The organism is Sphingomonas sp. T1 (assembly GCF_902506585.1).
Taxonomy (GTDB): Bacteria; Pseudomonadota; Alphaproteobacteria; order Sphingomonadales; family Sphingomonadaceae; genus Sphingomonas; species Sphingomonas aerolata.
In genome coordinates, this window is sequence record NZ_LR733875.1 from 520,160 (window position 1) to 577,126 (window position 56,967).

The following is a 56,967-nucleotide window of genomic DNA, read 5'->3' on the forward strand; positions in this document are numbered from 1 at the left end:
CAAGCCGCGATCGACCTGCGCGCCGCTGTCCGCGGTCGCTAACTCACTTCCAGGAGAGCTTCTATGAGCACCTTACAACAGGGTGATGACGCTGCTGCGGCTGTTGCCGTCGCACCCCGCGTCACGCTGGCCTCGATCGAGGCGAAGATCGCTCGTGAGGAATACGCCGTGTTCGGCGATGTTCTGACCGTGTGCGTGCTTCACACCGTCAACGGCTTTACGGTCACCGGTGAGAGCGCATGCGCTTCGCCTAAGAACTTCAATGCCGAGCTGGGTCAGAAGTTCGCTCGCGAGCGCGCGATCGCCAAGCTCTGGGGCTTCGAGGGCTACCTACTGCGCGAGCAGCTTTACGCCGCAGCTACCGTTTAAGGTCAGGGAGTTGGGCAAGCTCAAGGCTTTGCCGAACCGCCTCACCTCGCTGCGGCCGGGGCTTGGTTCGTTGCCGCCTGTCGAGCGCACCCGCGACGAGGACCGCATGCTGCACGCGCCTTGGCGCAAGCTCTACAAGACGGCGCGCTGGCGTGCCCTGCGCATGGTCATCCTGACGCGTGACATGTTCACGTGTCAGTGGCCTAGCTGCGGACTGATGACCGCGGACACGTCGCAGCTGGTCGTCGACCACAAGCGGCCGCACCGCGGTGACGAGGCGTTGTTCTGGGACGAGCGCAACCTGCAATGCCTGTGCGCACCCTGCCATAACAGCCGCAAGCAGCGCGCTGAGCGCGCCCAACGACACTGACCACGCCGCCCCACCGCCGGGGGGGAGGGTCTGACCATCGGTAGGGCGCGCCCTGCTGGACCCCATAGGCTCTCACCCGCAGATTTTTTCCTCCTCACGTTTTGAGGTGCGTACTTTTTGGCCGGAGGTGCCGCGTCATGGCAACCCGAAAATCATCTTTCGACTGGACGCGCATCGAGCTTGAATACTTGGCCGGCGAAGATTCGATTCGAGAAATAGCTGACCGGCACGCAATTTCGGAAGGCGCTATTCGGAAGCGCGCCAAGGCCGAAAAGTGGGTGCGAGTGGTACGCAGGGTACGCAAAGTGCGTACTTCGACGCCTCCGCAGCCTTCGCCGCCAGTCGAGCGCGAACGCGAGCCGGTACCGGATGCCGCCGCGATCGCCGAACGCGGACGCGGGTTGGTGTCGCGGATGCTGGATGAGCTCGAGGCGACGACAACGCATGCCGGCGAACTCGAGGAGATGATCGAGGAGATCACCGCTGACGATCGCGATGGCCGTCGCCGCGATAGCATGCTCGGCGCGATCAGCCTTGGTGGCAGGGCGAAGACCCTGAAGGAACTCGCCACCGCGTTTAAGACGATCAATGAGGCTTCCGCGCCGCAGGGCAAAAAGGCGGCGGCACAAGATCGCGCACGAGAGGTGGCGGGCGGTAGCCGGTTCCGGCCCGTCGGGACGCCAGCCCTCAGTGTGGTGAAGCCGTAAGTTGGCCCAGCCAACGTGGTCAACCGCATGCTTGGATTGGAAGCGTCGGATCTGCGACCGACGATCACTGATCCCATTCTCGCCTCTCTTCCCGGCGGCGGCTGAGGCCAAAATGGCCGTTTTCACCTCGCTCAAGATCGTCGACCTGCCTGGGCAGCCGACGTTCGGTGAGGCAAGCGACGAATGGCTGCTCGACTTCGCTGCGGCCGTGTTCGGTGCCTTTGACCCTGACACCAATCGGCAGCTGATCACCGAGTACATGCTGCTGATCAGCAAAAAGAACACGAAGTCGACGCTGGCTGCCGGCATCATGCTCACGGAGCTGGCCTGCGGCTTCCGGTCCTACGACGAGAACCTGATCTTGGCGCCGACAAAGGAGGTTGCGGCTAACAGCTTCGCACCGGCCATGGGGATGATCGATGCCGATGAAGAGCTGACGGATCTCCTGAAGCATCAGGAGCATCTGAAGCTCATCACGCACCGCGAGATGAAATCCACGCTCAAGATCGTTGCGGCAGATAGCGGCACGGTGGCGGGTAAGAAGGCCAGCCGCGTGCTGGTGGATGAGCTCTGGCTCTTCGGCGAAATGGCAAACGCCGATTCGATGTTGAAGGAAGCCACCGGCGGCCAAGTCAGCCGCCCCGAAGGGTACACGATCTATCTGACGACGCAGTCGGACAAGCCACCCGCGGGCGTGTTCAAGCAGAAGCTCAACTACTTCCGCGACGTCCGAGATGGAAAGATCGTGGACCCGCGAAAGCTGCCGGTCCTGTACGAATACCCCGAGGAGATGGTCGCGGACGGTGACCACCTGAAGCGCGAAAATTTCTTCATCACCAACCCGAACATGGGTCGATCGGTCACACAGGACTGGCTTGAGGAAAAGGCGGCCGAGGCTGACCACGGTGAGGATGGGCCTCGCGCTGTATTTTACGCGAAGCACCTGAATGTCGAGATCGGCATCGGCCTGCGCCACGACGCCTGGATCGGCTCGCTGTATTGGCAGGCTGCCAAAGCTGAAGCGAGCCTATGGGACGGCTCGTTCGGGTCCTTCCTCGATATCTGCGAAGTCGTAGTTGCCGGAATCGACGGTGGCGGCCTCGACGATCTGCTCGGCCTGGCACTGCTGGGTCGGCACAAGGTGACAAAGCAGTGGATCCTCTGGTGCAAGGCCTGGGCGCAACAAGACGTTTTCGATCGTCGGAAGGACATTGCTAGCCGGCTCACCGATTTCATCGGCGAGAAGACGCTGGTGCGCTGCGAGGCGCCGACCCAGGATCTGATCGAAGTCGCTGACCTGCTCGAGCAGGTGAAAGGCGCCGGGCTTTTCCCTGAGCAGGCAGCGATCGGCCTCGACCCTCAAGGCGTCACCGCGCTGGTCGACGAGTTGGCTGGCCGGGGGTTCACTGCCGAGCAGATGCTCGCTGTCAGCCAGGGTTTCCGGCTTTCGGCCGCTGTGTGGGGCATGGAGCGCAAGCTTAAGGACGGCACGCTGATCCATGGCGGGCAGGATCTCATGGCTTGGTGCGTCGGCAACGCAAAGGCCGAGCAGCGCGGAAACGCGGTGCTCATCACAAAGCAAGTCGCTGGCAAGGCGAAGATCGATCCCCTCGTCGCCGCCTTCAACGCGGTGATGCTGATGACCCGCAACCCGGAAGCCACAGGCGCCGGGCCCAATTTCCTATTCATCTGAAAGGCGCTCTTATGGACAACAGGGCATACAGCGTCCTTGCGATCAAGGCGGTCAACGAAGACGCGCGCACCATTGAAGGTATCGCGACGACACCAACCGTGGATCGCGTGGGCGACATCATCGAACCGCTGGGGGTGAAGTTCACCAACCCGATGCCGTTCCTGTGGCAGCACAACCACGACCAGCCGGTCGGCACGTGCGAGTTCGGCCAGCCAACTGCGAACGGGATCCCGTTCAAGGCGAAGGTCGCCAAGACGGACGAGCCCGGTCTGCTCAAGGACCTGCTCGACCTCGCCTGGCAGTCGATTAAGCTGGGCCTCGTTCGCGCGACCAGCATCGGATTCCGACCGATCGAATATGCCTACATGGAAGCGGGCGGCATCCGGTTCACGGAAGTGGAGGTGTTCGAGCTTTCCGCAGTCACCATCCCGGCCAATGCCGACGCCATCATCACTGCCATCAAGTCGATCGATACCGGCCTGCGTCACGCGGCCGGCATCCCCGACCCCGAAATCCCCGCAGACCCCGAGCGTGCCGCGTCAGGCAAGAGTGTTCGGGTTGTCAAGCTGGAGAACCCTGCCCGCGATCGGGCTCCACCTGTTGTGATCCGCGAAATCAAGCGGCTCGCCTGATCAAAGGACGATAGACGATGAACTATGCTGCGCAGATTGGCGCATTCGAGACCAAGCGCGCCGCGCTGGTCGCCGCCAACGACACCATCATGAAAAAGGCCGCGACCGATGGGGCAACCCTCGACGCCGCTCAGACCGAAGAATTCGACGGCAATCAGGCCGATATCGAATCGATCGACAGCCACTTGAAGCGCCTCAAGCAGGCCGAGAAGTCGGCCGGCGAAAAGGCAACCCCGGTCGCTGGCGGTAGCGCTGCGGATGCCGGCACGACCCGCGGCGGTTCGCGGATCGAAATCAAGGGCCACAATCTGCCCAAGGGTACCGCGTTCACGCGCTACGCAATGGCGCTCGCCCGGTCGAAGGGCAACCTGATGCAGGCCGCCGAGATCGCGAAGACCTGGCGCGACAGCACGCCGGAAGTCGAGAACGTCCTCAAGGCGGCAGTCTCGGCAGGCACCACCACCGACACGGCATGGGCCAAACCGCTGGTCGAATACCAGAACATGACCAGCGAGTTCGCCGAACTGCTCCGTCCGGCGACGATCATCGGCCGCATTCAGGGCCTCCGCCGCGTACCGTTCGAGATCAAGATCCCGCGTCAGACCGGCGGTTCGTCGGTCGGCTGGGTCGGCGAAGGTAAGCCAAAGCCGGTCAGCGCGCTCGCGTTCGACCAGATCCGCCTGGGTCGGGCGAAGACGGCGGGCATTGTCGTGATCACGGACGAGCTGGCGCGTGCATCCTCGCCATCGGCCGAGCAGGTGGTCAAGGACGATCTGGTCAGCCAGACCGCCCAGTTCCTTGACCAGCAGTTCGTCGACCCGACGAAGGCTGCGGTGCAGGACGTTTCGCCGGCATCGATCACCAATGGGGTCACCCCGATCGTGGCCTCGGGTACGGACGCTGATGCCGTTCGGCACGATGCGAAATTGCTGATGGGCAAGTTCCTGGGCGCCAACCTGTCGCTGGCAGGTGCCGTCTGGATCATGACGGAAATGCAGGCGCTCGGCCTTGCACTGATGACCAATCCGCTTGGCAACCCGGAATTTCCGGGGATGGTGATCAACGGCGCCAGCGGCGGTACCTTCATGGGCCTGCCGGTCGTCCTGTCGGAGAACGTTCCCGTCAACCTCGGCACGGGTACTCCGGTCACCGGTGCCGGTTCGCGGATCATCCTCGCCAAGGCGAACGAGATCCTGCTGGCCGATGACGGCGAAACGATGCTCGACGTCAGCAGCGAAGCATCGCTGCAGATGGAAAGCGCGCCGGACGCGCCGGCCACTGCCAACACGGTTCTTCTGTCGCTCTGGCAGAACAACATGATCGGCATCCGCGCCGAGCGCTACATCAACTGGGGCAAGCGTCGTCCCGGTGCGGTGCAGTTCATCGACAGCGCCAACTACGGCGGCTGAGGCCACGTAGCCCCCGCCCGGACGCTGCTCGCGCCCGGGCGGGATACGCCGTTCTCGAAAGGATAGGCGATGAAGCATCAAGCATATTTCACCCGCGCGCTGAAGGCGAACGACCCGCGCTATGCCCGCGTGTTTGGCAAGCTCGGGTACGATCGTGCCGACATCGGGTCGGACGGCGCTGCTACGTTGAAGCCTACCGGCACTGGTGGCACTGCCGACGATCTTGAACAGCTGCGCGCAGAATATCAGGCAGCCGTCGGCAAGAAGCCGTATCACGGCTGGGACGCCGCTGTTCTGCGCGAGAAGATCGTTGAAGCCAAAGGCTCGCAGGTCTGATGCGCTTCCTCGGCTTTGACTTCGGACGGACCAAGTCCGTCAGCCCAGTCGACGACCGGCGCGGCTGGTTCGGCATTGTCCGAGAGAGTTTTGCCGGTGCCTGGCAGGAGAACGTCGAAGTCAAAGTCGAGAGTGTGCTGGCTTACCACGCCGTTTTCGCGTGCATGACGCTAATCGCGTCCGATATTTCGAAGCTACGGGTCAAACTCGTTGCGCAGTCGGTGTCCGGCATCTGGTCCGAGACGACGCGCAACTCCTATTCGCCGGTCCTTCGCAAACCGAACCCGTTTCAGACCCGCATCCAGTTCTGGGACAGCTATTTCCTCTCGAAGCTGGCGCGCGGTAACACGTATGTCCTCAAGCGTCGCGACGGCCGCGGCGTCGTGACAGCCCTGTATGTGCTGGACCCAAACCGCGTGAAGGTGCTCGTCAGCGATGAGGGCGAAGTCTTCTACGAGCTTCAGGCGGACAATCTCGCCGGGTTCACCGGAGCGATCGCCGTGCCTGCGCGCGAGATCATCCACGATCGCTTCAATTGCCTGTTTCACCCGCTGGTCGGCATGTCGCCAATTTATGCGAACGGCCTCGCGGCGACGCAGGGGCTGCGCATCCAGGAAAACTCGGCCGTCTTCTTCGGCAACCAGTCGCGCCCAGGCGGGCTACTGTCGGCACCGGGCAAGATCAGTAAGGAATCTTCGGACGAGCTTAAAGCCAACTGGTCTGATTATTACGGCGGCAAGAATTCTGGCCGCGTAGCCGTACTCGGCGATGGGCTCAAATATGAGCACATGGCCGTCACCGCCAAAGATGCCGAGATGATCGACCAGCTCAAGTGGACCGCCGAAGTGGTCTGCTCCACGTTCCATGTGCCGCCCTACAAGCTGGGAATCGGTAACCTGCCGACGAACAGCAACGTCGAGAGCCTCAACCTCGAATATTACACCCAGGCGCTGCAATCGCTAATCGAGGCTGCCGAGCTGTGCCTCGATGAGGGACTCGGCATCGGCGAGGGCATGGGCATCGGCACCGAATTCGACCTCGACGGCCTTCTGCGCATGGACACCAAGGCGCTGATCGAAGCCGAAGCCATGGCGACCAAATCGGGGATCAAGAAGATCAACGAGGCGCGGCGCCGGCTTGACCTAGAGCCGATTACCGGCGGCGACACGGCGTACCTGCAAGAGCAGAATTACAGCCTCGAGGCGCTGGCGAAGCGCGATGCGCGAGAAGATCCGTGGGCAAAAGGCCAAGGCGACACGACGCCTGCGGCGGCGCCTCCGGCTGATCCCGCAGAAGTTGATGAGCGATCGCGTGCGGCGGCCGCCCTGTACAAAGAATACTGCAGGGAGTTGCTGAATGCTTCATGCCAAAGCGCAGGCCGAGGCCACAGCAATCATTGTCCGTGAAGCTGTCGACAAGGCTACCATTCCGCTGCTCGCCCGCCTTGCAATTGTCGAGGCGCGGGATGCGTCGCTGGAGGAAGCAAGCGTTCGGCGAATGATCGACGACGCAATCGCCGCCCTGCCCATGCCCCGCGACGGCAAGAGCGTCACCGTCACCGACGTCGAGCCGCTCGTCGTCGCGGCAGTTGCGCGCGCGGTCAGCGATCTGCCCCCGGCGAAGGATGGCGTCAGCGTCACGCTGGACGACGTGAAGCCGCTAATCGCTGCCGAGACGGAACGAGCTGTAGCAGCATTGCCGCTGCCCGACCTGGTCGAACCGGTCGAGACCGCTGTCGCTGCGGCAGTGGCGGCGCTGCCGCCCGCGATCGATGGCAAGAGCGTCACGCTCGACGATGTGCGTCCGCTGATTGTTCAGGAAGCAGAGCGCGCTGTCGCCGCGCTGCCCCCGGTCGACGTTATTGCGCCGGTCGACGCGGCGGTTGCGGCCGCAGTCTCGGCGCTGCCGGCGCCGGTCGACGGCAAGAGCGTCACACTCGACGATGTCGAGCCGATCATCGCTGGGGCCGTAGCATCCGCAGTCGCGGCGCTGCCAACCCCTGCCGATGGCAAGAGCGTCACGGTCGCCGACGTCGAGCCGATCATCGCGCCGGCCGTTGAGCGCGCTGTTGCTGCGCTACCTGTTGCAAAGGACGGCGTCGGCCTTGCTGGCGCGATGATCGACCGCACGGGTGCGCTGGTCGTGACACTGAGCGATGGCAAGATGTGCCCGCTTGGTCGCGTCGACGGGAAGGACGGTGACCCTGGCTTGGGCTTCGACGATATGTCGATCGAGCAGACCGGGGAGCGCCAGGCGACCCTCAAGTTCGTCCGCGGTGAGCAGGTGAAAACCTTCGACCTCACCGTGCCAGCGGTGATCGACCGCGGCGTCTTTAAGGAAGGCCAGGCATATACGCTCGGCGACGCCGTCACCTTCGGCGGCTCGCTCTGGATCGCGCAGAAGGACACCGGCGACAAGCCGGACGGTCCTGACACCGGCTGGCGGCTTGCGGTGAAGAAGGGGCGCGATGGGCGCGATCTCACCCGTGGCTGAGCTCGTCACCCTCGCGGACGTGAAAACGCACCTTCGTCTAGGCTCGTCTGATCGTGAAGACGCATATCTCGCCATTCTCATTGCTGCAGCGGTCCGAGCGATCGAGGGCGCAACAGGGTGCGACTTCGCGACCGATCTGTCGCCGACGGCGCTTCGCGATCGCGCCGTTGCCGCACAGGCAGCGCTGCTGCTTGTTGGGCAATGGTACGCCAATCGCGAGGTGTCGGGGCAGAACCTAACGGAATTGCCGCTGGCGGTCACCTTCCTCATCGCTCCCCTGCGCAAATTCGTAGTATGACCCAGCTCACTGCCGGCGAGTTGCCCGACTTCATCCGCATCGAGCGCCCCGTCGCCGATGAAGCGTTCGACGGAGCCGGTTCTGGCAGCTGGGCGCTGGTTGACGAGGTCTGGGCCGGCGTCGTCGATATGCTGCCCAGCCGCGGTGAGAAGCTCGCCGAGGGCATCAACGTCGCCACCCGGCCAGCTCGGGTCCGCATGCGGATTCGGGACGACATCACAAGCAACATGCGGTTCGTGATGGGCGATCGGATCATGCAGATCATCGCCGGCCCTGCCATCATCCGGCAGCGCTCGGGCGTCGAGTTCATGGTCGAGGAGTACAGCACGGCCGGGAACACCGCCTGATGGCTACCAGCCGGGGCGGCCGATCGGTTCGCCGTTACATCGCGCAGTTGCCCGCCGAGGTGGAGAATAAGCTACTGCGCGGCGCGGCGCGGGCCGGCGGGAAGATCATTCTCGCCGAGGCCAAAGAGCGGTCGATTTCGTCCGACGTCGACGAGGCGCTCGAAATGCGGAGCAAGTCGGAGGCTGGACGCCTGACGGTGACGATCGCCGTTCGGAAAGGCTGGGGCCGCTCGATCGCCAACTGGCTCGAATATGGCACCGACGCCCATTTCATCTCGGTCGCGAAAGACGAAAGCGGCGGCAAGAGCGTCGCGCGGATCAACGCCACGGACAAGCGCACGATGGTCATCGGCGGCAAGTTCGTTGGCGACACCATTTTCCACCCGGGCGCCAAGCCGAACCCGTTCTTACGCCCAGCACTCGACATCAAGGGCGCCGAAGCGGTCGCCGCGGCACAGAGCTTCATCAACGCCCGCGTGACCCGCTCGGGGATCATCGGAACCGCTGAACCGGAAGGCGAAGACGCATGACCGGTGTCGATATCGTTGGCGAGCTGCTTCACGCGGACGAGCCGCTGATCGCGGCCATTCCCGCGCGTCAGATTAAAGCTGGCGCGCTTCCCGACGGTGTCGTGCTGCCGACGTTGCTGGTGCGGATGACCAGCAACGTCGAGCGGCAGATGCTGAAGCGTGGGGCGACGGTGCGCACCATCGAGCGCATTTCGGTCACCGTGCGGGCCGCGAGCTACCGCGGCCAGGTCGCTGCGATGAAGCTGGTCGTGAAGGCCTGCGCGGGGCGGACGGGCCGCATCGCTGGCGCCGACAACGTTTCCGTCCTGACCGCTGGCCGCGGCCCCGACCTGCGCGGCCCGGGCAACAGCTTCGAACAGACACAGGATTTCCGCGTCAGTTTCGACGCGCCGGCTTGACCACGAGAGGAGACCAGAATGTCCGCAACCCCAAAGATGGTCAGTGCGACCGTCACGACCGATTTCACCGATGCCGGCAGAGATCGCAAGTTCGTTGCGGGAGCGACGGAAGAGCTCACCGCAGGCGAGTTCGCGAATTACCGCGCAGCCGGGCTGGTCGAGGCATCCGTTCCAAAGCCCGTTGCCGACGCACCGTCGTCGCCTGCCAAGCCGAAGCGCGCCCGCGCGCCGCGCACCGCCAAGGCCAAGAGCTAACCCCCTAACCCGCCGCCCGGCGGGCGATCACCGGCCGGGCTTCCCGGCGTTACGTTACCAGGAGCAAGACCATGGGTTCTCAGACTGCAGCAGGCTCGGCGCTTGCTATCTCGGCCGCAACGCCTGCCACGCTCGACGCGACCGGCTATGCGGCCCTCACCTTCGTCGAAATCAACCAGGTCGAGAAGCTGGGCTCGTTCGGCGCCAGCTTCGCGAAGGTCGAATTCCAGCCGCTGAAGGGCGCCAAGCAGAAGTACAAGGGCTCGGCCGACTATGGCGCGCTGCAGCCCTCGATCGCCATCGACAGCCTCGATGCCGGCCAGACCATCCTGCAGACGGCGTCCGATGACGAGACGCAGAAGCTCTACTCGTTCCGCGTCACCTATCAGGACGGCGCGAAGCGGTATTTCCAGGGTCGCTCGTTCGGTTCGCCCGAAACCGCGGACGGCGCCGACAGCATGCTGATGGCGACGCCGACGATCGAGATCTGCACCAAGGTCATCAAGGTGGCCGCAGCCTAAGTTCCTCCCCTCCCGGCGCCCGCGACGCCGGTTCTTATGCGCCAGCTCGGCCCGTCGTCGCGGGTCGCGAGCCGGGTTGGCGCACCTCCTCCCGCGAAGGACACATTCCATGAAGCTCAACATCGCCTCGCTCGCCGTCGCCGCCACGGCCGCCCTCCACCTCAAGAACCCGGCCGGCGAGTTGCTGTTCGCCGATGACGAGCGGACCCTTCCCGTTCGTATCCTGGTCCATGGCCCGGGCAGCAAGGCTTATGGCGTCGTCGAATCTCGTCAGTCTGCCCGCGCGCTGAAGCGCATGCAGGACAATGACGGCAAGATCACCGCTGCGACGCCGGAAGAGCGCGTCGCCGAGACCGCCGAGGATCTCGCCGCAATCACCGCGGGCTTCGAGAATTTCGAATATCAGCCCGACGGTGCGGCCGACCCGGTCACCGGCGAAGACCTCTATCGCGCCGTCTATGCGAACCAAGGCCTCGGCTTCATCACCAAGCAGGTCGCGAAGTTCGTCGGCGACTGGGGAAACTTCAGCGCCGCCTCGAAGGCGGCCTGACCCTCTACATCCGGCAGATGGCTTGGCTGCATGCCACGCCGAAGCCGGATGCCCGCAGCCGGCGCGGGAAGGAAGAATCGACCGCGCCGAAGCTCAGCCGGATCGCCGAGCTGAAGCGGAAGAAGATCGACCCGCAGATGCCGCCGAATCCGGCGCCGCATATCACGGACTGGCTCATCGAGATGGGGCTGGTCGAGGCGGCCGGTATGGGCGCGGCTCCGATCAGCTCGCGCGAGCTCGCGGCGTGGCAGGGCAATACCTGTGTGCGCCTCGAGCCATGGGAAGCGCGGCTGATCCGCAAGCTGTCGAAAGCCTACCTCGACGAGGGGCGGGCCGCTGAAAGCGAAAACTGCCCGCCACCATGGCGGGCGCCGGTCACACAGCGCGAGCTGGAGATCGAAGAAGCCCAGCTCCGCGCAGTGCTGGGCTGATCAAACGGGGAGGATGACGCATGTCCATGGACGATTCCTCCCCGAGGCTCGAGGTCGGCTTTGTCGTCGACACCGGCGATTCGTTCGGTGGTCTGACGCAGCTGCAAGCCGCAATGGACTCGACCGAGGCCAAGGTGCTCGCCGATGCCACCCGCATCGAGCGCGCGACCCGCGGTATGGTCGACGTCTCGGCCGCGACGTCGAATGTCGTCATGTTCGGCAACGCGACATCACGTGAGATGCAAACTGCCCGTCAAGCAATTGCGAGTGCCGAGAAGGCAGGCGAGGCTTTGTCTCGTCAGCTAGATCGGCAAGCATCTACCTTCGGCAAGACCCGTGAGGAGATCCGGGCGATGAAGGTTGAGACGACCGCGCTTGCCGCTGAGGAAAACAAGCTGTTCGAGCTGTCTGGCCGCCTGCGGGGGCAGCAACAGGCACTGGCAAACGCCGAAGCTGATGCCGCACGGACGGCTGCTGCCGCGATCGAAGCCGAAGCTCAGTCGGTCCGCTCCGCAGCCCTGGCTCATGGGTTGTTCGAGGCCGCCGCACGTCGCGGCATCGCTGCGATGCGAGAGATGGAGGCTGCTCAAAATGCGGCCGCCGCGACTGCCGAGGCAACGCGAGTGCGCGAGGCCGCGCATGCATATGCCATGTTCGAAGGGGCCGCACGTAAAGGCGCCGCGGCTCTGCGAGAGTTGGAGGTCGCCCAAGCGGCTACTGCCAGCGATGCCGAGGCTCAGCGCCTCCGCTCGGCCGCGCTCGGTCACGCGCAGTTTGAAGCTGCGGTGCGCCGCGGCGCGCAGGCGATGCGGGAACAGGAGGCTGCAGCAGCAACCGATGCCGCAGCGCTGGCACGACTGCGGGCTATGCTTGATCCTGCGGCTGCCGCTCAGGCTCGATTGAACAGCGAGATCGCCGAGGCCCGTCGCGTTATGACCGCAGCGGGTGCGTCCGCGGAAGAATTGGCCCGTGCTGAAGGCATGCTTATCGATCGCGCGAACGTCGCGACGCAGACGCACGGTGCCATGGCCGGGGCCGCGGTGAAGAGCGGGACCGCTTTGAAGAGCATCGCCGTTCAGCTTCCCGATATCACGCAGGGCCTGCTCACCGGGCAGAAGCCCATGCAGGTCTTCATCCAACAGGGCGCGCAGATCCTTCAGGTTGCCCAGATGGGCCAGGGCGGATTGCGCGGCTTCGGCAAGGAAGTGGCGGTTCTCGCCTTGCGCTTCTCGCCGCTGCTCATCGGCCTCGCCGCAGCCGGGGCGGGCTTCGCGCTCTTCAACCGGTGGGTGAATGAAGGGGTCAAGTCCGACCAGCTGACACGCGATCTCGGGAAAATCACGGGTGGTGCCAATGCGACTAAGGCCGAACTTTTCAAGCTGAAAGAGGAGACGATCACCTGGGCGGATACGTCCACGGCCCTGTTCAGCGTGGTCGGCAAGGACATCTCGGATTACTTCGTCGGCGACATGAAGGGCATGTCGAAGGGCGTGAAGGGCGTCCTTGATGACCTGACGTCCTACATGCGCTCGACCCTTGCCGGCATCTATGCGGGCGTCGCAGGGACGAAGGCCTATCTCGCCGAAGTCGAAAAGGGCGGCGCCCTCGGCATCGGCAAAATGCTGATCGGCCAGGGCGATCCCAAGCTGCTCGAGAAGACCTATGGCGCGGCCTACACCGCTGCCGACACCTATCTGACGAAGCTCGGCAAGCGCGTAAAGACCGCGGCGATCGACAACGCCCGCGAGCGCATCGCAAAGTCGATCGGTTACAACAACATCCCGAATCCAAAGACCGACAAGCATGCCGACCAGCTGGCGCGCGACGCCGCAGCTATCGAGGCGCAGATCCGCAACCTCTATCAGTTGGCCGATGCCTATGGCGTATCGGGCGCGGCGGCGCTGATCGCCGAGGCGCGCGTGAAGGCCGAGAGCAAGGCGATCCGCCAGCGTGGCGACATCGAAGCGGCTGTCGCTCGTGAGGTCCGCCTGGCGGTCGCGCAGCGCGTATCCGATGCCGCCAAGAGCACCGCGACGATGCGCGAGCAGGCCGATATCCAGGATCAGGTCAATGCATCGGTCGCAGCCGGTATCACGCCGGCCGAGAAGGCCGCGGAGCTGCTTCGTGATCGTATAGCAGACCTCCCGCTGCTGGCCGCGATTGAGGCGGCGCAGCTGACGAAGGATGTCGACGGCGCAGCGCGTGCGTCGAAGGCGCTCGACGATCAGCGTGCCGCGCGTGATCGCCTGACCGATTCCGAGATGAAGGCGGCTATCCAGCTTGCCATGCCAGCCGGCGACCGTCGGCTCGCGGAGCTTGCGGAAGAGATCAAGCTTATCGACGCGACCGATGCCGCGCGCGTCCACTCGCTCGCCATCCTGCGCGCTACTCGGGAAGCGGAGTCGAAGGGCTGGACCGGCGCCGATGCAGCCGCGTGGATTGCGCAGCAGGTCAAGGTCGCTGACGAGGCAGAACGGCTCGGCGCGATGCAGCGCAGCTATAACGATTCGCTGACCTTCACCGCGGACAAATGGGACATCATCGCCGGGAAGGTGCAGTCGGCCGGTCAGGGTATGGCAGATGCCTTTGGCGAGGCTGGCCGCGCGATCGGTGACATGGCATCGATCTATGCCAGCTATCAGGCTGACCGGACGCGCGCCGAGGCCGAGCATCTCGCCGCGATCAAGGCGGCCGGCGCTGACCAGAGCCAGATCTCACGCGAAAACGCGCGCTTTGCGCTGCGGACCTCCGGGGCCCAGGTCCAGGCATTCGGCGACGCGGCGTCTGCTGCCAAGGGATTCTTCAAGGAAGGTTCGAGCGGCTATCAGGCTCTGGCGACCGCCGAAAAGGCATTCCGCCTCGTCCAGTTCGCGATGTCGGTTCGTGCGATCGCGCAGGATGCGATCGAGACCGGCAGCAAGATCGCGAACAGCGTCGCGCGTATCGCGGTCGGGGCGACCGAGGCGGTGGTCAACGCCATCAAGAGCCTCCCCTTCCCGCTCAACATCGCCGCGGGCGCCGCGACGGTCGCCGCGCTGGCCGGGATCGGCGTGTCGGTCGCCGGCTCGTTCGGTGGTGGCGGCAAGAACGATCTGGCTCCGACCAACACCGGCACCGGCACCGTCCTGGGCGATTCGTCAGCGAAGAGCGAGAGCATCCGGAACGCCATCGATGCCCTGAAGGACGTCGACACCGTGATGCTGTCCTACTCGCGAGACATGGCCGCGTCGCTCAAGTCGATCGACAGCCAGATCGGGGGCGTTGCAACGCTCGTCGTCCGCGCCGGTAATATCGATGCGAATGCCGGGGTGAACACCGGGTTCAAGAGCAACGCCACGGCAACGATGGCAGGCATCGGCATGGCGATCGGCGGTCCGATCGGTGCGGGCATCGGCGCGGTGCTGACCAAGATCCCGGTCATCGGCAGCATCCTGAGCGGCCTGTTCGGCACGAAGACCTCGGTCATCGGCAACGGCCTGTCGGGCGGGCCGCAGTCGGTCGGCAACATCCTGAACAGCGGCTTCGACGCATCCTATTATTCGGACGTGAAGAAGAAGTCGTCGTTCCTCGGGATCTCGACCGGCACGAAATATTCGACGCAGTACGGCGCGGCCGACCCGGGGCTGGAAAACCAGTTCACGCTGATCCTGCGGCAGTTCAACGATGCGATCGTGGCGACGGCCGGGCCGCTGGGCGCTGCGACCGGCGACATTCAGAGCCGCCTCAACAGCTTCGTCGTCAACATCGGGAAAATCGACCTCAAGGACCTGACCGGCGAGCAGATCCAGGAGAAGCTGACCGCGATCTTCGGCGCCGCGGCCGATGGCATGGCGGCCGCGGCGTTCCCGGCCGTCGCGCAGTTCCAGAAGGTCGGCGAAGGCACGTTCGAAACGCTCGTGCGGGTCGCTTCGACGGTCGAGGCCGTCGGCGCGTCGCTCGATCTGCTCGGGACCAGCGCGCAGACGATGGGCATCGCGGCGAAGCTCGGCCTTGCCGACCAGTTCGACAGCGTGTCCGCGCTGGCCTCGGCAGCAGACTCCTATTTCGAGTCCTTCTACACCAAGGAAGAGCAGGCAGCGGCGAAGACGGCGCAATTCGCGGGCGTCTTCAGCAGCCTCGGCATGGTGATGCCCGAAACGCTGGCGGGCTTCCGTCAGCTGGTCGAGGCGCAGGACCTGACGAGCGCGGCGGGTCAGGCGACCTATGCGACGCTGCTGCAACTCGCCCCGGCCTTCGCCGACCTGCAGGCGTCCATGGAGGGCGCCAAGAGCGCGGCGGATATCGCAAGCGAGCGGCAGGATCTCCAGCGTCAGCTTCTCGAATTGCAGGGCGACACGGCCGCGCTGCGTGCGCTTGATCTTGCCAAGCTCGATGCCAGCAACCGCAGTCTGCAACAGGAGATCTATGCCATGCAGGATGCCCAGGCCGCAGCGTCGGCTGCCAAATCGCTGGCGGACGCATGGACGTCGGTCGGCGACAGCATCATGGATGAGGTTAAGCGGATCCGCGGGCTGACCGACGCTGCCGGGGGTAACAGCTTTGCGGTGCTGCAGAGCCAGTTCAACGCTGCGACCGCTGCGGCGCGCGGTGGTGATCAGGACGCGGCGAAAAGCCTCCCGGCGCTAAGCCAGTCGCTGCTGACCGCGGCGGCCGAGCAGGCGACAAGCCGTCAGGAGCTGGCCCGCGTCCAGGCGCAGACCGCCGCCAGTCTGGAGGCGACCTACGGCGTCGTGGCAGCGCTGACCAAGGTCGGCAGCGCAATCGCAACCTCGCAGGATGTCGTGGGCGCATCGCAGCCGGTGACGACCACGACAGCAGCGAACGACGATCAGGTCAGCGAGAATCGCGCCCTTCGGAACGAGATGACTCAGATGCGCACTGACCTGACCGCCGCCCTCACCACCATTGCGGCGAACACCGGGCGGACGGCGAAGAAGTTTGACGACGTGACCGCGCAGAGCGGCGGTGACGCTATCGCCATAGTTGCTGCGGCATGAGGGTCGTTCTTGATAACGGGACGTCGGTCGAGCTCGGCGACACCGAAGCCACGCCAACGATCGGCATCACCGATTACAGCCGGCGGGTCACCGACGACTACGGGGTGACCACGGTCGTCGAGCGTACCTTCTCGCGCAAGATGTCGGTCAAGCTGGCCGTGCCGTTCGATAGCGTCTCGGCGTTGCAGCAGCGGCTGGCGAGCCTTCGGGCCTCGTCGGCCCTTTGGGTGGCGGACGAGCAGATCGCATGGCTGTCGGTGCGCGGCTTCTACAAGGACTTCGACCTCGACCACGCCGCGCCGCCACTTAGCTACTGCACGCTGACGGTCGAAGGGTTGGCCGAGACGGCAACCGTCGCGGACACGGGGATCGATCCGGCAGTGACGGGCGCCTCGACGCTACTGCTGCTCCAGCCCGCTACGATCACCACCTCAAACCTGGTGTCGAGCAACGTTCCGGAGAACGATGCAGCGGAGTGGTCCGCGCAGACCACGTATCCGCGGGGCGCGCGGGTCATCAAGGCGACAAAGCACCGTCTCTACGAGTCCGCGAGCGCCGGCAATGTCGGCAACGATCCGGCGGGCGTGTCCGGCAAATGGATCGACGTTGGACCGACAAAGCGGTGGGCGATGTTCGACCAAGCGCTCGGCACGTCGACGACGGCCGCTAGTTCGGTCGCGGTCACGATTGACGCGCCGGCCATCCAGGCGGTGGCATTGCTTGACGTCACCGCCACGAGCGTCCGCGTCCAGGCAACCGGCTACGACCGGACGATCGCGGCGGGCGCGGGCGCGATCACTTTCCTTGATCTACCCGCAGGCACAACCCGCGTCATCGTGACGACCACCGGCAGCAGCGTCGCGATCGGGACGCTGATGGTCGGCAAGCTGGTCGGGCTCGGCATCACCGAGGCATCGCCCACGGCGGGAATTACCGACTACAGCCGCAAGGTGGTCGACGACTTCGGCGCGGTGACGATCGTCGAGCGTGCGTGGTCGAAGCGGATGACGGCCAAGGCCCTGATCAGGACGGACGCGGTCGACGTGGTTGCGAACCGTATCGCAACGGTCCGCGCGCAGCCGTCGCTCTGGATCGGGCAAACGGGCCTCGACAGCCTCATCGTCTATGGGTTCTTCAAGGACTTCGCGATCGAGGTCGAAACAAACGTCAGCAAGCTGTCGCTGACGATCGAGGGCCTGAGCAAGGCCGCGCCGGTCGCGCGGGCGCCGATCGTCCTCGTTCCGCGTGGCCCGTACGATGCCACGCTGTCCTACGGCGAGGGCGACGTTGTCCAGTATGGCGGATCGAGCTGGCAATACATCAATGCCGAGGCCAGCACCGGAAACGCCCCGCCATCGCTGCCCACTACCGAGAATGCTTTCTGGCGCGTTTTCGCATCGTCTGGTGTCGATGGTCGCGATGGCATCGATGGCACCGATGGGCGAGACGGTTTGAACGGCTCCGATGGAGCGCCCGGCGCGCGCGGCGCAGACGGTCGCACGAGCTATATCCATTATGCCTATGCAAACTCGCCGGATGGAGCTGTTGATTTCGACCTGAACCAGCCGAACGGGCGAGCTTACGAGGGCAGCTATACCGATTTTGTGGCAGCCGACAGCGCCGATCGCAACGCCTATACGTGGCGGGAGTACAAGGGTCCTCCCTTCGGTATGGCCGCACGTGGCAATGCTGTGGTCGCCGGCAACTCGGTCATCAAGAACGGTGGGACTGACGGCTGGGACAGCGACGCCTATTCAACCGTAGGCTTTCGCAACGGCGCCGTTGTATCGTTCAAAGGGACCGGCAACCAGAACATCATGGCCGGCCTAAACACGGATCCGACCACCGACGGTGGCTATATGAGTCTGGATTATGCTTGGTATCTTCGCGATGATCGTTTCGTCCAGATATTCGAAAGCGGTGTCCCTGCTGGTCCCCCGTTCCTCGAGAACTACGGCGACGGCCTTTTCACATTAGACTATGACGGCAAACGCGTCCGGTATCTCTATGGCGATACCGTATTGCGTAGTGTCGAGGTGGCTTCTGGAAAGACGTTCTATTTCGACAGCAGTATTCGGACTGTGGGCGGTCGCATAAACCAGATTAGCTTCACCGCGCGAGGTGCTGACGGGGCAGACGGCCTTGACGGCACGAACGGTTTGAACGGAACCAACGGCCAGAGCATTCACATCGCCTATGCGGATAATGCGACTGGGACGGTGAATTTTACCACCGGCGCCGCAGCGGGGCGGGCCTATATCGGCGTCTACACCGACACGAATCCGGGGGCCGACAGTACCGACCCCGCAGCATATGGGTGGACGCTGATCCGCGGCGCGGATGGATCGAACGGGCTGCCCGGCCCTGGAGAATATGTCCACATCGCCTACGCGGACAATCCTTCCGGGACGCTAAACTTCCATCTCTCCGACCCGTCAAACCGGGCTTACATCGGCACCTATACTGATCAGATCGCGCCAGACAGTACGAGTCCTGCGGATTATGCTTGGCAACTGGTTAAGGGCGCTGACGCCGTTTTATTAACGCTTTCGCTCGAAACCATTATCGTTGCCGTTGACTCAGCGGGCACGACCAAGGGTGGGGCGCTTCCAAGAACGTCCACGCTCAAAGTGATGGCGGGCAGCACTGATGTTACGGCATCCTCTATTATATCGCTTGCCGCCAGTGATGCGGGCATCAGCGCGACCTACAATGCCGGGGCTGTCGTGGTCGGCACGGCAAACGTCGCCGGCTATATCGATGTGAATGCCGTTTATGCAGGAGCGACCTTCACGCGTAGGCTGTCGATCGTTCGCCAGAAAGACGCAGCACCGCCAGCGTCTCAAACGAGTGCAGCACAGCAGATCTCAGTCATCGTCTCGGCCACCACGTACAACGAGACCGGCGCCAGTAAGTCCGTTATTCTATCGTCTGGCTCTGGAGGACGACTCGTCTCATATTTCAGTGCTGAGTATTATCTTGAGGGTGGAACCGGAACAGGGAATCAGTTCTTCACGCCAGCCGGCAAGATACAATACCGGGCACCGGGCGGCAGTTGGAACGATATGGGTGCAGAAGTAACGGGATCACAAGCACGCGTCCTCGGCGGCGCGCCCGAGCCCGGCACTATCAACATAAGCCATTCCGTTACGGGCCTATCGCCGAATGCCGCTTATGAGATTCGAGTAAGTTTTCGAAAAGCCAGCGGCGGAACGGGAACGCAGGCAGTAATGAACGACGCACTGGTGGTGTCGCAATGACGCAATTCTGGACAATTACAGCACTTTCTGACGGGACAATGTTGTCGCCATGCTTCGCAACGTCGAGTGTGGACGTTCACCCCAAGGACTGCGGCTGGCCTTGGGATGCCGCAGCGCACAAGGCTGTCGCTATTCCGGCCGCTCCCGACCCAGTCGTCCAAAACTGGAATGGTAAGATTTGGGAAGAAACAGCTAACAAGATTGAGAATATCTTGTGCGATCTTGTTGATGGTGAACGGGAGGCTCGGCAAATGCTGTCGCTGACGCCGGGCGGCGCTAAAAAGTATGTCTACAACCGCAAGGCAGCCGAGGCGATTGCCGCAAGCGGTATCATTCCAACGGTGCTGAACGCGCTCACGCTGGTCGACAAGAAACGGAAATATCCCTTCGCTTATGCCGAGGCAGCGCTGACAGGTGAAACCCTCTCGGCTGTACTGACCCGGTTTGAGGCCGGGATGAATGCATCGGCCGTGGAGAACGCGCGGATCGAGGCGGTCGCTCAGAAGGCGAAGCGCGATATCAAGGCGGCGATGACCGCAGCCGGCAAGCGCAGTGCCTATGCCTCCATCAACTGGAATTGGTCCGCCTGACCGGGCGCGTGCCCAAACCCTGAAGGATACCGTCATGAATAACAGTAGCTTCGCGGCTCAGGCGGTCGCGAAAGGGCCGATGACACTCGCCCCGCCTTCGTTCAACGGCCATGGCTGGCTCGTCGTACTGAACCTTGCGGGCTTCACGGCCGGCTTCGTCATCGCGCTGATGCTCGCGATCAAGATGGCGCGCGACATCTGGCGGAACCGCCGACACGACAAGCTTCATCACCCCGTAACCGTGTGGCGCGCGTTCGGTGGAGCGGTCAGCTTCGCCATGGCCGTTCGGTTTGGTCCGGCTGCAATGGTGCTTTGGGGCTGGGATCCAGAGAAAGCCGCATCCACTGCCTGGCTGTTGACGCTGCAGCGCATGACCGACCCGATCGCGTTCACGATCGGATTGCTCGCGCTGGCGTTGTTCGAAATCTCCGGTCACGGGATGGCGGATCACCTCAAGCGCGAACCCCTGCCGTTGCGGATCTGGGCGCGCCGCGACCAGCTGAAGCGCCCGGTCTGCATAACTCTTCTCAGCCTGATCGCCGCGATCGGCGTGGTGAGCACGCGCTAATGTGGCGGCTTATCGCGACCGCGGGGGCGGCATTACCGGTAGCGGCTGCGGCCATAGCCAAAGACAAGGCGGCAATCGTGACGGAACGCACGCCTCAGATCTGGCATTTTCTCGGATATCCTTTCGAAGCCGGCAGCATGATCGCCGGCATCTGCGCGTGCCTCGCGGTGCGGTTCTACGTCAGTCAGGAGGACCGGAAGGACCATCGCTGGAACGTCGACCTGCCTGTCTCCATGCTGACGTTGCTGTTCACCGCCGGCATCATCATCCGCCTGCGCCCGGAGCCCTTTTGGGCGCTTGCCTACGGCACGGGACTGGGATCTGCTGGCGTCCTGATCATCAGCGCATGTCTCGCTTGGGTGAAGCGCGGTAGCGACCTCTTCCAACCGCCCGGGAAGCCTGACGCGTAACGGCCCGCCCCCAGGGTCAGCCAAAGACGAGCCGGCCGTAGCATTCTTGGGGATGCGTCCGGCGATCTACCAACGCCAAAGAGTGTTTGTTGGTTTCGAGTTAACGGCCCGCCTAACCGGGAGGGGTTCGAGGCGGGCCGACCGGAGCACGTTGGAGTGCCACCCCGGCGCGTCGATAACGGACAGCCCCCCCAATCGCCGCACGGCGCGACAAAGAAATATCGCAACGGCCGATGAGGCGTAACGGCCCGCCTGCGAGCGCGAAAGGGATCAGCGCGAGGCGGGCCGGTCGATGCGAGTTCATCAGCACCGACGCGACCTGAACTGCTCACTGCAAACATCGACTACATGTTGGAAGGAAGAATCATGACGACGGCATCAGAGCCGGCGTGGCTTCGCCATGCCCGGTCGCTTCTTGGCACCCGCGAGGCGCCGGGGGCGTCGAACAGCCCGACCATCATGGGGTGGGCGAAGAAGCTCGGCACGAAGGTGCTGGGCATGGTCTACAACGCCGACAGCGTGCCGTGGTGCGGGCTGTTCGTCGCCAACTGCCTCGCCGAAGACGGCATTTCGGCCGCGCCCGTCGCGGTCCGCGCCAAGGCATGGGCGACCTGGGGCGCCAATCTCGCGGCGGATCGAGTCGCGGCCGGCGCGGTGCTGGTGTTCGAGCGGCCGGGCGGCGGTCACGTCGGCTTCTACGTCGGCGAGGACAGGACGCACTATCACGTCCTTGCCGGCAATCAGGGCGACCGGGTCAGCATCATGCGGCTGGAGAAGTCGCGCTGCATTGCGCGGCGCTGGCCGATCGGGCGCGCGGTCATCGGCGGCCCCCGGTTGATGACCGCGACCGCGGGCGTTCCCTCATCTTCGAACGAAGCATGACCTGGGCGGCGGGCTTCGCCCTGCTGCGGCGTTTGTGGTGGGCAGTGCCGATGATCGGCCTGCTCGCCGGGCTCCTGCTCACCCGGGAGACGCTCGCTGACCGTACGGCCACGCTGAAGGCCGAGCGGGCGGCGTGGAGCGCGGAGATCGCGAAGGCCGAGCAGCTGCGCGCCGCCGCGGAAACGCGGTTCGCCGTCCAGCAAACCACGGCGCTCACGACCTTCGCCGACCGCCTCGCAAATCGCGAACCCATCATCCTTCGATCCACTGACACCGTGAGGACCTATGCGCAAACTGCTGCTGGCCGTGCTGCCTGCCTTCCTGCTGACCGCGTGCTTGGGCTCGACGCGCTCGACGCTGAACTATTCGCCAGCGATCCCCCCAGTGCCGGCCGAGGCGAAGAAGCCCTGCACGGCGACGCCGATGCGCCGGCAGCCGGACGGTAGCGCCAACAGCGCGGACACTGAGTGGTCGCTGCGCGACGCGCGCGCCGACCTTGCGCTCTGCGACGCGCGCCGCGGCCTCGCTGTCGATGCCTGGCCCCGCTGACACCCCGCCTTTCAACGACCGTCATTCTGACCACCTTCCAGGAGTAAGCCCATGGGTTCTCAAACCGCAGCCGGGTCATCGCTCGCCCTTTCCGCGATGCTGCCATCTTCCTTCGACGCAGCTGGCTATGCCGCGCTGACCTATGTCGAAATCAACCAGGTCGAGAAGCTCGGTTCGTTCGGCGCCAGCTTTGCGAAGGTCGAATTCCAGGGCCTGAAGGGTGCCAAGCAGAAGTTCAAAGGTTCGGCGGACTTCGGCGCGCTGCAGCCATCGATCGCGCTCGACGCCCTCGATGCCGGGCAGATCCTCCTGCAGACCGCATCTGACGATGAGACGCAGAAGCTCTATTCCTTCCGGGTGACCTTTCCGGACGGCTCGGCGCGGTACTTCCGCGGCCGCGTGTTCGGTGCGCCGGAAACCGCCGACGGCGCGGACAGCATGCTCATGGCAACGCCAACGGTCGAGATCTGCTCGAAAGTCGTCAAGCTCGAGGCCGGCGTCACGCCAACCCCGTCGCCGACGCTTTCGAAGCCTTCGATCTCGCCGACCAGTGGCGCGGTCGGGACAACGTTCACGGCGACTGACGGCATTCCAGGGAACGCGACGATCACCGGCCGCCGCTGGCTGCTGGGCACGACCGCGATCGGCACCGGGACCACCGTCACGCCAAATGCCGCAGGGTCGCTGACCCGCGAGAACACCGCAGTCGGGACGAACGGCGAGACGATCACCTCGACGTCGGCCGCGGTGACGGTCTTGGCGGCCACGGCAACTCCCGCCCCATCGCTATCGCTATCGTCCGCGGTGGCGAAGGCCGAAGGCAACAGCGGAACCACCCTGTTCTCCTGGACCCTTACGCTCAACCGTGACGGAAGCACCGCTGCATATCCGTTCACCTGGTCCACGGCGGGAAGCGGCACCAACCCTGCCAATGCAGCGGACTTCGGTGGCGCATTCCCAACCGGCAGCGGCACGTTTGCCGCGGGGGAGACGAGCAAGACGATCAACGTGCTCGTCGCTGGCGACACTGCAGTCGAGCCTGACGATACCTTCACGTTGACGGTCACCGCATCTGGTCTGAATACGGTCACGTCGACTGGGACGATCAGCAATGACGACAGCGCCTCGGCGGCGACCGAGCGCGTCGCGACTTACGGCACGTCGGTTCCTGTGCTGACCGCGAACAAGAAGGGCGGAAATCTCCAGCGCTGCACTCGCAAGACGATCATCTTCGGCGCTGACGTGCCGTACATCACTGGCTCGTTCGACAATTACGCAACGCAGCCAGGTGGTGACACGCCGGTCGGCGCAGCACTGACCATCCTGCAGCACGCATACCTGAAGCCCGATGGCTCCGGCATGAAGATCGCGACCTTCGACAACGGCGCATCGACGACCAAGCTGCTCGGCACCGACGCGGCAACGGGGATCCGGATCTTTCACGACAGGGTGTACCCAGCCGATATTTACGGCGCTGGCGTGACCATGTTCCGCCGCGGCGATCGCATCACGCTGCAGACTGACGCCTTGGTGTCGAACGACCAGACGACCGCCGATATGACGTACAATTGTCATTGCGCGCCGATGGGTGACTATTCGATCGAGTTTCCCGCAACCGGTGTTCCCGTCGCGCCCGGTGTCGGCGCCATTACGGGACAGACCGGACAGGTGAACGCAAACGACGGTTATACCGTTTCTTGCGTCTACGGGCCTCATACCGGGGTAGCTCACCTGAACCTTGGCGACAGTATCTCGATGGATACCGGCGACACGCCGCTCAGCTCGATCCGTGGTGGTTACTCGCGCGCGGCAACCAATAGCTACCAGGGCAACCCTGTCCCGCTCGTGAATCTTGCCCGCCATGGCACGGTGATGAACGATATCTTCAACACTGATCTGTCGGCCAAGTCGACCGGCCTGTTGCGGATGGCCTATATGGCTGCCGGGACGTTCCAGCAGGCATCCGAGAACTGGGCCGCGAACGATCTCGGCACCAGCCCGGCGCAGTCCACCTATGACACCACTTCGGCCAACAAGCTGCGGCTGTGGCAGATCCTGCGCAATCGCGGCTGCGAGTGGATCACGTCGGTTGCCCCAACACCGCGCACGACGAGCGGTACGGTCAACACGCCGGTCAATGCCGGCTGGGCCCGTGGCGGCATTGCCGACCAGCTCAACCAGTTCCTTGAGGATCAGAAGACTGCGGGGACGATCAACCATATCGTGCGCTCGCTGAACCTGCGCCTGTCAACGGACCGAACGAACGACAACTATTTCGTCTATCGAACGCTGGACTACGCGCTGGACGGCACGCATTTTCAGCCAACCGGCTATGTCGCGGTCATCCCGGAGCATCGTTTCGCCGTCCTGCGCGGCAATGTAGCAAACGACGAGCCGACCTTCACAATCGGGCAGATCGTCCGCGATACGTTCACGACAGGTGTCGGCGCCAGCATCGCGGACCGTCCGACCGATACCGGACAGAGTTGGACGCGACAGGGCACCGGCGATCAGTGGGTGACGGCAGAGGGCCGCGCCTATGCCAAGCAGAACGGCTTCCTGTACATCACCAATTCGGCCATGAGTAAGGATCAATACGCCGAGCGCGATAGTGCCACGGTTACGGCCTCCACGGGCGCGCAGCATCTGTTCCTGCGACGTCAGGCGGATAGCACGGTGTCGGCTGGCTACAGCTTCTCGTTCTTCCCGAACACGCTTGCTGTGTCGATCTCGCGCGTGTCGATCGCCAACGTCTCGACAGCGATGGTTACGAATACGCTCTCTGCTGATCCAGGCACCGAATACACCATGCGAGCGGAAGCGCGCGGGCCATATCTCAACTTCTACATGGGGCCAATCGGCGGGCCGCTTACGCTCGTCGCGTCTACTTTCGACGCAAGCTATCCGTTGGGCGATGTTGCTATTCGCGACACAAGCAACGCGACCGCAACGACGGGGCGGCACATGGCCGAGTTCCGAGCGGGCAACCTCGCCGCGTTCACTGGTTCCTGATCCCAGCCCAACATGAAAGGAGGTGATGCCCATGACCGGGTACGCCGAGTTGCGCCAGTCCGGCCCCTGCCTGATCGCATGGCAGGGGCCGACTCCCGTCGCGCAGATCGCGTGGGATGCCGCTGAGAGCGGCTGGTACATCAATTTCTTATCTGTCGAGCAGCCCCAACTCCTCACGCCACTTCTGGCAAAGTTCCGGAAGTTATGGCGCAGCAGCGGCAAGCCGATCCTCTCGTTTCACGCATCCCCCGATAATCAAGTCATCGGGAGGCTTATAGGGATTCTCGGAGCTGAGTGCTTCGCGGGCCTCTATACCATTGTCGACTTGGACCATCAGAGTAGAAAGAAGCACCATGAGCAAGACCGAGAACGCACGCTATAAGAAGCTCTCCGCCAAGGGTAAGACCGAGTACGGTCGCGATCGCGCAAAGGATGCTGACGCCAATGGCGGCACGTTCAACGCCACGCTCGCGAAGCTCCACGCGGGCTATTACGACGCGATGTGAATAAGGCGCCCGGTTCGAAAGAGCCGGGCGTTTCGCATATATGCTTAGCGAGCTTCGGCCCTTGCACCGACATTCAAGAATGCCAACAATTGACTAGGGTTTGCTAGATCAACAGGTCCCGGCTGACAATTTTCAATCGATTGCGTCAACTAAGCTTACATCGGAAATGGACCTAAGCTCATTTAGCTGGCGCCCCATTTTGGGACAGACGCAATTACGTCAACTCTTCACTGCGACGCGCCCATCTACCTATGACAGAAATGTCATGAATGACGGGTGGGGCAGTTCAGTGATTCCAAAGATCCTACATCAGACGGCAAAGTCCAAGGCTCTGACGTGGGAGGAGCGCAAGCTCGTCGATCGAGCGAAGCGTGTCCTGCCTGGATGGCAGTTTCGGCTTTGGGATGACGACGAAAATTCTCAGCTTATGGCTGAACACTTTCCTCAGCATTTTGAAGCGTATGAGCAGATATCGCGAGGCGTGATGAAGGCCGACATCGCACGACTGCTTTATATGCATGCATTTGGCGGTGTATACATGGACACTGACTACAAGCTGTTCACCGGCTTCGATGACCAATTTCTAGCCGCAAGCTGCATATTTGGCGTCGAAAGGGGAGAGTTTGAAACGGTTGGACAGGAGCCTACAGCATCTGACGATGTGAAGCTCGGGAACGCCTTTTTCGCTGCACGGAGAGGTCACCCGTTCTTCTCCGCTATGATAAATGGAATATTTGAGAAAGCCCCCTTCGTTGATCTCTCTGACTGGGAGCTAATGACAACGAGCGGGCCACAGGGTCTATCCAAGTTCTTTCTGGCGAACCTCGGCACTTACAGAGATATTGAAATACGCAGCCAAAGCGTGTTTTTCCCTGATTCTCGGTTCACCGGTCTATCCAACCACATCAATGATGACACGATCGGCGCGCACTTGTGCTGGGGTTCATGGCGCAGCAAACGCCGCGTGGTGACAATGAAGAACCGCGCTCGCCGCATCGTGAGCGCCCTATTATAAAGCGCGCGAGCTTCTTTCTAGCGGGCCACTGGCCTAACGTTCAGACGTCACCCTGAACTCACCACGCCCTGCATTCATCACACAGCAATTCGCCTGAGGGCTTGTCACTTCCACAATTGCATTTGAGCGATCGTGTGGAGGCACGGCTTGCAGCCATGGATCGCGCCAAACGGCGCTCAGGCCAAAAATACACCTTTACGAGTAGGTGCCAGATAGACATCGCACTTTCCTAAAATAGACTGGACGTAAGACGTGATCAGACACAGCCTAGGTGCAGTGCCCACGGTAGCAAGTGCTAAGATTGCAACACGCTAAGGTTAAGGCTCGCCTGTAAGCAGGTCTGCGACTGCTTGGTCCAGGTTCGCCCAGTTGCGCTCATACCTACTGCAATCGCCGGTAGGGTGCAGGACGAAACTGTGCGCATCTGCGATGTCGTCCCATGGCCCGTTCATCGTGATGGGTACCGCCCGCCCGTGCTCCTCTACGCCCCAAAGGATGACAGGATCGCGCTCAAGCACCTCCAGGTCGCTCGCGTAGACGATGAAGGTGCCAGCTTGCGCTGGGTGCGTTGCGATAATGCCACCCCTGGTCATCTCAATATCGTCGGCATTCGAAGCATCGCGGCTGTTCATTTTGCATCGTGTCCTTTTCGGAAGGAATGGCCTTAGTGACCCTATTAGTCCAGCAGCGCGTCATGTCCGCGTAGGTAGCGCGTTAGAGGAAGCCGAGGTTCCATGACGAACGGTCCCATGCCGCCAGATTGGGCAGCACCGTAGTTAGTTCGCCGTCACTGGTCCCGAACCACCTTGCCAGCGTCGCGGCATATTGATCGACCGAGGTAGTCGGCAGCAGTCGGCCTCGACCAACATCGTCAGGCGTATTGCTGCCGACGATCGGTGGCTTGCCGATGATCTGGCGTCCCTTGACGGCCCCGCCCACGACCCAGTGCATACCGCCCCAGCCATGGTCTGATCCGTCGCGGTCGGCCGACAAGGTCCGTCCGAAATCGGACGCCGTGAAACTCGTGACGCGGTCAGCAATCCCCATCGTGACGGTTGTGTCGTAGAATGCCTTCATCGACTGCGCGACCGCGCCCAGCATGTTCGGCTGTTGTGTCACTAAGCCATTGTGCCGATCAAACCCGCCCATCGAGACGAAGAACACCTGTCGCTTCACCCCCAAGTCGGACGATACCGACATCATCCGGGCAACCAGCTTGAGCTGATCGGCAAGCGTATAGTCGGGGAACAGGCCGAAGTTCTCCTCCGGCGCATTGGCCAAGGCTGCGTTGACCTGGGCATAGGTGTCGAGCGACCGCTGCACGACCTTGGCATAATCGTCCGCCATCAACGTCTGGCCGCCACCGGTCATCAACTGGCGCAGCGTGTCGGCAGACGTTGCTGATCCAAACAGCGTCTTGCTGTTGCGGAGCAGCGGCACCGGTCCGCTGCCCGAAACGGAATAGGGAATTGCCTGCCGCCCGGCCAGATACACCGCATTGCCGCTCGCGTTGATGCAGGTCAGCGTCGCCGATCCATTGCCCGCCGCGACCAGATCGCCGATCCGCCCGCCCCAGCCAGTCGCGGCACCCTCGGGATGGGATGCCTGGAAGAAGCTCTGCTGGTCGTTGTGACTAAATAATTTGGGCGGCACGCGGACGGTTTTGGCCAGATATTGCGCCTTGGTCGTCGGCTCCATCAGCGTGCCGACATTGAGCAGCATCGCCATCTTCCCCTGATCGAACAGCGGAAGCAGCGGAGCCATCGCCGGCGCCAAGGCGTAATGGCGCCCGCCCGGAAGCGCCTGGTCGGGGCGCAACAGCATCGGCGCCAGTGCCTCGCGGGTCAAAGCGACGCTCGGCCGGGCCTTCAGATAGGCGGCGTAGCTGGAGTCATCATAGGGCGCGAGCGTATTGGCGTAATCATTGCCGCCATAGAGGAAGACGCAGACGAGTGCCTTATAGTCGCCGGCGGTCGCTGCGGCCGCCTCGCCGATCCAGCCGAGCGTGTCGACCAGCGGCGCGGCAACGCCGGCTAGGCCGAGCTGAGCGCTCCGCGTCAGGAAGGATCGGCGCGAATGATGCTGGTTCAGGTGCATAAGACTATCGCAGTACGAGGCCGTCGGGGGAGGCGAGCGTCAGCATGATCGCCACCCCGACACGGTTGATGGGGCCATCCGATTTGGACAGGCTGATGCTCGCCACCGCCGCGCGGATGGCGGCGACGGTGGCGGGAGGTAACTGACCCGCGGCCAGCAGCAGTACGACCTCGTCGACCAGCGCGTTCGCGTCCGTGGCCTTATCGAGGATCTCGGTATAATCGGCCTTCACGTCGCCGACGCCGCCCGAAACCGTGGTGTACATGAAGTTGATGAACGACAGCACCGTCTGCTCGTTCACCAACTGGAACTCTGGTGCGACGAGTCCGGCCCCACTGACCTGCGTTCCGGGTGCGGAATAGCCGGGGCGGAAAAAGCCGAAGACCGAGGGCGATCGCCCCGGCGACTGGCCCAGCTTGGTGATGGCGCTAAGATCGCCGACCTTCCACTTGCCGGCGGTCACCGCGTTGAACGCGCGTGCCCAGCCGGTAAATCTTTGCACCGGATCGCGCAGCCGCCCTGCGGAGGGGTTGGTCAACGCGGCCGGACCACGCACCTCGGAATGCAGCAGGATCGCGCGGACCGTGGCCGCCAGATCCCCCCGCTCGCCCCGACCATTGTCCACGAACGTGCGCGCGACGCTGGCGACATACGCAGGCGACGGATTGCTGCTTGTCAGCCGCTTGATGAGGTTTAGCGCGAGGAAGGGCGCGACATTGGGATGACGGAAGATGATGTCGAGCGCCGCAGGGATCGCCGTGGCGCCGGGACCGCTGACCGTCGCGCCCAGCACAGTCGAGGCCCCTCCCTCGTGGATCGACTCGTTGACGATCATCGGCAGCCGCAGCCGGTCCGGCGTGTTCTTGTCGGCGTTCGCATAGGTCAGCCCGGTCAGCACCCGCGCGAGCTGCGCCACGTCATCGCCACCGTAGGTTTCGATCGGCTCGCCGCCCGCGAGTTGCGGCGTGCCGTCCATATTCAGCTGATGCAGCCCCAGCGTGAACAACTGCATGAGTTCGCGGGCATAATTCTCGTCCGGCTCCGCCCCGCTGACGGGATCGCCCTTGCGGTTGTCGAGATAGGTGAGGAACGAGCCCATCGCGGTGCTGGTCGTGATCTGCCCGATCAGCGTCCGGTAATTGCCGAACGCATTGTCCATCAGCACGTCCATATAGGCGGCGACCTGCATCGTCGGCCAAGAGCCGGTTACGCCGTCCATCCCGACAACCAGGAAGTCGAGCAACGCCATACCGATGCGCTGGCGCAACTGGTCCTGCCCGCCGATCAGCTGGCGCCAGATTGTCTGGTCCCATCCATACCCCGTGCCCGAGATGTAGGAACGGTCGCCCTCGACCCGGACGCTGACCAGCCAGTCCCAGTGTGAGATCTCACGCGGCATCGCCATCTGTTCGTCGATCCAGCCCTCGAAACCGAGCGCCATCACCTTGTCGATGTCGGCACGGGTCGCGCCCATGGTCGCCTGCAGCAGGAAACGGCTCGCCTCCTCCTGGTTGACCGGCGCACGGACCACCTGGATCGGCTCGGTGGACGGATCGGAGGTTGCCGACTCACTGGGTGCTGGTGTCGGAGTTGGGGTCGGGCCGGGCGTCGGTGTCGGCGTCGAAACCGACGGGGTCGGCGTGGGAGCGGGTGCCGGCGTTGGAACGGGCGCGGGCGTCGGAACAGGCACCGGAACAGGCGCGGGCGTTGGAACGGGCGTCGGGATCGGCGTCGGCGCCGGCACCACAACGATTGACCCTGCCCCGGCAGCAGCGCCACTTCCGCTACCACCGCCTCCGCCGCATGCCGCCAGGAGCAGTCCCGCAGCTGGCGTTGCCAGTTTCGCGCAGACCGCCTCAGGCACGGCTTCCGTTATTCCGTCATCCGCTGTGAAATCAGCAAATCGGTCTTCCAGCACGCAACAGTCCTCGGCAATCGCAACGGAGATGCCTCGTCTCCGCGCCCCCCTCTTTTGCCAGTCGGTAGTTAACAGGCCGTTTTCAGACGCAATTTTCGAGCTGATGACTTTTTGACTATGCGGCCTTGGAGACGCGCGACTCGTCGTAGTGTCGTCGCAATCCGCCCTTTTATTAGTGCTAATGAGATATCGCATCGCATCATCGCCGGTGACGAAGGCATCACGTTCGTCGCCGTCGAGGAGGACCGAGAATGCGTTTTGTATCTTTGACAAGTCGAACAAGTTATAATCGCGGCCGGTTCGAAAGGGTCTGGCGTAGCCCCCATGCAGCAGCGCTTCGCCCCCGGGCAGGTAGCGCTCTTCGGTCAGGTTCATTGATCGGATCGTCGTCGACCCTGCCGCACCCCGATGCAGCTGCCCAGGCCGCGCCGTTTTCGGGCGCTTGCCGCACTCCCCGCACCGAACGTTGTCGGCACCTACGGAACGCAAACGCACGAAGAATTCTACGGTAGATCGCTCACCCTACCTCTTGAGGACACCGGATCGTCGTACGGACGTCAATACACTGCTAACAATTAGTATTAATGAAGTATTAACCTTTTAACGTCGGTTACGCCGAGATGGTCGGCGTTTTCTATCAGACTAGAAGGGACCGAACATGCGTTATTGGATCGTCGACAAGCCGATTAAGTGATCAGGGCGCCCGGTTCGAAAGAGCCGGGCGTTTCATCGGAGCTGCAGCCCCTCGTCCCCGGGCAGGTAAACGCTTTTTGGCAGGGTCGGTGATCACCTTGGTGCGGACCCTGCCTGCTTTATTGTAGCCTCGCGACGCTAGGCGATCGATGGCGCAAACAAGATGGAGCGCCGCCGCATTGCGTATCCGACCATCCCAAATCCAGCGACCATAAAAAGCCACGTTGCTGGTTCAGGTACCGGGCTCGTGGCACCCTCAACGCTTATAAGAGCGTCGCCCGAAACCACTCCCCCGAGGGGGAAGTAATCAGCGTAGAAAAAACTAGCTGTTTTTCCATTCAGTTCGTTAGCGGTCGGATAGCTTCCGAAAAATGAGCTTAGATTGAGGCTGACGGAGGTGCCACCCCCTTGGCTCGCGCCACCAGCAAGAAATTCAACCCCGCCATCAACCGAACGTCCAGTTTGACGCGGGATAAAGCGGTCTGAAAAGTCCACATCGCCGATAATAATATTGAACGTCTGCAGGTCTAAAGATGCAAAATCACCGTACTGTTCGACCGGCTTATCGGTATCGTACGAAAAGCTACCCGAGAAGGCCTGCCCTATCTTGAAAAAGTCGGACGACGGAAATGAGGGATCGTCATACGTGTTATTCTGGGCAGCTGATAGCTTCCCAGAGAAGCTTGCAACGATGACAGCAGCTTCGCTAGGCACCGATACGCCCGTCGCTAACGTCGCGCACAAAGCGCACACGAATGATTTCACCATCTTCACGCCGATTCTCCTCACCCTTTGGCTGCAAGCTAACCAAGGCTTTTCACGGAAACAAGAAGGTTAATGGAACATTATCGTAGCCCTCCTTGGCCAGGTTGGGCGGTTTAATTACTAAGTCTCCTGATGCACGTGCTGCGGATGTGCAGGTTCCAGATGCCCCCGTACCGGCCCTCCAAACGCTACAACGTCGTAAGCACTGATCAGGATCGAGACACATTCGCTCGAAGGGTAAAACTAAGACTAGTCGCGGGCAGTATTTCTGCCATCCTTTATGCATGATGATTCTGTACGGCGTACTCGCGATCGTTTGGGGCCTCCCAATCGCCATTATCCTGGCAACTTCCGTCGGCTATGGTGTCTCTTCACGCTTCGCCCGGTTTATGCGGATACACCTCGGGCTCTGACGCCACCGACCAGCGGCGGTCGCATTCATCGATGCGGCGACGCCCGTTCAATCATCAGGAAAAGCCTGGGGCTGGACCTTCGCCTGCCTGTACGGCCATCGCGATGATGTGTTTGATAACTGGCTCCGGAATAGCATTGGCCACGTCAAGCCCGAATTGATCGCGATAAGACCAGGCTACCCAGCCCGAGTACGTAGCGAGCCCCGGTATATCGATTGAAAGAAACCGTCCGACAGTGACCTCGTATTCTGAGCGAACCTTGAAGCCCAGGGTAGACACGTTTTGAATGATTGCCGAATGCTTATCTCCGAGAGACGTTATGAGTACGGCCGGATGACTCATGGCCGTTCGGTTTGAGCACCGCCGGTCAAGCGGATTGTTGCCGGCATTAGCCATCGAGCGGCGATAGGTGTTCATGTGGCTATCGTCCGTCAGGGTCGCTAAGATCTCGTTATGTCTGGATTTAACCCCGTCCCGTGACGCATTGCAAAGGCCCACCGCCCTTTGCAAGTTCTCGTTATGACACACTTGTCACAGCAGCGTTTTATGAACGATCGCTCCACGGGTCGGGTTAATGCATCCGCCCGTTCTTGATCGTGTCGACAGCGGCAGCAACACGCGCCCAATCGCCGATGTCGGCTTCGGGGCCCACGATGTGCAGCAAGGTATCGACCATCGGCTCTGATACAAATAGTCTGCGTGCCTCGACGATCGTCATCGCCTTAAGCCAAACTTCTCGAGTGCTCATCATAGCCCGAGCTTACGCCGCCTAATCTCGATCGTCAGCGCGTCCGCTATCGAATCGCCGTCATTCTTATCGGTTCGCTCGTATGCCTGTAGCGAACTACGGTCATCGCGGAACTTGATGACATCGGGATGCACTGACGGTGTAGTCATATCCTAGGACTATGCGCGGTTGCCCACGCCAGGCAAGGCATCACGCCCCGCGAGCCAAGACACGTTCTGCATAGCGTCCAGCACAGCAGCGGAGCGCCCAGTCGTCGTGACGATGTTAGGCAGCGTCTCCATGACAGGGCCTCAGAATGACGCTTCGAGGCCTGCGTCGCGGCCTGAAATTACCTATAGGATATGGTGTCGTTATGAGGCACATTTACTGCGTTCATAGACCGTTAGTACGTGCTAGGTACAACGAGACGCGAAATTAAGACGTCGAATTTAGGTGCGCGTCGTCTTGCGCGCATTCTGTTGGGACAGTTTTTTGCAGACCTTTAGTGGCCCACTTTCGCCGATGCTTGAGAAGTTTGCTTTAAACTCAGCCTTAGCGGACGATGATCGTGCGGCCATAGTTGCGCTCCCGTTTTCGTTATATTCATATAATCCCGGTAGACATATAATAAAGAATGACGCAACGTGTACGGAATTCCAAGTTATTGTCTCAGGTTTTGCTATTGCATATAAAGTTACGAGTGATGGATTCCGCCAGATTGTCGGTTTTCGACTGCCGGGCGATATAATCAACATTCAGCATATGCAATTTGCGTATAATGATTGCAGCGTGCAGGCGACAGCGCACTGTATGGTAGCCGCGGTAGACGAAACGTTAATCCGCAACTTGACCTGCGAGCGCCCGATCATTTCGAATGCGATAATGGCAAGCGCTCTGATCGAGGCCTCAATTTCTCGCGAGTGGATTGTGAATATCGGACGCCGTAATGCCCGAGCGCGGATAGCGCATCTGTTCTGCGAGCTTGCGAGTAGGCTCGATCCATGCCGGCTAGCAGAAGATCAGCCATTTAGGTTGCCTTTGACGCAGCAACAGATTGGCGATGCTGTCGGATTGACAGCAGTTCACGTCAACAGAACGATCAAGGGTCTGATAAAGGACGGCCTTCTCGAGCAAGACCGCCACCTAATTTCGTCTCCTGCCTGGGACCAGCTCAAAAGCGTAGCAGGCTTTAACCGTCGCTACCTCCAACTCGATCAGAAGGCCGCTGCACTCGGACATTCCCAATGACGGATCGAGCGACCGGCGCTGAACGGAAAATACCCGCTGACATGGGCGCGCGCACAGCTCGACGGAAAGCAGCTAGATTTGATAGTTTTCCATTAAAGGCTCGCCGCAGCGCTGAAACAACGCTGCTGGAAAGCGTAATGCGAAAGTCTGCACGCTTAAGCCCTATGTCCGCTCTCGCATGGATCGCGCCAATTTGGGCGGGTCTTTTTGTACTCGATGCTGTGACGGGCCCGCTCTACTCGTTGAACTCAGCTTACCTTGTTCCACTATGTTTAACGACTTGGTGCTTCGGACGGATCGCTGGCCTCATAGCCGGCACCTCGGCAATCGTCACAACGCTTCATTTAAATGGCTTCGCCGATCAACTGTCAGCTAGGGCAACCTCTATTACTGCCGCAGCGGCTGTTTGGAATGCCTCGATGCTTGTCCTCGGAGTGATCTTTATAATCCTCCTCGTGAGTGCCTTCCGTCGAGCGTTCGACCACGAGAGCAGGAACGCGTTGATGGACCCACTCACGGGGCTGGGCAACCGAAGGTCCTTTCAACGTGAGGGCAAGCGACAGGAGTCTTCAGCTGCTCGAGATCGCAGGATCCTATTGTGTGGCGTGATAGACTTGGATGGATTTAAGGCGGTAAACGACCAGTATGGACATGCCGCAGGCGATGAGGTGCTGCGTATCGTCGCCCATGCACTCAGCGCGTCCGTTCGGCCTTACGATATCACTGCACGCCTTGGAGGTGATGAATTTGCGTTTTGCTTAACAGTTCGAGACGAGGCCGCGGGTGAGCGAAAGTCGAGCAGAATCCATCAGGCGTTGATAGCTGCGCTGGAAACCTCACAGTGGCGTGCAACGTGTAGCTTGGGCGCTGCCACAGGAAGCGACTTTGAGCAGGCCATCCGAATTGCCGATAAGATCATGTACGAAGCAAAGTCGATCAAAAAGTCTACAGTGTCCTAGTGACAGTCAACACGAATATGATGAATTAATAATAAGCGTCTTCGTCAGAGCGAAATAGAAAGCGGGCCTTTACACAAGTCTACTTCAGAGGCGCGACACCTGTTGCGGGTGACCCGTTCTAGTATCTCGCAACGCACACCTTCTCACCATATACAACCAGTGCAGCAGATGAAGCGCGAGCCTCAAACGATCAGTTCATACGATGAACTTTTCAAGTGTGATCACAATCAGTCAGGCTTAAGTCGCAGCCCAGCTTCCTTCATCGCCACCTGCCCTAGGGCCACAGCGCTCGCGTCTACGAGCGAATCCGCGAGTTTGATGGCCGCTGCGGGGGAAAGGGTCAGCTTGATCCCTGCTCCTTCAAGCCGAACGCAGCTTTTCCAGGGCGTCGCGGTAAAGCACTCAGTATCCAGTACGACGACCATCCATCTCCTATCGTCAAGCCGTAGGTGCCTGAATGGTCTAACGTATCATATTATAGATTGATTATGCGATTTATCTTAAGGGCATAGCGACGTTGTCTGGATCTCAGCAGCATCCGATGCACAGGCCTAGTGATCCAAGCCTCCGAGCCACGCTCAGTGAGACCGCTAACGGTCGCGTAGACACACCAGCGGTCCGCTCCGCCCTGCGCTGTCTCTGGCATCACTGCCCCGAGCGCTGGTCCGTCGTGATGTTTGGGAGGGCGCGCAACAGGATAACGAAATTGGTCGGAGGCAGAGTGTGACGGCCTCATTCAACGGCATTGTGCGGCAGCTGCGTCGATCGGGCGCATATACCGAAGTCAGCAACGCGCGGGCAGCATCGGCAGCAAAAATTTGCAGTTAATCGACTTTAACCGCATGAAGTTGCAATTACTAAACAGTTCTAATGCATAAATCCCCTTGTCGAAAGACGAGCACTTTTAACTTTGGGGGTTCAAATGCGCTACTGGCCAATCGGCAAGCCCATTCGCGGGTAATATCGTCATCAGCCTGGGAATACCCATTGTCAGCATTGACACATCCCGCAGGGTGTAAATAAGTCCGTGACTAGGACAATGGTGAAACTTACAAAGGCTGGAGTTAAAAATGCCCGGCTTTCCGAGTCGGGCATTTTTTTGCGTTCGCGACCGCGTCATATTCTTTACCGGCATCTCATAGGTGCAAGCTTGATAAGCAAGGCCAAGGGGTTTCACTGCCTTTTACATAGCAGTGTATGCAGTCTTAAACAGACCGCCTACCATATAACCAATCAAAGGCGTTAGTTACGCCACACTACTGCAACGGCCCTGCGTTGATCACATCGACAGCTGCAGCGACGCGCGCCCAATCGGAGTGGTGGGGATCATCGCCCATTATATCGAGCAAAGTGGCGACGACAGGTGCCGACTCCAGTACGCCATGCGTCCGGACAACGTCCCACGCCTTCAGCCACACTTCTCGGTCGCTCATCATCGAGCAAGGCTATGTGTCAGCGGCCGATCCGGGTAAACTATCTGCACAGCGCAATGAGCTGCCTTAAGGGTCCAGTCTTCCGACGAGTGCTCCAACGGCAATCACGGCCGCAATGAGTGCCCAACCCTCCCACGTTCGCGGCGTCCATCCTATTCCGACAACCTTTGGCTGAAACCATGTTTTTAGATCGTTCATCTTAATTCCATCGATGTCGAGTCGCCGTTGCACAGAGTAATCTAGACCGTCCGATACGAGGGGCAAAACCTTACATCCCCACAATGGACGAACTGACCACCTCCATTGTCGGCATCGACATCCCGGGCGAGGACAAGAGCAAGAGCACCGGCATATGTAGTACGCGCGGTGTTCGCCTGGACCAGCGGTCGCGTTGCGCCTCAAGCCGGCCAACCCGTACGACGAGCACACCGTTGCCATCTTCAACGAGCGCGGCATTCAGATGGGCTATGCAAGCGCTGACAGTGCGCCGCTGATCGGCAAGCAGATGAAATCGCCGTCTTCCAGGCGATACACAAAAGCGGCACCGACATCCGGATCCGGTTCGGAGGCGGGGTGCTTACTCTGCCCGACCGGGTCCCCGCTGTTCTAAAACGCCCGCCTCCCCGCAAGGCGCGGCCGGCCCAGCGACTGGTCGACGACCCCATGCATTCTACCCCGACCAACTGGGCCCGAGTTCAGCGCTTAACATTGGTCTTCGAGTGCGGTTTGACGTATGTTTGCAATATGAAGCCCAGCAAGTTCGTCCCGTACTATGAGCGACTGTTAGGGCGAGCGCTTGGGGCTGACGAACGCGACGCGATCACTGCGGCCCGCGGCAAAAGTGTTGGGAAACGGGACGCCGTAAAATCAATGCGTGCGGCACTGCTCAAGATGGTGCCTGAAGCGCACGCTAAACCCCGAATTTTTGCTTTAACTCAACGCTCGGGAGACAACGCACCCGCGTTCCAACCTAGTGAATTTGCACCAGTGGCGGCGCAAGATCCATAGGCACCATCTTCGGCATGGTGAAGTGCATCGGCCAAAAAAGAAGCCACTAGCGGATTGTTAGATGCGTCGGCGACATGAAGCGCCCATGCGATCGCGGAACGCAAAATTTCTGCGTCGTGTCCAAAGGGCGTATTCATAGGTGGTTTTGTTACAAAGTAGATCGTCAAAGGCCAAGCCATCCTTCGACAATCAGGGTTAAAATCAATGTATGTTGCTTTTTGTCAGCGCGTACGTTTGTCGGGAATGCGCGTATTCTCAACTACCCTAGGCATAACTTGGCCGACTAACTGATCCCACGCACAGCAGCCTGCCGTTTGGCATGAGCGGACGCGGCCAACAGATCCTTCGCTGAGGCCAAAGCTGCTTCGGGTGTCATCGCCATAGCGTATCCACCAGCCTCCACTAAAACCGCGCCCTCGACGGCAATCGCAGTGAACGGGTTAATGCGCAGCGTGTCAGCCATTTGTAGACTCATAACTTATCAATAGGAGAATACATTATCATCGGTCTGCCATCCTCGATTAGATACCGCGTTCACAACATACGTTAATTCATGTAGCTTTCTGTGCGGACGGGACTGATTTTGACAGTTCCGCCTCGTCATCGTGATGCGGCCGTTAACGGACCATGGCGCAGCCGACGAGATGTTGATTGGACAGCGGAAACGCCGCTTCGACTTTGAGCGTGGCAGCAAGTCAATCACATGGATCAGCACCATTCGCCAACACGCTCAAACCAAGGAACCGTATGCTCTCAAGTTCATGGGGTTCGGATCGGTCATTGCGGGGTGGCCTCGGCGATCTCGTCGACGGCAGCGGCAACCTGGAGCCATTCGCTCCACCTGGGCTCCTCGTCGAGACTGTTCACGATGGCGCGGATTGCCGAGCCCGCCTCTCGCGTCCCATAGGTCTCGACGATCGCCATCGCCTTGAGCCAGACTTCTCGGTCAGTGATCATACGCGAAACCTATGCGGGGCCGACCGATTAAGGCAAACCATCCTTATGGACGAATTAACCACATCCATTGTCGGCATCGACTTTCCAAACGAGGACAAGAGCAAGAGCAACCGGCGCATGGAGTGCATGCTTTGCGCGCCGGGCGACGCGGTCGAGCTGCGCCTCGAGCCGGCCAACCCGTTCGACAATAATGCCGTTGCCATCTTCAGCGATCGCGGCACCCAGCTAGGCTATGTCAGCGCCGAGCGCGCGCCGCTCATTGGCAAGCGGATGAAGGAAGGCGAGACGATCGCCGTCTTCCAGGCGATGCACGGAAGCGGCGCTTACATCCGAATACGGTTCGGAGGCGGTGTCCCTACCCTGCCCGACCCGATCCCCGATGTGCCGAAGCGCCCGCCTCCTCGCCAGGCGCGGCCAGCGCAGCGACCGGTCTACGATCCCCACGCGTTCTATCCGGATGAAGATGGTCCCGAATGGGGAGCCTAAACCGGACCGCTACTTGCCTACCGCTTGCGCCCGCTTGGCAGAAACAGAGACCACGTCAATCTGAAGTAAACCACTAGTTCGATGGTCGCTATCACCCAAAAAGTTCTCTTCGTCCCTATCACGCATGCCGCATGTTTCGGGCCTTCCAGACAGTCGCCCATCGTGAAGATGGATAGCACGATAAGGCCGCCAAGTACGAACCCGACGCTCCAAATGATGAAAACGACGATCTTCAACGGGTTCACTGAACACTCCATCCCCGGCTACCCAGCTCGCGCACCTATGCGCCGCTCATTACGCAAAGTCTCGCGGATGCTATCCTGATGAGGAAGGGCCAGGGTGGGCCGCATGACCAATCGCGTGATGCTGTTGGCGACGTGCCGAGGAGCATCCCGCGAGCAGCTGATCAGATAGGACTGATGCGGCTTCGATATCCAGTGTCGCGGCAAGGCCAGGCCCATCGATCAGGACCATCCCCCCGCTCGCCGAGACACTTACAATTTCAGGACGCAATGCCTCAGCCATGGCCATTCTCCGCTAAACGGCCAGCGGTCAGGGAGGGGCATTCGTTCCGGGATGTAGATTTAAGTTAGGGCGATGCCGTCAGAATTCACCGCGCTCTATCCTGATGAGGATGGGCCGGAGCAGCGCCGCGTAGATCTGGTAAAACGGACTGTGCCGAATTTTGTGTAATTTGGTAACACAACCTGCATATAGCTGCGCCATGAGCGACGCAGGTTTCGGCATTGGCATCTATACCGCGCCTGAGGCTGCCCGTATGGTTGGTATGCAGCCAAACACGCTACGACGATGGCTTGTCGGCTACGACCATCATGACAAACGAGAGACGCCGCTTTGGCAGCCGCAGTACGATGCATCCGATGCCGACGGCATGCTGTTAGGCTTTCGCGATCTGATTGAGGCCAGAATCGTTAACGCCCTCCGCGGTAAAAAGATTGGGCTGCCGACCATACGGATATGCCTTGATCGCGCGCGGGCGATAGTAGGCCAGGACCACCCTTTTTCGACACGTCAGTTTAAGACTGATGGCAAAACGATCTTTCTCGAAATCACACGTGGATTGGACGAGCCGCAACTGATCGACCTGAAGCGCAGCCAAGGTGTTTTCAGTCGAGTGGTCGCTCCGACCCTCGACGACCTCGACTTCGGTGCCGATGGCGCAGAACGTTGGTGGCTACTGCATGGGCGCCGCACAATCGTTGCGGATCCCGAGCGGTCGTTCGGGCAGCCGATTATTGCGGAGAACGGGATTACGACCGCGCGAGTGGCCCAGGCTGTCGAGGCAGAGGGTTCCGTCGCCAGGGTCGCCACTATCTACGAGATCAAGCCCCGCCTCATCCGCGATGCTCTCGCCTACGAGAGCCAGCTGGGGCAGCGCAAGGCGGCGTGAAGCTCCTTGTCGACAACATGCTACCTCCCCGCCTGGCGCGCGGCCTCGGAGAGCTATTTAAAAATCAGCATGAGGTCGTACACATTAGGGATAAGTTTGACACCGGCAGTCTGCCGGATGCCGAGTGGATCGAGCGACTAGGCAAGGAAGGCGGCTGGACTGTCCTTTCGGGCGATCGTCGCATCGCGACCAAGCGTCCGTCGCGCGAGCTTTTTAACAGATCGAGTCTCGTCGGCTTTTTTCCGCTTCCCGCCGTGCTTGATCTGCCCCTCAACCTGATGACCGCGCGCGTTCTGACGCTTTGGCCAGCCATGGACGACACGGCACGTATCATGGACAGGGGATGCTTCGATCTTGGCATTAAAGGCGCGTTGCGCCCAGTCGGTTGACGTCAATATTGCTGCGCTGTCACGCCGGAACTACGGCGAAGTCGATATACGATCCCCACGCGTTCTATCCTGATGAGGGAGGGCCGGAGTTAGGGGATCAGTGTTACGGCTTTGAGCCGAGGTCGGCTGGCGGGATATGCTTCCGGTGCACTTGCAGCGGAGACCCAACATCGTCGTGCACTCGGCCCGTAAAATGCATAAGCAGGGGCAGCGTCTTTTCAAAGTTCGGGATGCCCATCTCACCCGTGTCCGGCATATATCGGAACACAAACTGAGCTTGCTGCCTATCTAGCTCCCCAAGGCACGCTTCCAATCGTCGTTCGTCGTCCCATACCAGACCGAGTGATGTTGCAAGGTGGTAGGCTGCCGTGAGATCGTGCCCGCATGCTTCGGCCTGGTGCTGAGTGCCTCCAAGGTGCAAAATCACTGCCTTCAGGCCAAGCTCGAACCCAAAGCTGATCAGCTGACTTAAGGGAAGCGCTACGTTCGCGATGTATTGATCATCCGCGTCGGTATGCACTAGCTGAGCCACGCTCGCATACGACAGGGCCGCATGGGCAAGATGCGCCGCCGTTGTTGGCAGGCCCTTCAATCGCTTCTGTTTCGACATGCTGCCTATCTACGCTCGATCATTTGAGGGTGTCGATGATCATGCGGCGAGATCCCCGGCGGCGGGCCAATCGCCCCAGCCATAGGCGACCTTGTCCTCGGTCGGGTGCTTGTCCGTCCGCGGACGCGATGGCGTGTCCCAGCTGCGGCCGGCGACGCGCCAGAGAAACCGCCAGCCCGCCGCGCGCAGCGACGCGCCCGTCTCGCTCGCAAGGATGTACGTCAGACCCCGCCGGTATCCCTTGGCGACCGCCGCGCGCCGCGCCGCGCCGTAGAGCATCGAGCAGCCGTTCGCCTCGCCGTCGGTGCATAGGCGGGTGACCTCCATGGTCAGGACATCCTGCAGGGCACGCGCGACCGGGCGACCGACGACAGCGATGCCGACCAGCGCACCATCCTCCCCCGCCAAGCCGTGAAGCTAGAGGAAGCCCGACACCCACCCGTGGTGCCGGTGATGATCAGGGACGAACTGCCGCGCCTCGATGCGCTGGACTGGGCGAAGGGCGCTCGTCATGCCGCGAGTTCCGCGGCGGCAGGCTGCTCATAGTTTGCACGAACGAGCGCGGCGGCGAGCGGCGGACATACCGAGTTCCCACACATGCGGATCTGTGCGGTCTTCGTCAGTGGCTTTCCGCTCGGGCCGATCGGATCGATGACGTAGTCCACGGGGAAGCCCTGCGCGGCGAAGAGCTCGCGCGGCGTCAGCATGCGCATCCCGATGTCGACGATCTGATATGGCTCGCCCCGGACCATCACGAGGCCAAAGCGATCGCGCGTCGTCACGCTGCCGAGCGGCGCGTCGATGTCGTGGCCCTCGTCGCTGCTCTCCCCGCCATAGTACTTCAGGAGGAACGCCCGAACCTCGCCGACATGCAGGCCGCCAGCAGTGATCGCGGGAGCCGGCTCGTCGACCGGCCCGTCCCGGCGATCCGATCCCTTCAGGCTGATTAGATGGGCAGCGACCACGCCCTGATGTGATCCGGTCGTCGTGACGGTCGACATTGGCTCTTCGGCGCTGTGCCCCGCGTGGATGCCGCCATTCGGCATGGTGTTGTGCTGGGCGAGGAAGGCCGACACAACCGCGTGCTTGCCCCCTCCTGCCACAACGGTCCCGAGCGGAGCCTCTATGTCCAGCGCGCGCGGAGCTTGCCCCTCCCGCTCCCCGTAACCAGTCTGCACCATCGTCGCGGCCACAATCCCGAGCGGCACGTTCCCGCCTGGCCCCTTGATGTAGCTGTTCGAGGTGATCGTATGCAGCGGCTCATCGGCGGCATGCCCGACCGAACCCTCGTGGAATTTAGTGATATGCGCGGCGATTACGTTCAGGTGCGCGCCGTGCGCCGTGATCGTATGAACCGGCTCATCGGCACCATTAAAGGGCTTCCCCGAGTTGCGCATCGTCATGATGTGCGCGGCAACAACCGTGTTCTGATCTTTGGTCGACGCGCAGATTGTGTGCATCGGATCCTCAACGCTGCGGTTGCCGCCGCCCTGCTGCGCATAGGACACGATAGGCACGACGAGCGCCTTCTCGCCCCGCTGCGCGCCGGTGATCGTCTTGAAGGGCTCCTCGACGCTTTCGACCCGCTCGCTGCCGTGATGCGTCAGGTTGACGATGAACGGTTGCGCGGCGTCGATCACATAGCGCTGGATGCCCTTAGCAATGCGCGCCATCGTTGCGTCGGCCAGTGGGCGCTTCACGCCGATCGCGCGGCCTTCCTCCTTCGTCAGGAAGATCGACGGGCACGGGATCGACCAGTCGATGCATTCGGCGGCGGTCCGGTACGGGGCTGGCGTGCCGGGCCCGTTCGTCTCTTCCGGCCATACGATTGGCAGACCGTCGCATCGGGCGATCAGGCACAGCCGCTTGCGGATCGTCGGCGTGCCATAGCGCGACGCCTTGAGCACCTTCCACTCGACCTTGTATCCATGCCGGAGGAGCGCGGCGATCCACTTCGCGAATTCCTCGCCGTTCCGGCCGGGGATGCGCTTGCCCTCGTCGTCGAGCGGACCCCAGGTCAGAAACTCCTCGACATTTTCGACCTTGATCACGGCGGGCTTCAGCTTCGGCCCGAGGCGCTCAACCCACGACACTACAACCCATGCGAGGTCGCGAATGCCCTTCTCGCGCGGTTTGCCGCCCCGGGCGTTCGAATGATGTGTGCAGTCGGGTGAGAACCACGCCAGGCGGACCGGCTGGGGCGTCCCGTTGATCGTCACCGCGTCGAGCGGGTCGATGCTCCAGATGCTCTGGCAGTGGTGTCGGGTCCGCGGGTGGTTCGCGGTATGCATCGCGATCGCTTCTTCGTCGTGGTTGATTGCCACGTCGATGTCGCGACCGGTCGCCGCCTCGATGCCGGTGGACGCCCCGCCCCCGCCCGCGAAGTTGTCGACGATGATGCCGATCGAATAATCCCGGTGGAACGGGAGGGCAGCGGCGATGACGCCATCGAGCATGTCCGGCGTCTTCATGCCGGGCCACGCAATTTAACTGGAATGACGCTCAGACGGTTTTCCATTTCACACCTCTTCTCTCGGTGGAAACAGTGGGGGTTTTCTGGTATTCTTGCGTCAGAAGCGCAGAGTTCTGCGGTGTCGGGTTAATTGACAGTTAACCAAGCCCGACCCTGCGCAAACGGTGCAATTCCGCGCTTGGCACGAGCGTTGCTAGGTTGCTGGAATGTGGAAACGTTTCTGCCGCCTGTTCGTGATCAAGACCAAGTTCGAGGCGTATCTCGTCATCTACGGGCTCGGTCTCGGGGCGGTCGAACGTGGCAGCCATTTTCTGGAGCAGTATCCGGGCTATGGCGGCTGGCTGCTCGCCGCGGCCTGTTCGACCGCGGTGTTCATGGCGGGCGGGCGGCTGATCGACTCGGTCGACCAGTCGCGCGACTGATCGCGCTTTTGCGGCCAACAGTATAAGTTCGTCGCACACCGCGTCCGCGGGCCTATCTGGGAACGCAATGACCGGGCTCACACATCTGCAACGCCTCGAAGCCGAGAGCATTCACATCCTGCGCGAAGTCGTCGCCGAGGCCGAGCGCCCGGTGATGCTCTATTCGGTCGGCAAGGATTCCGCCGTGATGCTGCATCTGGCGAAGAAGGCGTTCTTCCCCGCGCGCCCGCCCTTCCCGCTGCTGCATGTTGACACGACGTGGAAATTCCGTGCGATGTATGATCTGCGCGATCGCGCCGCGGCGGAGGCCGGGATGGAGCTGATCGTACACACCAATCCCGAGGCGCGAGCGCTCGGGATCAATCCGTTCGACCATGGCAGCCGCCACACCGACATGTGGAAGACCGACGGGCTGAAGCAGGCGCTGACTGCGGGCGGCTATGATGCGGCGTTTGGCGGCGCGCGGCGCGACGAGGAGAAGAGCCGCGCCAAGGAGCGCATCTTCAGCTTCCGCTCGGCAAGCCATGGATGGGATCCGAAAGCGCAGCGCCCCGAGCTCTGGCGTCTGTACAATACGCGGATTGCGAAGGGCGAGAGCATCCGTGTCTTCCCGCTGTCCAACTGGACCGAACTTGACATCTGGCAATATATCCTCGCCGAAGGGATCGAGATCGTCCCGCTCTACTTCGCCGCACCGCGGCCGACCGTCGAGCGCGATGGCATGCTGCTGATGGTCGATGACGAACGGTTCCGCTTTCGCGACGGCGAAGTCGCGGTCGATCGGTCGATCCGCTTCCGGACGCTCGGCTGCTACCCGCTGACCGGCGCGGTCGAAAGCGAGGCCGCGACGCTACCCGACGTCATCCAGGAGATGCTGCTGACGACGACCAGCGAGCGCCAGGGCCGCGCGATCGATCATGATCAGGCGGCGAGCATGGAGAAGAAGAAGCGCGAGGGGTATTTCTGATGTCCGCCTATACGCCCGAGGCGCTGATCGCGTCGGATATCGACGCCTATCTCGATACGCATGCGAACAAGTCGATGCTGCGTTTTATCACCTGCGGCTCGGTCGACGACGGCAAGTCGACGCTGATCGGCCGACTGCTGTATGATTCCAAGACGATCTTCGAGGATCAGCTCGCAGCACTCGAGGCGGACAGCCGCCGGGTCGGCACGCAGGGTCAGAATATCGATTTCGCGCTGCTGGTCGACGGTCTTGCCGCGGAGCGCGAACAAGGCATCACGATCGACGTCGCCTATCGCTTTTTCTCGACCGAGAAACGCAAGTTCATCGTCGCAGACACGCCGGGGCACGAGCAATATACGCGCAACATGGTCACCGGCGCGTCAACCGCGGACCTTGCCGTCATCCTGATCGACGCGCGCAAGGGCGTGCTGACGCAGACCCGCCGTCACAGCTATCTGGCGCACCTTGTCGGCATCCGCGAGATCGTGCTCGCGGTGAACAAGATGGATCTGGTCGGCCATGACGAGGCGCGGTTCGACGCGATCGTCGCGGACTATCGCGCCTTTGCCGCGTCGATCGGTATCGACCGCTTCACCGCTATCCCGCTGTCGGGGCTGACCGGAGAAAACGTCGCGACCCAGGCGACGACGATGCCCTGGTACACCGGTCTGCCGCTGCTCGCGCATCTCGAGACCGTGCCGATCGACGTCGACGCGCGCCAGGCACAGCCGTTCAGGCTGCCCGTGCAATGGGTGAATCGCCCCGATCTCGACTTCCGCGGCTTTGCCGGTATGATCGCCAGCGGCACCGTGCGCCCCGGCGACAGCGTCCGCGTCGTCCCGTCGGGAAAGACGACGACCGTTGCCCGGATCGTCGCGCTCGGCGGTGACCTGACCGAGGCGGTCGCCGGTCAGTCCGTGACAATCGTGCTCGCCGACGAGGTCGATTGCTCGCGCGGCGACGTGATTGCCGCCGCCGATGCGCCGCCCGAGGCCGCCGACCAGTTCCTCGCGACCATCGTCTGGATGTCCGACACGCCGCTCATACCGGGCCGCGGCTATCAGCTGAAGCTCGGCACCCAGGTCGTCGGCGCGACGGTCCAGCCGCCGCGTCACGTCGTCGACGTGAACACGCAGGCCGAATTGTCCGCCTCGACGCTCGCACTCAACGATATCGGGGTCGCGGAGGTCTATGCCGACCGGGCGATCGTGTTCGAGCCTTATGCCGACGGTGCAGATCTCGGCGGGTTCATCCTGATCGACCGCGCCACCAACGCGACCGTCGCGGCGGGAATGATCGGATCGGCGCTGCGCCGTGCGCAGAACGTCCACTGGCAATCGATCGCCGTCACGCGCGAGGCGCATGCCGCGCAAAAGGGTCAGTCGCCCAGGATACTCTGGTTCACCGGCCTGTCGGGCTCGGGCAAGTCGACGATCGCGAACCTGGTCGAGAAGAAGCTGTTCGCGCTCGGCCGGCATAGCTTTCTGCTCGACGGCGACAATATCCGTCACGGACTCAACCGCGACCTCGATTTCACCGAAGCCGGCCGGATCGAAAATATCCGCCGGATCGGCGAGGTCGCACGGCTGATGGCGGATGCCGGGCTGATCGTGCTGACTGCGTTCATCTCGCCGTTCCGCGCCGAGCGGGACATGGTGCGTTCGATGGTCGCGCCGGGCGAGTTCGTCGAGATCTTCGTCGACACGCCGCTCGCCTCGGCCGAGGCGCGCGACGTCAAGGGGCTCTACGCCAAGGCACGCGCGGGCGAGATCGCAGACTTCACCGGCATATCGAGCCCGTACGAGGCGCCGCAGCGTCCCGATATCCGGATCGATACGACCCGCGAGAGCCCGGAGGCCGCGGCCGAGCGCATCGTCGAACATGTCATCGGCGTCTGGAGCTACGACCTGTGACGACCGACCTGACCGATGCCGGACTCGCGCGCTCGGTGGCGCTAGAGGCAGGCGCGCTCCTGCAGGAAATCCGGGCGCGAGGGACGATCGCGGGGGCGGCGATGGGGGCTGCGGGCGACCGCGAGGCCAATATGCTGATCATCGACCGGCTGCGGGCCGAACGCCCGGACGATTTCATCCTGTCCGAAGAATCGCTCGACGATCGCAGCCGCTGTGCAGCGCAGCGCGTCTGGATCGTCGACCCGCTCGACGGCACGCGCGAATATGCCGAGGGCCTCGACGACTGGGCAGTGCATATCGGCCTCGCGATCGATGGCGTCCCGCGCGTCGGTGCGGTTGCGGTGCCTGCGCGCGGTGCAGTCTTCGCGACCGACGATCCGGCAAGGACCTGGGCACCCGCAGGCGAACCGCTGCGGATCGTCGTCAGCCGCTCGCGTGCGCCGGACATCGCGCGTCGCGTCGGTGTCGCGATGGGGGCGACGCTGGTGCCGATGGGATCGGCGGGTGCCAAGGCGATGGCCGTCGTCGATGGCCGGGCCGACGCCTATCTTCATGACGGCGGTCAGTATGAATGGGACAATTGCGCCCCGGCTGCGGTTGCGATCGCTGCGGGACTGCATGCGTCGCGGATCGACGGCAGCCCGCTGGTCTACAATTGCGTCGATCCGCTGCTCCCCGATCTGCTGATCTGCCGTCCCGAACTCGCCGCGTCGATCCTCGCGGCCCTGGCCGCAGCGCGCGACTAGTCGGCCTTGGACCTCACGTGGAGATAGCGGCTCGAAAAGTCCGCGACCTCGCGCAATGCGGTCCAGCTGGGAATGCTGATCCATCGCCTGGTGCGCACGATCAGCCCTTCGCTTTCGAGCAGCTTGATCGTCCGGTTGACATGGACCGCAGTCAGCCCGAGCGCATCGCCGATCTGTTCCTGCGACATCGGCAGGTCATAGCCCCTGCCCCCGTCGAGACCCTGCGCCTCGAGCCGTGCGGCGAACTCGCACAGGAAATGCGCCAGCCGGGTCCGGGCGTCGCGCCGTCCGACGTTCAGCGCCCATTCGCGAAAGATCGATCCCTCGACCAGCGTGTTGACGAACAGCGCGTGACCTATTGCCGGATGAGACAAGGCCAGGCTCTGTAGCGCCGCGCGCGGAATGATCGCCACCTCGGCGCGCGTCAGCGTCTGGACGTTGTGATCCGCGAGGTCGAGAAACAGATGCTGTAGATCGAGCGGCTCGCCGGGGATGTGCAGCGACACGATCTGCCGCAACCCGTCGCCGGTGACCTTCTGGCGAAACGCATAGCCCGAGACTAGCACCGAGCAATGCTGGAGACTGTCGCCCTCGCGGACGAGATAGGCGGATGCATCGAACGTGCGGACATGGTGCGGCAGGGCCTGGATCGCCTCGCGATCACGTCGGTCAAGCGTCGCATGGGTCTTGAGCTTCCGGATCATCAGCGCGAGGGGCGATGTTGCAGTCTTTGCGGGGGTCGGGGACGATGGAGCGATGGCCAACGCAGTTCTCCAGTCGGTGTGACGGGAGCGCGCGCATCTCTCTGTCGTCGGCGGTCAGGAACGGGCCAGCGATGGTAGCGCTATAGCAGGCTGGCGCACCGCGACCAGCACTTCGATTGGGGGACGGTCAGAGGGCCTGGCGCTCAGCGGGGATGCAGGCGGGCCAGCGCAATCCCGGCGAGGTTGTGGGACCGGCCGACATGGCGGATCTTCACCGTCTCGAACGTCGCGGCGAGCGTCTGAAAGGCGTCGCGGTGCGCGCGAAGTTCCGCCGATCGGCAGCGCGCAGTAACACGCGCCTGCCCCACCACCAGCGCGGAGTCCCCGCGCAGATCGACCGAGACCGCGCCAAGTTCGCGGGCGATCCGCAGCGCATGGATCGCCGCCAGCCATTCCGCATCGCTATTGGTGCCGTGGCCGCAGTCGTCCAGGATATGGGTCACGCCGCGAACGACGACTCCGATCTCGATGCGCCCCGGATTCGGACGACAGCCACCGTCAAAAAACAGCTTAAGCGGAACGCTGGACATCGTCGTCACCCTCCGGGGAGGTCCGGCCCGCCCAAGCGAGTACGCCGCCGACGACCAGCAGGATCATGCCTGCCTTGCCGGACCCTCGGCGCAGCGCACCCAGCCCGCCGACGGCGAGAAGAACCGACGGCATCGGCGCGCGCGCGGCCCGCGATGCGGCCGCGGTCTGCGCGGTTCGCACGCCACGGCGCGGTTCTGCCACATCGGGCGTGTGTGATGGCGGGGGCGTCGTCACGGTCGCATCGGCAACGGCAGCGCCACGCGCACCGGCCGGGCGCTCGGGCCCTGTGGTCGTATCGCGGGTGGTGCGATGCTCGAGCTCCGCGTTGAGCTCGGCACCGAGCAGGAAAACATAGGCGGACAGCCACAGCCAGGTCAGCAGCACGACCACCGCGCTCAGCGAGCCGTAGGTCGCGCCGTAATTCCCGAAATTGGCGACGTAGAAACCGAAGCCGACCGTCGCGGCGAGCCAGATCAGCGTCGCTGCAAGCGACCCCGGGGTCAGCCACGCCCATTTGGCATGCGCGCGGTTCGGGCCGTACCGGTACAGGCACGCCGCTGCTGTGACGGCGAGCATTGCCAGCACCGCATAGCTGGTAAGCCGCAGCAGCGTCAGGACGAAATCGGGAGCCCCCGGTATCATGCTGTCGAGCAATGCGAAGGCCGCGGTCGACAGCGCGGCGGTCAGCGCCAGCACCACCGCGCCCGCGGTGATGGAGAATGCGAGGATGTACAGCGCGAAGAACCCGCGTGTCTCGCGTTCCTCATAGGCGATGTTGAGCGCCGTGACGATCGACGATGCCCCCTTCGACGCACCATAGAGCGCAAGCGCGAGTGCTAAGATCAGCCCGAACCCCTTCTTGCCCTCGGACGTCCCGACCACGGTGGCAAGCTGGTCGCCGATGACCTTGGCGGCGTCCGCCGGCAGCACCTGGAACAGGCCGCGGATATTGGCGACGACCGTCGCCGTGTCCGCGACCAGGCCGTAGATCAGCACGATCGAGGCGAGCAGCGGCACGATCGCCGCGAAGGCGTAAAATGCGGTGCCGGCGGCGATCAGCCCGATATTGTCGTCGCTGGCTTCCGCCCAGCTGCGCTTCAGCACCGACCACCAGGTGGCCATCGACATCGACCACGGGCTCGTCACGTCGACGGGCGCGTCGCCGTTTGCCACTGCATTGCTCACTCAAAGATCCCCTTGGCCGCCCATCGCGCCGTCCCGACCCCATGCAAACGCCGCGGCCGCCATTTCGTGCCGCGGCCAGACCATGTCAGAGGTCGCGCAACGCCCGGGCCGGCCTCGCGCTGAGGATCGGCCAGGCCCCGATCAGCCCAATCGCCATCGTCAGCCCCGCGCCCGCCACCAGCGTCGCGACCACCGCCGGATAGCTCGGCAGCCATGTGAACGCGAAGACCTGCGTAACGACATACCACGCCCCCCCCAGCCCCAGCAGCAGCGCCACCACGGACAGGATCACCGTCAGAAACGCATATTCGAGTGCCTGGACGCCGAGCACCTGGAGACGGGTCGCGCCGAGCGTGCGCAGGATCACCCCGTCATAGGTCCGCGCTTCGCGTGCCGCGGCGATTGCGCCGATCAGCACAGCGATACCGGCGAGGATCGCGACCGACGCCGCCGCGGTGATCGCGGTCGCCATCTGCCCCACGATCGTCCGCAATTGCCCCAGAACGTCGCGGACCTCGATCACCGAAACAGACGGAAACCGCGGCAGCAGCGCGCGCATCACCGCCCCCTCCTCGCCACGGTCGAGATCGATCGTCGCCGCCAGATTATGCGGCGCGTCGGCGATCGCGTTGGGGGAAAAGACCATGACGAAGTTGAAGCCGAGCGTATCCCAGCTGATCCGCCGAAACGAGGCGATCCGCGCGCTCCGCTCGACACCCAGCAGGCTGTACTGGATCGGATCGCCGATCTTCAGAGCCAGCGCCTTGGCAAGTTGCTCGTCGATCGACACCAGCGGCGGCCCGGCATAGCCGCGCGGCCACCAGCGTCCCGCGGTGATCTGGCTGCCGTCCGGCAGCGTCTCGGCATAGGTCAGGCCACGTTCGCCACGCAGCGCCCAAGCGCCTTCGGGCAAGGTCTTTAGATCGGCGACACGCGTCGTTGCATAGCCCGTGATCGTGCCGCGCATCGCGGGCACGGTGGTCACGACCGGCTTGCGCGCGGCCTCAGCGACCGTCCGGCGGAATTCGGCTTCGCGCTGCGGCGGGACGTCGAGCGCAAACAGCGCAGGCGCGCGCTGCGGAACGGTCTGCGCGATATTCGCATCGATGCTCGTCCGGATTGCCGCCAGCAGGACGAACAGCGTCAGCCCCAGGCCGAGGGCGACCACCAGCGTGCCGGTCCGAGCGCCGGGACGGTGCAGTGCTGCAATCGCAAGCCTGAGCAAAGGCTGGCGCGCCCGCGGCAACCGCGCAGCCGCGATCCGGATGACCCAGCCGAACCCGGCAAGGAGGAGCAGCACGGCCGCAACCGCCGCGAGGAATGCGGCGCTGAGCCCGGGCTGTTCCGCGGTCAGCAGCGCGAGCGCAACGAGCGCAAGCCCGCCACCGGCAACCCAGGGCAGCGTCCGGCGCAACGGTACGCGCCGCTGGCCGGCATTGCCACGCAACAGCACGACCGCCGGCACGCTTCCGGCTTCGACCAGTGCTGGCGCGGTAAAGGCCAGCGCGATCACCATCCCATAGGCGGCGGCAAGCAGCAGCGGCACGGGCTGCACCGCGAAGCTCGGCGCGACCGGCAGCACGTCGCCCGCGAGCGCGACGATCAACGGCACCGCCGCGGCGCCGGCGATCAAACCGGCTAGAATGCCGATCCCGGCAACAACGACGATCTGGATCAGGTAGACCCGGGCGATCATCCCGGACGTCGCGCCAAGCACCTTGAGCGCGGCGATGCTCTGGCGCCGTGCGGCGAGATAGGACGAGACGCCATTCCCGACGCCGATACCGGCGATGACGAGCGCGGAGAGGCCGACGAGCAACAGGAACTGGCCCATTCGCTGGACGAAGCGTTCTGCACCGGGCGCGGCACGGTCGCGGGTCTTGCTTTCCCAGCCCGCGGACGGGAATGCCGCCTTGATCCGGTCGACCGCGCGCGTGGGCGCGAGTCCCGACCGGAGGCGGACGCGATATTTGGTCTCGTACAGGCTGCCCGGCTGGATCAAGCCGGTCCGCGCAATCCCGGGCAGCGAAACGATCGCGACGGGCCCCAGCGTAAAGCCTTCGCCCAGCCGGTCAGGCTCCTCGGCGAGGACATGGTCGACTACGAACTCGGCCGTACCCAGCCGGACCCGGGCGCCGCGGCCGACGCCCAGCCGGTCGGCGAGCGCGGGCGCGATCCAGATCCCCGAGTCGCGCGGCGGCTCCGCTGCGCCCCCATCGGCAAACCGGACGGTGCCGTACAACGGATAGGCGCCGTCGACGCCCTTCAGTTCGATCGGCACGCTGGCCGCACCGCGAACCGCCGTCGCCTGCATGCGCACCGTCTCCGATACGGTGCCGAGCGCGGCCATCGCGCGGCGCTCTTCGGGTGTCGCAGCGCGTTGCGACGTGGCGAATTCGACGTCGCCACCCAGGATCGTGCTGCCGCGACTTGCCAGCTCGCCGTCGATCGCGCGGGTCAGGCTGCCGATCGCCGCCAGCGCGCCGACCCCCAGGAACAGACAGGCCAGCAGCAGTCGCAGGCCGCGGAATCGCAGATTGAGCTCGCGCCTGGCCAGACGCCAGGCGAGCCGCCAGTCGGTCATGCCCCCGCGCCCGTCACGGACCGCAACTGGTCGCGGACGATACGCCCGTCACCAAGCTCGACGACCCGATCGCACCGCGCCGCGAGGACCGGATCATGCGTGATGATGATCAGCGTCGCGCCCGTCGCCGCACGTCGATCGAACAGCAGGTCCATCACCGCCGCACCCGTCGCGGCATCGAGGTTGCCCGTCGGCTCGTCCGCGAAGACGAGGTCCGGCCGCGGTCCCAGCGCGCGGGCGATCGCGACACGCTGCTGCTCCCCGCCCGACAGCTGGGTCGGATAATGCCCGGTCCGGTGGCCGAGCCCGACCGCCTCCAGCTCGTCGGCGGCGCGTGCGAACGCATCGGCCATGCCGGCAAGCTCCATCGGGACGGCGACGTTTTCCAGCGCGGTCATCGTCGGCAACAGATGAAATGCCTGGAGCACGATGCCGATACGACCGCGCCGCGCGCGTGCCAGCGCATCCTCGTCGAGCGCGCCGAAATCGAGTCCCGCAACCTCGACCTCTCCGCCGCTCGCCTGTTCGAGCCCGGACAGCACCGCCATCAGCGACGATTTGCCCGACCCCGAAGGCCCGAGCAGCGCCACGCTGCTGCCCCGCGCAATGTCGAGATCGATCCCCTTGAGGATCGCGGTCGCCGCACTCGCGCTGCCGAGCGTCAGCGTGACATTGCGGGCCGATATCACCATATCGTCGGAGGTTGATCGGGACATGGAGCACTTTACGTTGGAGCGATACAGGCCTTCATATGTGGCAGTCGCCGCGGTTCTCCAAGCGCTGGTCCTCGCAGGATGCGACCGCGCGGCGGATAGCTCGGCCCCTATGGCGGACACCCGCGGCGCGGGCAACGACACGGCGGTCGATGGTACGGCGGTCGCGATGCCGCCCGCGCCGGCCGGTCGCGAGCGCCTGATCCTGGCCTTTGGCGACAGTCTGTACGCGGGGTACGGCGTCGCGCGCGGTCACAGCCTGCCCGACGTTTTGCAGGCGACGCTCCGCCGCAAGGACGTCAACGCGACGATCGTCAATGCCGGCGTCTCGGGCGACACCAGCGCGGCCGGGCGCCAGCGGTTCGCCTTCGCGCTGGACAGCCTTCCCCGCAAACCCGATCTCATCCTGCTTGGACTGGGCGGCAACGACTTGCTGCGTCAGATCCCGCCCGCCGAGACCCGCGCCAACCTGACCGCGATGATGGACGAGGCGCGCCGCCGCAAGATCCCGGTCGTGCTGACGGGCATGCGGGCGCCTCCCAATCTCGGCCCCGAATATCAGGCGGCGTTCGACACGATCTGGCCCGATCTTGCCAAGACCTATGGTGCGGGACTCTATCCGTTCATTCTCGATGGCGTGATCGGCGACCCCGCGCTGATTCAGCGTGATCATGTCCATCCGAACGCACGCGGCATCGATCGGATCGCCGACCGATTTACGCCGATCATTCTGGGACAGCTTGATAAAGGCTGATACGGACCAATCGACCTGTTGACGACCGGACGAACCGCATGGTTGAGCATGGGGTTACGGGCGGCCGCAACGGGCAGCCGAGATGGGCAGCCGACAGGGGCCGCCGACAAGAACGAATGCAGGGGCGGAACGATGCATCGAAGTGGGTTGATCGCGCGGCTCGAACGCCATCTTGCGCTGACGGAAGAGGAACGCGCCGCGATCTCGCGCGCGGAGCAACGCGAGATCCGGCTCAAGCCCGGCGAGATCCTGATGGCCGAGGGCGGAACGAGCCATGCACTGTTCGTCGTCCATTATGGCTGGCTGCATTCGGCGGCGAGGCTCGCGGCCGGCGGCCGCCAGATCCTGCGCTTCCACTATGCCGGCGACCTGATCGGCACGTCGAGCATCGCCTGGTCGCAGGCCTCGGCGACGCTGACCGCGGTGTCGGACTGCACCGTCACCGAACTGCCCAAGGCCGATCTAGGGCAGATCTTTCGACAGCAGCCACGGCTCGCCGGGCTGCTCTACGCCATCGCCGCGGCCGAGAATGTCGCGATGAGCGACCGGCTCACCTCGATCGGCCGCAAGGGCGCGGCGGAGCGGCTAACCACGCTCCTGCTCGATATCCTGGCGCGTCTTCGGGTCACCGCGGGTGGCGTGATCGACTCCTTCGACCTGCCCCTGACGCAGAGCGATATCGGCGACGCGCTCGGCTTGACCAAGGTGCACGTCAACCGAACGATCCGTGCGCTCGAGCGTGACGGCGTGATCGAGCGCAACGGTCGACGAGTCCGGATCCTCGACCCGGAGCTTCAAATGCGGCGGACGGGCTTTGTCGACCGCTACGGCGAGATCGAGACGGCATGGCTGCCGCCGGCGCCGTAACCACGGCGCTAGTCCGTTTGGCGGTCAGTTCGGCTCGACGACGAAAAGCGTCACGCCCTCATATTTGATGTCGTGCGGGTTGAAGACGGCGTCGGGCCGGAACCCCTCGTCGATCACGACGATATCCTTCAGCCCGGCGAGCTTGAACGTGCCGAGCTTGATCTCCTTGGGCGGCTGTCCGTCGCGCTGCAGCGTGACCGCGTCGACGAACACGTCATCATGGCGCGTGAACAGGATATGCGGCGCGAGTTTGACATGCATCCGATTGTAGACCGCGGTCACGCACTGGCGCAGCGCGATCGCTTGCAGCAGCAGCGCGTTGGCGTTGCTCGGGACGGAACCGGGTGTCGAAGAAGCAGGCATATGGTGCATCGCAGCATTGTTTAATGGTGTCGCGGCGTTCGCACGAACGCCGGCGGGGTGACAAGCGTAAACCGACGCTGCGGCGGGCTCAAGCCGCCGCGTCGACGCTGTCGGTATGGACGTCGAAGCCCACGAGCCGCGCTGGCCCGAACGTCGTCGTGAGCGCGGCATCGGTCGCATCGCGGCCGCGCGCCATCAGGATCCGGCCGATCCGCGGCTGGTTGTGTCGCGCGTCGAACGTATGCCAGCGCCCGCCGAGATAGACGTCGAACCAGGCCGAGAAATCCATCGGTGCGTCGACCGGGGGAATGCCGATATCGCCGAGATAGCCGGTGCAATAGCGCGCCGGAATGTTCATGCAGCGGCACAGCGTGATCGCCAGATGCGCGAAGTCGCGGCACACGCCCTGCTGTTCCTGATGCGCATCCCAGGCGGTCTTGGTC

The 56,967-nt window shown here is 62.9% G+C and carries 59 protein-coding genes and 1 pseudogene (2 of these 60 only partly in view); 41 read left to right on the plus strand and 19 right to left on the minus strand.

What is annotated here, in order from left to right; translation table 11 throughout:
* The 29 genes from GV027_RS21650 to GV027_RS02430 all read left to right on the plus strand — a co-directional run.
* Positions 1-42 carry the final stretch of a hypothetical protein gene (locus GV027_RS21650; protein ID WP_268893533.1) on the plus strand. 84 nt of this gene lie to the left of the window's left edge, so only the last 42 of its 126 coding nucleotides appear in the window; the start codon falls outside the window, past its left edge; its stop codon occupies positions 40-42.
* Positions 43-63: 21 nt separating this feature from the next.
* The gene (locus tag GV027_RS02295; RefSeq protein ID WP_159510841.1) at positions 64-369 is read left to right on the plus strand and encodes a Gp49 family protein; all 306 of its coding nucleotides are present in this window, start codon (positions 64-66) and stop codon (positions 367-369) included.
* Positions 370-379: 10 nt separating this feature from the next.
* Positions 380-739, plus strand: a complete 360-nt coding sequence (locus GV027_RS02300) for an HNH endonuclease (protein ID WP_037528028.1) — start codon at positions 380-382, stop codon at positions 737-739.
* Positions 740-876: 137 nt separating this feature from the next.
* Entirely contained in the window at positions 877-1,446 is a 570-nt protein-coding gene (locus GV027_RS21350) for a hypothetical protein (RefSeq protein ID WP_236559007.1), read from the plus strand.
* A gap of 112 nt (positions 1,447-1,558) precedes the next feature.
* On the plus strand, positions 1,559-3,139 hold the full coding sequence (locus GV027_RS02310; RefSeq protein ID WP_236559008.1) for a terminase large subunit: 1,581 nt from the start codon (positions 1,559-1,561) through the stop codon (positions 3,137-3,139).
* A gap of 11 nt (positions 3,140-3,150) precedes the next feature.
* Entirely contained in the window at positions 3,151-3,771 is a 621-nt protein-coding gene (locus GV027_RS02315) for an HK97 family phage prohead protease (RefSeq protein ID WP_159510843.1), read from the plus strand.
* A 17-nt stretch (positions 3,772-3,788) separates the two neighbouring features.
* Positions 3,789-5,180, plus strand: coding sequence for a phage major capsid protein (locus GV027_RS02320; RefSeq protein WP_159510844.1), 1,392 nt, complete (start codon positions 3,789-3,791; stop codon positions 5,178-5,180).
* 69 nt (positions 5,181-5,249) lie between these two features.
* Entirely contained in the window at positions 5,250-5,516 is a 267-nt protein-coding gene (locus tag GV027_RS02325) for a hypothetical protein (protein ID WP_159510845.1), read from the plus strand.
* Positions 5,516-6,922, plus strand: a complete 1,407-nt coding sequence (locus GV027_RS02330) for a phage portal protein (protein ID WP_159510846.1) — start codon at positions 5,516-5,518, stop codon at positions 6,920-6,922. The genes GV027_RS02325 and GV027_RS02330 overlap by 1 nt, the downstream gene beginning before the upstream one ends.
* Positions 6,873-8,009: a hypothetical protein gene (locus GV027_RS02335; RefSeq protein WP_159510847.1), complete on the plus strand. Its 1,137-nt coding sequence runs from the start codon at positions 6,873-6,875 to the stop codon at positions 8,007-8,009. Before GV027_RS02330 ends, GV027_RS02335 begins: the two co-directional genes overlap by 50 nt.
* The gene (locus tag GV027_RS02340) at positions 8,002-8,307 is read left to right on the plus strand and encodes a head-tail connector protein (protein ID WP_159510848.1); all 306 of its coding nucleotides are present in this window, start codon (positions 8,002-8,004) and stop codon (positions 8,305-8,307) included. The genes GV027_RS02335 and GV027_RS02340 overlap by 8 nt, the downstream gene beginning before the upstream one ends.
* Entirely contained in the window at positions 8,304-8,654 is a 351-nt protein-coding gene (locus tag GV027_RS02345; protein ID WP_159510849.1) for a head-tail adaptor protein, read from the plus strand. Before GV027_RS02340 ends, GV027_RS02345 begins: the two co-directional genes overlap by 4 nt.
* Positions 8,654-9,184 (plus strand): HK97 gp10 family phage protein, encoded by a 531-nt coding sequence (locus tag GV027_RS02350; protein WP_159510850.1) that lies wholly within the window; start codon positions 8,654-8,656, stop codon positions 9,182-9,184. Before GV027_RS02345 ends, GV027_RS02350 begins: the two co-directional genes overlap by 1 nt.
* The gene (locus GV027_RS02355) at positions 9,181-9,582 is read left to right on the plus strand and encodes a hypothetical protein (RefSeq protein ID WP_159510851.1); all 402 of its coding nucleotides are present in this window, start codon (positions 9,181-9,183) and stop codon (positions 9,580-9,582) included. The genes GV027_RS02350 and GV027_RS02355 overlap by 4 nt, the downstream gene beginning before the upstream one ends.
* Before the next feature lie 18 nt (positions 9,583-9,600).
* Entirely contained in the window at positions 9,601-9,837 is a 237-nt protein-coding gene (locus GV027_RS02360) for a hypothetical protein (RefSeq protein ID WP_159510852.1), read from the plus strand.
* A gap of 71 nt (positions 9,838-9,908) precedes the next feature.
* Positions 9,909-10,358: a hypothetical protein gene (locus GV027_RS02365; protein ID WP_159510853.1), complete on the plus strand. Its 450-nt coding sequence runs from the start codon at positions 9,909-9,911 to the stop codon at positions 10,356-10,358.
* 109 nt (positions 10,359-10,467) lie between these two features.
* The gene (locus tag GV027_RS02370; protein ID WP_159510854.1) at positions 10,468-10,908 is read left to right on the plus strand and encodes a hypothetical protein; all 441 of its coding nucleotides are present in this window, start codon (positions 10,468-10,470) and stop codon (positions 10,906-10,908) included.
* A 17-nt stretch (positions 10,909-10,925) separates the two neighbouring features.
* Complete coding sequence (locus tag GV027_RS02375; RefSeq protein ID WP_236559009.1) at positions 10,926-11,339, plus strand: hypothetical protein; 414 nt, start codon at positions 10,926-10,928, stop codon at positions 11,337-11,339.
* A 20-nt stretch (positions 11,340-11,359) separates the two neighbouring features.
* Positions 11,360-16,336, plus strand: coding sequence for a hypothetical protein (locus GV027_RS02380; protein ID WP_236559010.1), 4,977 nt, complete (start codon positions 11,360-11,362; stop codon positions 16,334-16,336).
* Positions 16,333-19,596, plus strand: coding sequence for a hypothetical protein (locus tag GV027_RS02385; protein WP_159510856.1), 3,264 nt, complete (start codon positions 16,333-16,335; stop codon positions 19,594-19,596). The genes GV027_RS02380 and GV027_RS02385 overlap by 4 nt, the downstream gene beginning before the upstream one ends.
* A complete protein-coding gene (locus tag GV027_RS02390; RefSeq protein WP_159510857.1) occupies positions 19,593-20,186 on the plus strand; it encodes a hypothetical protein in 594 nt (197 codons plus the stop codon). The genes GV027_RS02385 and GV027_RS02390 overlap by 4 nt, the downstream gene beginning before the upstream one ends.
* A 34-nt stretch (positions 20,187-20,220) precedes the next feature.
* Positions 20,221-20,754, plus strand: coding sequence for a hypothetical protein (locus GV027_RS02395; RefSeq protein ID WP_159510858.1), 534 nt, complete (start codon positions 20,221-20,223; stop codon positions 20,752-20,754).
* Entirely contained in the window at positions 20,754-21,164 is a 411-nt protein-coding gene (locus GV027_RS02400) for a hypothetical protein (protein ID WP_159510859.1), read from the plus strand. Before GV027_RS02395 ends, GV027_RS02400 begins: the two co-directional genes overlap by 1 nt.
* A 366-nt stretch (positions 21,165-21,530) precedes the next feature.
* The gene (locus GV027_RS02405) at positions 21,531-22,046 is read left to right on the plus strand and encodes a TIGR02594 family protein (protein ID WP_159510860.1); all 516 of its coding nucleotides are present in this window, start codon (positions 21,531-21,533) and stop codon (positions 22,044-22,046) included.
* Positions 22,043-22,492, plus strand: coding sequence for a hypothetical protein (locus tag GV027_RS02410; protein ID WP_159510861.1), 450 nt, complete (start codon positions 22,043-22,045; stop codon positions 22,490-22,492). The genes GV027_RS02405 and GV027_RS02410 overlap by 4 nt, the downstream gene beginning before the upstream one ends.
* 460 nt (positions 22,493-22,952) lie before the next feature.
* Complete coding sequence (locus tag GV027_RS21155; RefSeq protein WP_201302560.1) at positions 22,953-25,607, plus strand: hypothetical protein; 2,655 nt, start codon at positions 22,953-22,955, stop codon at positions 25,605-25,607.
* 31 nt (positions 25,608-25,638) lie between these two features.
* Positions 25,639-25,989: a hypothetical protein gene (locus GV027_RS02420; RefSeq protein WP_159510862.1), complete on the plus strand. Its 351-nt coding sequence runs from the start codon at positions 25,639-25,641 to the stop codon at positions 25,987-25,989.
* On the plus strand, positions 25,961-26,113 hold the full coding sequence (locus GV027_RS02425; protein ID WP_156360493.1) for a hypothetical protein: 153 nt from the start codon (positions 25,961-25,963) through the stop codon (positions 26,111-26,113). Before GV027_RS02420 ends, GV027_RS02425 begins: the two co-directional genes overlap by 29 nt.
* 289 nt (positions 26,114-26,402) lie before the next feature.
* On the plus strand, positions 26,403-27,128 hold the full coding sequence (locus tag GV027_RS02430; RefSeq protein ID WP_159512685.1) for a glycosyltransferase family 32 protein: 726 nt from the start codon (positions 26,403-26,405) through the stop codon (positions 27,126-27,128).
* A 317-nt stretch (positions 27,129-27,445) separates the two neighbouring features.
* Here GV027_RS02430 and GV027_RS02435 read toward each other — a convergent pair whose 3' ends face one another.
* The 6 genes from GV027_RS02435 to GV027_RS02460 form a co-directional block, all read right to left on the minus strand.
* A complete protein-coding gene (locus GV027_RS02435; protein WP_159510863.1) occupies positions 27,446-27,760 on the minus strand; it encodes a hypothetical protein in 315 nt (104 codons plus the stop codon).
* Between the two features lie 82 nt (positions 27,761-27,842).
* The gene (locus GV027_RS02440) at positions 27,843-29,225 is read right to left on the minus strand and encodes a DUF1501 domain-containing protein (protein WP_159510864.1); all 1,383 of its coding nucleotides are present in this window, start codon (positions 29,223-29,225) and stop codon (positions 27,843-27,845) included.
* A gap of 4 nt (positions 29,226-29,229) precedes the next feature.
* On the minus strand, positions 29,230-31,518 hold the full coding sequence (locus GV027_RS21160; protein ID WP_201302562.1) for a DUF1800 domain-containing protein: 2,289 nt from the start codon (positions 31,516-31,518) through the stop codon (positions 29,230-29,232).
* Positions 31,519-31,974: 456 nt separating this feature from the next.
* A complete protein-coding gene (locus GV027_RS02450; protein ID WP_236559300.1) occupies positions 31,975-32,604 on the minus strand; it encodes a PEPxxWA-CTERM sorting domain-containing protein in 630 nt (209 codons plus the stop codon).
* Positions 32,605-33,068: 464 nt separating this feature from the next.
* Positions 33,069-33,431: a hypothetical protein gene (locus GV027_RS02455; RefSeq protein ID WP_159510866.1), complete on the minus strand. Its 363-nt coding sequence runs from the start codon at positions 33,429-33,431 to the stop codon at positions 33,069-33,071.
* A gap of 154 nt (positions 33,432-33,585) precedes the next feature.
* Positions 33,586-33,732, minus strand: a complete 147-nt coding sequence (locus GV027_RS02460) for a hypothetical protein (protein ID WP_159510867.1) — start codon at positions 33,730-33,732, stop codon at positions 33,586-33,588.
* 501 nt (positions 33,733-34,233) lie between these two features.
* On the opposite strand from GV027_RS02460, the gene GV027_RS02465 reads away from it, so the two are divergent.
* The 3 genes and pseudogenes from GV027_RS02465 to GV027_RS21860 form a co-directional block, all read left to right on the plus strand.
* Positions 34,234-34,989, plus strand: a complete 756-nt coding sequence (locus GV027_RS02465; protein ID WP_236559011.1) for a Crp/Fnr family transcriptional regulator — start codon at positions 34,234-34,236, stop codon at positions 34,987-34,989.
* Complete coding sequence (locus GV027_RS02470) at positions 34,986-35,948, plus strand: GGDEF domain-containing protein (protein ID WP_159510869.1); 963 nt, start codon at positions 34,986-34,988, stop codon at positions 35,946-35,948. The genes GV027_RS02465 and GV027_RS02470 overlap by 4 nt, the downstream gene beginning before the upstream one ends.
* Before the next feature lie 1,812 nt (positions 35,949-37,760).
* Positions 37,761-37,991, plus strand: a pseudogene (locus tag GV027_RS21860) (hypothetical protein); the annotation flags it as partial.
* A gap of 325 nt (positions 37,992-38,316) precedes the next feature.
* Here the strand turns inward: GV027_RS21860 and GV027_RS02480 are convergent.
* From GV027_RS02480 to GV027_RS02490, 3 genes are all read right to left on the minus strand, one after another.
* Positions 38,317-38,556, minus strand: coding sequence for a hypothetical protein (locus tag GV027_RS02480; RefSeq protein WP_159510871.1), 240 nt, complete (start codon positions 38,554-38,556; stop codon positions 38,317-38,319).
* Between the two features lie 116 nt (positions 38,557-38,672).
* Positions 38,673-38,852, minus strand: a complete 180-nt coding sequence (locus tag GV027_RS02485) for a hypothetical protein (protein WP_159510872.1) — start codon at positions 38,850-38,852, stop codon at positions 38,673-38,675.
* Between the two features lie 314 nt (positions 38,853-39,166).
* Complete coding sequence (locus GV027_RS02490) at positions 39,167-39,346, minus strand: hypothetical protein (protein ID WP_159510873.1); 180 nt, start codon at positions 39,344-39,346, stop codon at positions 39,167-39,169.
* A gap of 45 nt (positions 39,347-39,391) precedes the next feature.
* On the opposite strand from GV027_RS02490, the gene GV027_RS02495 reads away from it, so the two are divergent.
* The 3 genes from GV027_RS02495 (at position 39,392) to GV027_RS02505 (ending at position 41,632) form a co-directional block, all read left to right on the plus strand.
* Positions 39,392-39,832, plus strand: a complete 441-nt coding sequence (locus tag GV027_RS02495) for an HIRAN domain-containing protein (protein ID WP_159510874.1) — start codon at positions 39,392-39,394, stop codon at positions 39,830-39,832.
* A 724-nt stretch (positions 39,833-40,556) separates the two neighbouring features.
* The gene (locus GV027_RS02500) at positions 40,557-41,243 is read left to right on the plus strand and encodes a DUF433 domain-containing protein (protein WP_159510875.1); all 687 of its coding nucleotides are present in this window, start codon (positions 40,557-40,559) and stop codon (positions 41,241-41,243) included.
* A complete protein-coding gene (locus GV027_RS02505; protein WP_159510876.1) occupies positions 41,240-41,632 on the plus strand; it encodes a hypothetical protein in 393 nt (130 codons plus the stop codon). The genes GV027_RS02500 and GV027_RS02505 overlap by 4 nt, the downstream gene beginning before the upstream one ends.
* A gap of 103 nt (positions 41,633-41,735) precedes the next feature.
* Here GV027_RS02505 and GV027_RS02510 read toward each other — a convergent pair whose 3' ends face one another.
* The 3 genes from GV027_RS02510 to GV027_RS02520 all read right to left on the minus strand — a co-directional run bounded on the left by GV027_RS02510 (position 41,736) and on the right by GV027_RS02520 (position 44,713).
* Positions 41,736-42,242 (minus strand): hypothetical protein, encoded by a 507-nt coding sequence (locus tag GV027_RS02510; protein WP_159510877.1) that lies wholly within the window; start codon positions 42,240-42,242, stop codon positions 41,736-41,738.
* A gap of 39 nt (positions 42,243-42,281) precedes the next feature.
* Positions 42,282-42,650 carry an XF1762 family protein gene (locus GV027_RS21355; protein ID WP_236559012.1) on the minus strand — a complete coding sequence of 123 codons (369 nt, stop codon included), beginning with the start codon at positions 42,648-42,650 and terminating at the stop codon, positions 42,282-42,284.
* A 101-nt stretch (positions 42,651-42,751) separates the two neighbouring features.
* Positions 42,752-44,713, minus strand: a complete 1,962-nt coding sequence (locus GV027_RS02520; RefSeq protein WP_236559013.1) for a DNA cytosine methyltransferase — start codon at positions 44,711-44,713, stop codon at positions 42,752-42,754.
* Between the two features lie 208 nt (positions 44,714-44,921).
* Between GV027_RS02520 and GV027_RS02525 the strand changes: the two genes are divergently transcribed.
* Genes GV027_RS02525 through GV027_RS02540 form a run of 4 tightly spaced genes read left to right on the plus strand, consistent with a single transcriptional unit; the run spans position 44,922 to position 48,763 of the window.
* Complete coding sequence (locus GV027_RS02525; protein WP_159510878.1) at positions 44,922-45,137, plus strand: hypothetical protein; 216 nt, start codon at positions 44,922-44,924, stop codon at positions 45,135-45,137.
* Positions 45,138-45,159: 22 nt separating this feature from the next.
* The gene (cysD, locus tag GV027_RS02530; protein WP_201302654.1) at positions 45,160-46,104 is read left to right on the plus strand and encodes a sulfate adenylyltransferase subunit CysD; all 945 of its coding nucleotides are present in this window, start codon (positions 45,160-45,162) and stop codon (positions 46,102-46,104) included.
* Positions 46,104-48,017, plus strand: a complete 1,914-nt coding sequence (gene cysN, locus GV027_RS02535) for a sulfate adenylyltransferase subunit CysN (protein ID WP_159510880.1) — start codon at positions 46,104-46,106, stop codon at positions 48,015-48,017. Before cysD ends, cysN begins: the two co-directional genes overlap by 1 nt.
* A complete protein-coding gene (locus GV027_RS02540; protein WP_236559014.1) occupies positions 48,014-48,763 on the plus strand; it encodes a 3'(2'),5'-bisphosphate nucleotidase CysQ in 750 nt (249 codons plus the stop codon). Before cysN ends, GV027_RS02540 begins: the two co-directional genes overlap by 4 nt.
* Here GV027_RS02540 and GV027_RS02545 read toward each other — a convergent pair.
* The 5 genes from GV027_RS02545 to GV027_RS02565 all read right to left on the minus strand — a co-directional run bounded on the left by GV027_RS02545 (position 48,760) and on the right by GV027_RS02565 (position 54,543).
* The gene (locus tag GV027_RS02545) at positions 48,760-49,467 is read right to left on the minus strand and encodes a Crp/Fnr family transcriptional regulator (RefSeq protein ID WP_159510881.1); all 708 of its coding nucleotides are present in this window, start codon (positions 49,465-49,467) and stop codon (positions 48,760-48,762) included. The genes GV027_RS02540 and GV027_RS02545 overlap by 4 nt on opposite strands.
* A 203-nt stretch (positions 49,468-49,670) precedes the next feature.
* Positions 49,671-50,057: a reverse transcriptase-like protein gene (locus tag GV027_RS02550; RefSeq protein ID WP_159510882.1), complete on the minus strand. Its 387-nt coding sequence runs from the start codon at positions 50,055-50,057 to the stop codon at positions 49,671-49,673.
* Entirely contained in the window at positions 50,038-51,243 is a 1,206-nt protein-coding gene (locus GV027_RS02555; RefSeq protein WP_236559015.1) for a YihY/virulence factor BrkB family protein, read from the minus strand. Before GV027_RS02555 ends, GV027_RS02550 begins: the two co-directional genes overlap by 20 nt.
* An 85-nt stretch (positions 51,244-51,328) precedes the next feature.
* Entirely contained in the window at positions 51,329-53,827 is a 2,499-nt protein-coding gene (locus GV027_RS02560) for an ABC transporter permease (protein ID WP_159510883.1), read from the minus strand.
* On the minus strand, positions 53,824-54,543 hold the full coding sequence (locus tag GV027_RS02565) for an ABC transporter ATP-binding protein (RefSeq protein WP_056408049.1): 720 nt from the start codon (positions 54,541-54,543) through the stop codon (positions 53,824-53,826). The genes GV027_RS02560 and GV027_RS02565 overlap by 4 nt, the downstream gene beginning before the upstream one ends.
* A gap of 109 nt (positions 54,544-54,652) precedes the next feature.
* On the opposite strand from GV027_RS02565, the gene GV027_RS02570 reads away from it, so the two are divergent.
* Both GV027_RS02570 and GV027_RS02575 read left to right on the plus strand, forming a co-directional pair.
* Complete coding sequence (locus GV027_RS02570) at positions 54,653-55,294, plus strand: arylesterase (RefSeq protein ID WP_236559016.1); 642 nt, start codon at positions 54,653-54,655, stop codon at positions 55,292-55,294.
* A 132-nt stretch (positions 55,295-55,426) separates the two neighbouring features.
* A complete protein-coding gene (locus tag GV027_RS02575; RefSeq protein WP_031395205.1) occupies positions 55,427-56,161 on the plus strand; it encodes a Crp/Fnr family transcriptional regulator in 735 nt (244 codons plus the stop codon).
* 24 nt (positions 56,162-56,185) lie between these two features.
* Here the strand turns inward: GV027_RS02575 and GV027_RS02580 are convergent, their stop codons facing one another.
* Both GV027_RS02580 and GV027_RS02585 read right to left on the minus strand, forming a co-directional pair.
* Positions 56,186-56,524, minus strand: coding sequence for a hypothetical protein (locus tag GV027_RS02580; RefSeq protein ID WP_042467360.1), 339 nt, complete (start codon positions 56,522-56,524; stop codon positions 56,186-56,188).
* A gap of 88 nt (positions 56,525-56,612) precedes the next feature.
* Positions 56,613-56,967, minus strand: partial view of a transglutaminase-like domain-containing protein gene (locus GV027_RS02585; RefSeq protein WP_031441127.1) — the final stretch only. It continues 461 nt past the right edge of the window; 355 of the gene's 816 nt are visible here — the last part of the coding sequence; its start codon lies beyond the right edge, outside the window; its stop codon occupies positions 56,613-56,615.

Coding starts and splice junctions, on each gene's coding strand:
- GV027_RS02360 (WP_159510852.1), top strand. CDS start 9,601: ATGTCCGCAACCCCAAAGATGGTCAGTGCGACCGTCACGACCGATTTC.
- GV027_RS02320 (WP_159510844.1), top strand. CDS start 3,789: ATGAACTATGCTGCGCAGATTGGCGCATTCGAGACCAAGCGCGCCGCG.
- GV027_RS21350 (WP_236559007.1), top strand. CDS start 877: ATGGCAACCCGAAAATCATCTTTCGACTGGACGCGCATCGAGCTTGAA.
- GV027_RS02295 (WP_159510841.1), top strand. CDS start 64: ATGAGCACCTTACAACAGGGTGATGACGCTGCTGCGGCTGTTGCCGTC.
- GV027_RS02525 (WP_159510878.1), top strand. CDS start 44,922: ATGTGGAAACGTTTCTGCCGCCTGTTCGTGATCAAGACCAAGTTCGAG.
- GV027_RS02405 (WP_159510860.1), top strand. CDS start 21,531: ATGACGACGGCATCAGAGCCGGCGTGGCTTCGCCATGCCCGGTCGCTT.
- GV027_RS02580 (WP_042467360.1), bottom strand. CDS start 56,524: ATGCCTGCTTCTTCGACACCCGGTTCCGTCCCGAGCAACGCCAACGCG.
- GV027_RS02335 (WP_159510847.1), top strand. CDS start 6,873: ATGCTTCATGCCAAAGCGCAGGCCGAGGCCACAGCAATCATTGTCCGT.
- GV027_RS02520 (WP_236559013.1), bottom strand. CDS start 44,713: ATGAAGACGCCGGACATGCTCGATGGCGTCATCGCCGCTGCCCTCCCG.
- GV027_RS02310 (WP_236559008.1), top strand. CDS start 1,559: ATGGCCGTTTTCACCTCGCTCAAGATCGTCGACCTGCCTGGGCAGCCG.
- GV027_RS02425 (WP_156360493.1), top strand. CDS start 25,961: ATGAGCAAGACCGAGAACGCACGCTATAAGAAGCTCTCCGCCAAGGGT.
- GV027_RS02485 (WP_159510872.1), bottom strand. CDS start 38,852: ATGGCTGACACGCTGCGCATTAACCCGTTCACTGCGATTGCCGTCGAG.
- GV027_RS02560 (WP_159510883.1), bottom strand. CDS start 53,827: ATGACCGACTGGCGGCTCGCCTGGCGTCTGGCCAGGCGCGAGCTCAAT.
- GV027_RS21160 (WP_201302562.1), bottom strand. CDS start 31,518: ATGAACCTGACCGAAGAGCGCTACCTGCCCGGGGGCGAAGCGCTGCTG.
- GV027_RS02350 (WP_159510850.1), top strand. CDS start 8,654: ATGGCTACCAGCCGGGGCGGCCGATCGGTTCGCCGTTACATCGCGCAG.
- GV027_RS02400 (WP_159510859.1), top strand. CDS start 20,754: ATGTGGCGGCTTATCGCGACCGCGGGGGCGGCATTACCGGTAGCGGCT.
- GV027_RS02410 (WP_159510861.1), top strand. CDS start 22,043: ATGACCTGGGCGGCGGGCTTCGCCCTGCTGCGGCGTTTGTGGTGGGCA.
- GV027_RS02375 (WP_236559009.1), top strand. CDS start 10,926: ATGGCTTGGCTGCATGCCACGCCGAAGCCGGATGCCCGCAGCCGGCGC.
- GV027_RS02575 (WP_031395205.1), top strand. CDS start 55,427: ATGCATCGAAGTGGGTTGATCGCGCGGCTCGAACGCCATCTTGCGCTG.
- GV027_RS02325 (WP_159510845.1), top strand. CDS start 5,250: ATGAAGCATCAAGCATATTTCACCCGCGCGCTGAAGGCGAACGACCCG.
- GV027_RS02455 (WP_159510866.1), bottom strand. CDS start 33,431: ATGAACACCTATCGCCGCTCGATGGCTAATGCCGGCAACAATCCGCTT.
- GV027_RS02395 (WP_159510858.1), top strand. CDS start 20,221: ATGAATAACAGTAGCTTCGCGGCTCAGGCGGTCGCGAAAGGGCCGATG.
- cysN (WP_159510880.1), top strand. CDS start 46,104: ATGTCCGCCTATACGCCCGAGGCGCTGATCGCGTCGGATATCGACGCC.
- GV027_RS02550 (WP_159510882.1), bottom strand. CDS start 50,057: ATGTCCAGCGTTCCGCTTAAGCTGTTTTTTGACGGTGGCTGTCGTCCG.
- GV027_RS02420 (WP_159510862.1), top strand. CDS start 25,639: ATGACCGGGTACGCCGAGTTGCGCCAGTCCGGCCCCTGCCTGATCGCA.
- GV027_RS02435 (WP_159510863.1), bottom strand. CDS start 27,760: ATGAACAGCCGCGATGCTTCGAATGCCGACGATATTGAGATGACCAGG.
- GV027_RS02380 (WP_236559010.1), top strand. CDS start 11,360: ATGTCCATGGACGATTCCTCCCCGAGGCTCGAGGTCGGCTTTGTCGTC.
- GV027_RS02510 (WP_159510877.1), bottom strand. CDS start 42,242: ATGTCGAAACAGAAGCGATTGAAGGGCCTGCCAACAACGGCGGCGCAT.
- GV027_RS02460 (WP_159510867.1), bottom strand. CDS start 33,732: ATGACGATCGTCGAGGCACGCAGACTATTTGTATCAGAGCCGATGGTC.
- GV027_RS02390 (WP_159510857.1), top strand. CDS start 19,593: ATGACGCAATTCTGGACAATTACAGCACTTTCTGACGGGACAATGTTG.
- GV027_RS02495 (WP_159510874.1), top strand. CDS start 39,392: ATGGACGAATTAACCACATCCATTGTCGGCATCGACTTTCCAAACGAG.
- GV027_RS02330 (WP_159510846.1), top strand. CDS start 5,516: ATGCGCTTCCTCGGCTTTGACTTCGGACGGACCAAGTCCGTCAGCCCA.
- GV027_RS02545 (WP_159510881.1), bottom strand. CDS start 49,467: ATGATCCGGAAGCTCAAGACCCATGCGACGCTTGACCGACGTGATCGC.
- GV027_RS02440 (WP_159510864.1), bottom strand. CDS start 29,225: ATGCACCTGAACCAGCATCATTCGCGCCGATCCTTCCTGACGCGGAGC.
- GV027_RS02565 (WP_056408049.1), bottom strand. CDS start 54,543: ATGTCCCGATCAACCTCCGACGATATGGTGATATCGGCCCGCAATGTC.
- GV027_RS02570 (WP_236559016.1), top strand. CDS start 54,653: ATGGCGGACACCCGCGGCGCGGGCAACGACACGGCGGTCGATGGTACG.
- GV027_RS02385 (WP_159510856.1), top strand. CDS start 16,333: ATGAGGGTCGTTCTTGATAACGGGACGTCGGTCGAGCTCGGCGACACC.
- GV027_RS02450 (WP_236559300.1), bottom strand. CDS start 32,604: ATGGTGAAATCATTCGTGTGCGCTTTGTGCGCGACGTTAGCGACGGGC.
- GV027_RS02370 (WP_159510854.1), top strand. CDS start 10,468: ATGAAGCTCAACATCGCCTCGCTCGCCGTCGCCGCCACGGCCGCCCTC.
- GV027_RS02470 (WP_159510869.1), top strand. CDS start 34,986: ATGACGGATCGAGCGACCGGCGCTGAACGGAAAATACCCGCTGACATG.
- GV027_RS02500 (WP_159510875.1), top strand. CDS start 40,557: ATGAGCGACGCAGGTTTCGGCATTGGCATCTATACCGCGCCTGAGGCT.
- GV027_RS02365 (WP_159510853.1), top strand. CDS start 9,909: ATGGGTTCTCAGACTGCAGCAGGCTCGGCGCTTGCTATCTCGGCCGCA.
- GV027_RS02345 (WP_159510849.1), top strand. CDS start 8,304: ATGACCCAGCTCACTGCCGGCGAGTTGCCCGACTTCATCCGCATCGAG.
- GV027_RS02315 (WP_159510843.1), top strand. CDS start 3,151: ATGGACAACAGGGCATACAGCGTCCTTGCGATCAAGGCGGTCAACGAA.
- GV027_RS02490 (WP_159510873.1), bottom strand. CDS start 39,346: ATGATCACTGACCGAGAAGTCTGGCTCAAGGCGATGGCGATCGTCGAG.
- GV027_RS02355 (WP_159510851.1), top strand. CDS start 9,181: ATGACCGGTGTCGATATCGTTGGCGAGCTGCTTCACGCGGACGAGCCG.